The sequence below is a fragment of the Rhizobium azibense genome (assembly GCF_004342325.1).
GTDB lineage: Bacteria > Pseudomonadota > Alphaproteobacteria > Rhizobiales > Rhizobiaceae > Rhizobium > Rhizobium etli_B.
This window is the reverse complement of record NZ_SMBJ01000002.1, coordinates 457,560-514,172: the sequence shown is the minus strand read 5'-3', so window position 1 is coordinate 514,172 and position 56,613 is coordinate 457,560. Positions and strand designations below refer to the sequence as shown.

Below are 56,613 nucleotides of genomic sequence, written 5' to 3'. Positions count from 1 at the left end.
GGAGAGGAAGGGTTCGAGGAGCATCGCGTAGAAGACGGCGATCGGATCACGGCCCATCAACACGTAGAGTCCGAGATTGAAAATGGTAGCCACCCCCAGCGCAACGGCAGGCGCAAGCAAGGTGGCGGTCAGCGAGGCGCGCTCCCGACGGACAAGGGTGGGAAGGATAGCTGCAAATAAAGCCCTCATGCCGAAGCCTTCTCCTGCGAAGAATGCGCACCGATCATATATCGGCCGATGTCCTCCGGCCGCGTGTCCCGCGTAACGAGAGCCGGGCTCAGCACGCCGTGGTGCAACACCTGAATGAAATCGCAGAGTTCGAAAAGCTCTTCGAGTTCCTCTGAAATGATGAGGATCGCCATGCCTTCGTTACGCAGCCCGACAAGCCGCCTGCGGATGGCCGATGCTGCGCCGATATCGACGCCCCATGTCGGCTGTGCAATGAAAAGCAGTTTGGGAGACAGCATGATCTCTCGGCCGACGATGAATTTCTGCAGATTGCCGCCAGAAAGAGAGCCGGCTTCGACCCCTGGGCCGGGCGTGCGGACATCGTACTGGCGAATGCACTCATTGGTGAATGTCATCGCCTTCGGCTCGTCGACGAGACCGTAACGGAGAAGGTTGAGCGGATGAGCGGTCAGCAGGCTGTTTTGGGTAAGTGACATTTCGGGTACGGCGCCACGCCCAAGCCGGTCTTCGGGAACGAAGGCAAATCCAAGCTGTCGGCGAGCAGCCGCATTGAGCGTGCTCACGTCCTTTCCCATCATGTAGATCCGCTCACACTGTTCTCCTGGCAGGACCACTTCGCCGGAAATGAGCGAAGCAAGCTCGCTCTGCCCGTTGCCGGAAATTCCGGCTATGCCAAGGATTTCGCCCGAACGAACCGTGAGGCTTAAAGTGGAGAGCGGCATGGCAAAGGGGTCATCCGGCCGATAGTCGAGGCCAATGATCTCAAGCCGCTTTTCCCCGCCAGAAATGGGCAACGCCGGCAGGGGCTCCGGCATGTCGCGGCCGATCATCATACGGGCCAGGTCATGAGCATCGTGTTTTCGCGGATCCACATGCCCGGTAACGCACCCGCCGCGCAGAATGGTCGCCCTGTCGCAGATCGCGCGGATTTCCTCCAGTTTATGCGAGATGAAGAGAATGGAGACGCCACCGTCGCGCAGGCGACGCAATGTCTCGAAGAGTCTCTCCACTGATTGCGGCGGCAGGACAGAGGTCGGCTCGTCGAGGATCAGCAGTTTCGGGTTTGTCAGCAGACAGCGGATGATCTCCACCCGCTGCCGCTCGCCGACGGAAAGCGTGTGCACATGGGCAAGCGGATCGACTTCGAGCCCGAAGTCGCGCCCGAGCTTGCCGATGGCATCAGCAAGTTCGGCTTTCCGGCCCGGAACGACCAGTTGCGTGTTCTCCACCACCGTCAGGGTCTCGAACAGCGAGAAGTGCTGAAAGACCATTCCGATGCCCTTGCGCCTCGCCTGCGCAGGGGATGCGAGGCTCAAAGGTTCTCCTTCCCAGATAACGGCTCCGCTGTCCGGTTGTTCGACGCCATAGATCACCTTCATCAGTGTCGATTTACCCGCCCCGTTTTCTCCGAGGACTGCATGGATCGACTTGGGGGCCACGTCCAGGTCTATGGCTTGATTGGCCCGGTTCTGGCCGTAGCTCTTGGAAATGCCGCGCAGCGACAGGAGCGGAACAGTCATGGCTCACTTCGGCAGAGGCGTCGTGACACCCTTGACGTGCCAATTCATGGCGACGACCTCGCCATCGGTGAGCGTTGCACCAGACGGTGCCGCATCGCTGCCATCGGCCTTGGTGATCGGCCCTGTGAAGGGCGTGAAGCTGCCGCTGGCGATCTTCGCCTCGATCTCCTTGATCTTCGTCATGGCGTCGGCCGGGATATCCGGATTCCAGTCTGCAACCTCGACGACCTTTTCAGCGACGCCGAGGAAGGCATTGCCGCCTTTGAACGTGCCGGCGATATGAGCGTCCACCGAGGCCTTGAAGAACGGCGACCAGTCGGTGGCGACACAGCCGAGATAGGTCTTGGCCGCGTACTTCTTCATCGACGAGTTGAGGTTGAACGCGTAAACGCCAGCTTCCTCGCAAGCCGAGATGACCGACGGCGTGTCCTGCGCATTGGAAAAGATCACATCGCACTTCTGCGCCATCAGCGCCTTTGCGGCTTCCTGCTCCTTGGCCGGATCGAACCACGAGTTCACCCACACGACCGACACTTCGATATCCGGTTTCACCGACTGAGCACCGAGCGTAAAGGCGTTGATGGACGTGATCAGTTCGGGAATGGCAAAGGCGGACACCGAGCCTAGCTTGCCGGTCTTGGAGAGCGCAGCTGCTGCCATGCCAAGCAGATAGGTTCCCTGAAAATATTTGGCTGCGAAGGGCGAAAAGTTCGGTGCTACCTGGAAACCGGAGGCATGCAGCACGGTGACCGCCGGATTCCGGCGGGCAATCTGCAGGGCACCGTTCTGATAGCCGAAGGAGCCGGCGATCAGGAATTTGTTTCCGTCGGCAACCGTCTTGTTCATGATGCGGTCGGCATCCGGACCCTCCGGAATGTTCTCGATGACCGTGACCTTTACTTTGTCGCCGTACGCGGCCTTGACGGGTTCGAGACCGGCGGCAAGGGCGTGTCCCCAGCCAACGTCGCCGACCGGCGAGGGGATCACGAGGGAAATGCCGAGCGGCTCGTCGGCTGCCATGGAAGTGCGGCCGCCAAGCGCGCCTGCGAGGCCGGAGGCGGCAACAGCCTTCATCAATGTTCTGCGGGTGAGGTTTTTCAGCATGTTCAGTTCCCTTATTTTCCTTTTTTAGAATTCCACAGTTGCGAGTGCAGCCTCGGCTTCGGAAAACAGCGCCAGTTCATCGAGCCCGATGAACTCGCCCTTGGCCCAGACGATGCGTCCGTTGATCATTGTCATGTCGGTCGGCATTCCGACGCCTACTTTGGCAATCAGGCTCAGCGGGTCATGCCGCGTGCCGATGTAATCCATGCGCCGGGTGTCAATTGCAAACAGGTCGGCGGCCATGCCCGGAGCAAGCCGGCCGATATCCCGGCGGCCGAGGAGGGCTGCCCCGCCGGTTGTCGCATAGCCGAGAAAATCGACCGGAGGCGGGACGGGATGCGCGCGTGTCGAGGCTGTCAAACACTGCAGCATGTAGGCGGAGTGCAAGCAATGCATCAGGTTTGAATTGTCGTTCGAGGCGGCTCCATCGCAGCCGAGTCCGACACGGAGACCGAAGGCCGACATGGCGGGAATATCGGTGACCTCGGCGCCGACCAGATAGACCGGCTCGGGGCAGTGGGAGACACCGGTGCCGCTTGCCGCCATCATGCGCAGTTCGTCATGGGTGAGTTCCCAGCAATGGGCATAAAAGGTATCGGGACCGGCAAATCCGAGTTCTTCGCAGTAATCGACCGTCCTCATGCCGTGTCGAGCCTCGATGACGGGGCTTTCGCCTTCGCCGACATGGGTATGGAGCTGCACGCTGCGGTCGCGGGCCAGCGCTGCTGCCTCGACGAATGTCTCTCTATAGCAGTTGACCGGCTGGCAAGGCGCGACCACGACCTGCCGCATGCTGAAGGGGTTTGCATCGTGGTAAGTGTCGATCAGGCGCGCGCAGTCGGCGATGAATTCGTCCGTCGTCTCCAGCATGGCGTCCGGGATGGTCGAACCTTCGGATTTCGGCAGCGTGTTGCCACCGCGGCCCGCATGAAAGCGCATGCCCAGCAGCTCGGCTGCCTCGAACTGACGGTCGATCAGTTGCTTGCCAGCTCGGCGCGGGAAGCAGTACTGGTGGTCGAAGGCCGTCGTGCAGCCGTGCTTGATCATCTCCGCCATGGCGGTGACGGAGGCATGATAAAAGCAGTCCTCGGTCAGGTGCGAGAAGATTGGATAGATGCGATCAAGCCATTCGATGACCGAAAGCTTCGTCCAGTCGAGCTCCGCCCGGTTGCGCACAAAGCATTGGAAGAAGTGGTGGTGGGTATTGACGAGCCCCGGATAGACGAACCAGCCGGTCGCGTCCTGAGTGATGGTCCCGGCCGGCAGCCCTCCTTTGCGGAGATTTTCGCCGATTGCAACGATCGAAGGACCGTTCGTCAGCAGGTCCACGTTCCGGCACACACGCAGCCCCTCGCCATCGTTGGCGATGACGGCAGCACAATTCGTCAGGAGATGACCGCCCAAGTCACACCTCGTCCGGTTGAACGCAGGGGTCGGGCTTTAATTCGTGCAGCCTGTGGATGCCAGGCATCTCGATAAAATTGTCGAGGCTGCGGATTGCACGCGACCAGAGCCTGATGGTGGGATAGGGGTCGAGCGAGATGCCGCCATCCGGGGCGAGCGCCACGTAGGGAAAGCACGCGATATCGGCAATTGTCGGGTGGTTCGACGCCAGGAACCGAAATCCTCGCAAGCCCCGCTCGACAAGCTTCGCTTCCAGTTCGCGAAGCGCGGCGATCCCGTGTGCTTGAAGCGAGGCGATGTCTCCCGGCCGCAGAAGCATTTCATGAAGGCGCGCACCTCCGAGGTTGGCGGTCAGCCGGTGTGAGAAGGAAAGCCACTGCTGGACGCACGCCGTTTCTTCCGGCGTGCCGCTGCCTAGCCACCTTGGCGCCGCCTTGGCGGCGAGGTAGGTCAGTATGGCGGCGGATTCAGTCAGGATCAGATCGCCATCTTCGAAGATCGGGATCGAGCCCGCCGGATTGATCGCCATGAGCTCGATGCTGCGATGCTCGGCGCCGGGATGAAAGTCGACCGGCCGGATTTCCAGCTTCACGCCGGCCAATGCCGCCATCAGGCGAACTTTGTAGCAACTGGGCGAGAGAACGTAATCATAGAGCTTCATTGCGCCACCAATTGTGCCCCATAGGTGTAGTGGTGGCGTTTCAGCCAGCGCCTGTAAGCGATCGATGTCAGGTCGGCTCTGGTGGGGATTTCCATTCCGGGATCGAGGGGCAGGAGCCTGGGGATCTGATTTTCGAGAATGGACCGGTCCTGAAGGAAGATCGTCTGCTGAAAGTGAATCAGATCGGTCATCGGCGTGGCATCGTCGAAGAGCGCCATCCATGGCCAGACGTCACACAGGTCTTCAGCAAGGGGCTGGACGAAAAGAGCGATGACATCCCATTCACCGGGGCGAGGCGGACAGGTCTTGTAAAGGACGGAGCAAGTCGGCGCCGGCACGCGGTACATGTATTCGGTCGTGATGCCGCCGCTTGCCGACTTGGCAGCCTGCGGTTGGTAGAATTTGATCTGCGTGGCCCAGACCTCGTCTTCTTCTTCGCGGATTTCGACCTTGTAGTCGTGAACTTCGGTGTGGGGCTCGGCGCCCAAAATGTCGGTATGAACAAAGGGAAAATGCGCTATGTCGAGAAAGTTCTCCACCGCGCGAAGCGGCGAGCAGCGCACGCGAGCGACACCGACATCGACAAAGCGGCGGCCGGCCTGATCGGCCTCAGGAATTGAAAAAAGATCCTTTCGAGGTTTGCCGACAGAGGACCATATATGGCCGTATCGGAGACAAACCGGGAGAAAGCGCCCGTCGCTGGATTTCACGTTGATGTTTCCGTGGCCATCAAGTGCCACTTCGATAGGCTCTCCCATCAGGGCGGTTTTGCGCCCCTCCATGTCAAGCTGGCTGAAGAGGCCGACGGGATACCACTCGTTGATCATCGCGTCTTGCCTCATGACGCTTTCCCTTTTGCCTGAAGCGCCTCGGCCATCCGCCGCAAAGTTTCAGATGCCCGTGAGGCGGCGATGCGCGCGGCCAGGCTGCTATCTTTGTCAAGCAGGACATGAATCAATGTCTGGCCGGCGTCTTGGGGAACGAGCAACAGCCGGATTGTCTGGCCGTTGTGCGCATGCCAGACAAGGCCATTGGGGCCAGCCTTTCCGTTCGCTGCAGCCTCGACCAACTGCGTGCGGGCATCTGCCACCAGGGACCGCAATGGAACCAGACCTTCAAGCCGCGGGGGCCCGGCCACAGGTTGCCCGGCGCCAACCCAGATGACGCCGTCAGACTCTTCGACCCGTTGCGTCTCCAAGCGGATCGTTTCGGGCGGAGTGAGGCCTGGATGGGCCGGGATGCGCAGACAGGTTCCAGTCCGGGTGTAACTCCAGCCGTGATAGATGCACGAAAGTGCCTCGCCACGCACGAAACCGTGAGACAAGCGCATGCCGCGATGCGGACACCGGTCGGCCGATGCTGCCACGCGCCCCGACCGACTTCGCCAAAGAGCAATCTGCCCGGCTGGCGTCCGTGCTGGAACAACGGTTCCCTCGGGCAAATCCGCGGAAAGGGCGACTGGCGTCCAGGAACCCGTCGTGTCAGACAGCATCACTCGGCTTTCTATGTAATATCAATCACTTGGTTGGTAAAGTCGGGGCAAGGCGTCCAATTTTGCCAATCAAGCGCGGCCACGTTTGCATAATTTTTTCGCATTGGCAATATTGATTAAATATAAGGCACATGATGCGCAGGTCAGCCCGTTCCCCTGTCGATTGGTGTGCGGTGGATTGTCTCGACCCAAACATCGATGGGACCGAGCAAACATGCGATCTCCATCATGTCGATCAACTCCACGGGCCCGGCAATGTCGACCTCGAGCCGCTCGGAACTGGTATGGGCGATCGCCTGGGCAAGCCCGAGCTTAGCGGCATGGCGTCGGACCCAAGGAAGGAAGGAGACGGCGTCAAGTTCGCCGAGGATCGTCATTCTTTCCCGAAAGTGATTTCGACATTGGTCGGTCATGAAGGGCCCTAAGGTTGGTCTTGGAGAGAGCATAGCGCCCAAGTGGACTTATGAAAGGCTCCACCGCCGCCGATCGTACTCGATCTCGGCGACAATGATCGCCTCTTCTGCTCAGGATTGCGTGGAGCGCTATCCATCCGCATAGCGTCAAGAGCCGGTTCCATCGACCGGCCGAGCAGTGGGAAAGCCGGCAGCACGAACACAGAGCAACACGGGATATACAGCCAAGGGGCGCGCGCACCGTCCTTGCCTGGAAACAGCGGGCTCCTGACGACGCTGTCACCGCGTTCTGCTCTTGCGTCACGCAAGGCCGCGCAGCCTATTTGTCACACGATCCGTTCCACTCATCAGTCGCACAAAGAAACGGCGGCGCTTCACAGTTCGTTCTCCTGGCCGGGATCCAGCAGATCAACAAGCCGCGCAATTCTTCCCGTCGGCATCGGACGGCCTTCATCGGCCAGAGCTTCCTCTGCATTCACCCAGGCCCAGGCCTCTGCCAGTTCCTTTGCCGAAGCACCAGTCGCCAAAATATCTGCAAGCAAGACCTCGTCCACCGGACCGATTATGGCCCTTACCTCTCCTGACGATAAAGTCATTTCAATCACCTCCCTCGTTTGGCACTCCATCTGCGGCTATGCGAGTGACTGCCGCTGCCGGTCGTCGTTAGGATACCCACCAAAATCCAACAGCGGCAAAGTGGTCATTGGCTGTTGATCGTGATGCGCTTGGCAGACCATCGCAACTTCGTCCAGGCGATTTCGGAGCGAAACCGGACCTGACTATCGGGCAATCGCCCTCGACACCGCAAGACATCATCATCGAACAACCTGTTCATCTTGCGATGAAGCGCAAGGACTGGATGCTGGTCTATGGCTTGCGTAGCCCGTCGAAGCTTGACTGTTGCTGTGGCCACAGGGAGTGAGATCACGTCCCTCACCTAAGCCTCCATGTTGGCCGAGCCGAAAAGACCGGCGCGGCCTTTGCCAAGTTCGATCACGCCACCTGTTTTTCGCCTTCGATCTGCAGCGGCTCAGTCGCCTCTTCGGCCCGCTTTGGCTCATTCGTTCCGATAGCAATGCGTCGCGGCTTCATCTCTTCGGGGATCTCGCGTTTCAGCTCGACCGATAGAAGGCCGTTCTTCAGGCTCGCCCCAAGCACCTTAACATGGTCGGCAAGCTCGAAACGTCGTTCGAACGACCGGCCGGCGATACCGTGATGCAGATATTGCATATCCTCCTTATCGGGCTTGGCACCGGCAACGACGAGCACATTTCGCTCGTGTGTGAGCGACAGGTCTTCCTCGGCGAAGCCTGCAACTGCCATGGTTATGCGGTAATCGTCCTCGCCTAGCTTGACGATGTCATAGGGCGGCCAGGTATCGACGGCTTGAAACCGCTGCGCATTGTTGAGGAGATTGAAGACGCGGTCGAAGCCGATGCTGGACCGGTAAAGGGGGGCGAAGTCGAATTCGTTTCTCATAGCCATATCCTCCGTAAAGCAACATGGAATGGAGACGCATGGAAACTTGCGCCTCCAGCAGTCAGCTCCGTACGGGCAGCTGACGGAACTGATTTGGTTGAGGAATTTTCAGGTTCAAGAGCGGTCAGACAAAAATTAGCACTCACGGCTCACGAGTGCTAAAAATTGCAGCTACAGTTCTTGAAATGCAGTCTCCCGCATGGCATTTTTTTAAAGTGGTCGCTGTAAAAGCACCGGCGTCGTTCCAACGCTAGTGTTGGAGTTGATGATGAGGAAGGACCGCGCACGAACAACGTCTTCTTCAATATTCGGGCAAGCAGCCGAGAGAGGTCTGCTCCATTTGCTGCGCCATCATGTCGAATTTTCCGATCCCAGTGATGTACGGAGGCCAGTGCGGCTCTGTCGTCACGATAAGCGCGCAAACCGTGCTTTCTGGGCCTCAGGCCGCTTCACCGATCGACGAAAGGCGGCGCTGCGTAGGCTTCCGGACGGTCGGCAGCCTTCAAGCCATGATGATCTGATGTCTGCGGTCAAATTACTCGACAAAGACACGGAACCGAAGAGCGCGTGCACACGATCCTTCCACACGTTTCCTGTCAGATTGAACGGGGGATCAATTTGCGGGGCGAAGTCGCTGCAACAACAACTCAGACGAGAAAGGAGATAGATTCCGGTCACGCTTGCTGCTGCCACTGACAAACGCCGCGCGATTGCGGGCGTGGTTTTTGCCGTCGAATCTTTGCTCATATGAGGAGGTTTTGTCGATGAAGATCGCTCAGATAGCACCACTTGCAGAACGCGTTCCGCCGAAGCTCTACGGAGGAACCGAACGGATCGTCTCATACCTGACAGAGGAGCTCGTCCGGCAAGGCCATGACGTCACCTTGTTTGCCAGCGGCGATTCCCTCACGTCTGCCAAACTTGTTTCCTGTTCGGACGTGGCCCTACGTCTCCATCCAAGTATGAAGGACCCATTGCCGTACCAGGTCGTGATGCTGGAGGAGATACGCCGGCGAGCTCTGGACTTCGATGTGTTGCATTTCCACATTGATTTCTTGCATTTTCCGGTCATCCGGGAATTTGCCGATCGGACTGTGACAACGCTCCATGGAAGACTGGACCTGCCGGACCTGAAGCCCCTCTACAGAATGTTTTCTGACATTCCGCTTGTATCGATCTCAAACGATCAACGCCTGCCGATGCCTGCCGTTGATTGGGCAGGGACTGTCTATCATGGATTGCAGATCGATATCCTTCCATTCACCGAACGTCCACGCGGTGGATATCTCGCTTTCCTGGGGCGGATTTCACCTGAAAAGCGTCCTGACATCGCAATTGAGATTGCATCCCGCGTGGGCATGCCGCTCAAGATCGCCGCAAAGGTGGATGCCGCCGACTACGTCTACTGGGACAGCATCATCAAGCCGATGGTCGAGATGCATGCGAATGTGGAGTTCGTTGGCGAAATCAACGAGCATCAGAAGGCCAGCTTCCTGGGTAATGCCAGTGCTCTTCTTTTCCCAATTGACTGGCCGGAGCCCTTTGGACTGGTTATGATCGAAGCCATGGCCTGCGGGACGCCGGTGCTGGCCTTCCGTCGCGGGTCGGTACGTGAGATTATCGAAGATGGTATTTCGGGGATTGCCGTCGATAGCGTTGCGGAAGCCATTGAAAATATCGACTGGCTCTTGAGGCTTGATCGTCGGCAGGTCCGCGCAGCATTCGAGCGCAGCTTCACTGCAGAACGCATGGCCCGAGATTACCTGGCAATCTATCGGCGGTTGCCAGGTGTGCGCTTGAAAGCGCCGCGACTACGCCGTCCTGTCAAGGGGACACCCGAACTGCAGGTTATCGCATAAGGAGGATCCTTAATGCCGGTGCATGGCCAGGAGTTGGGTTCGCCCGCTGTCAGAAGCGGGGGGCCGCCCGTCCAGTTTTTCATTCCCGCGGCTGCGTCTTTGCACGAAAGGCGGCCGCGCACGCTCAAGCATGGTGATACGTTTTGCGTTTTCGATCATAATGGCGACGCCCTGTCAGGCCCCGGAAGTCCTGAGGGACTGTTCCATCGTGACACGCGTCATCTTTCCCACTTCTACCTGACGATCGGCGGGCAGCGGCCGCTACTTCTGTCGTCGTCGCTCAGGGAGGACAACGCGACGTTGACGTGCGACCTGACAAACCCGGATCTCTACGACCAGGACCGCCTGGCCATTGCCCATGACCTCATCCATATACGACGATCGCAGTTCCTCTGGCAGGGAAGCCTGCATGAACGAATAACCGTCCATAATTTCGATGACAGACTGCATAGGGTCTCGCTGCAGATTGCTTTTGCCGCGGACTTTGCGGATCTGTTCGAGGTGCGGGGAACAAGCCGTGCCCGCAGGGGGCGGATCGACAGCCCGATCATGGACCGAGATACTATTTTGCTGAGCTACGAGGGGCTCGACCGCAAGCGGAGGGTCTCACGCATTGGCTTTTTCCCGCCGCCAAGCGAACTGCACGAAGGAACAGCTCGCTTCGAGCTCGACCTGCAGCCGCAAGGGACCCAGACTTACTTTCTGCGCGTCGATTGCAACCCGCAAGACGAAACCCGCACAGGCTTGAAACCATTCTTTATTGCTATGCGTGATGCCCGTCGGGCTTTGCAATCGACGTCGTCCCGTGCGGCTTCGATCAGCTCGTCCAACGACATCTTCAATGAGATCGTCCGGCGAAGCATGTCCGACCTGAACATGCTCATCACCGATACGGAGCAGGGACCATTTCCATATGCCGGCATTCCTTGGTTCAGCACAGTGTTCGGCCGCGACGCGCTGATCACCGCCCTGCAGACACTGTGGTTGGATCCGGCGATTGCCAAAGGTGTTCTCAAGCATCTCGCTGCCAATCAAGCCACCGAATTCGACCCGATGGCCGATGCCGAACCAGGCAAAATACTTCATGAGGTACGCTGTGGCGAAATGGCGGAGCTCAAAGAAGTGCCATTCCGACGGTACTATGGCAGTGTTGACGCGACACCGCTGTTCGTGATCCTGGCCGGCGAATATTTCAAGAGAACGGGTGACCTGGAGACTATAAGAGGTATCTGGCCAAACATTCACGCTGCCCTTGATTGGATCATTGAACATGGCGACGGTGATGGTGACGGTTTTGTCGAATACGGCCGGCAGGTGCACGAGGGGCTGATCAACCAAGGCTGGAAGGACAGCCATGACAGTGTCTTTCATGCAGATGGATCCCTGGCAGCCGGGCCCATCGCGCTCGTCGAAGTGCAGGCATATGCCTACGGTGCATTTATGGAAGCAGCAGAGCTTTGCCAGAGACTTGGCGAACGGGCGCGGGCAGTTTCCTTGACCGCGCGCGCTGTTGCATTGCAGAAGAATTTCGACATTGCTTTTTATGACGAGGAACTGGAAACATATGTTCTGGCTCTCGACGGGTCTAGGTGCCCCTGCCGCGTCCGCTCATCGAATGCCGGCCATGTCCTGCTGACGGGACTTGCATTTCCGCACCGCGCCGAAGTCGTCGTGCGCACACTTTTGGGCGGTCCTTCATTTCCCGGTTGGGGCATACGCACGGTGGCATCGACCGAAGCGCGCTACAATCCCATGAGCTATCACAACGGATCCATCTGGCCGCACGACAATGCGCTGATCGGGATTGGAATGGCGCGTTATGGATTCAAGCAAGAGGCGGCAAAGATACTTGAGGGACTCTTTGCTGCGGCGAGCTACATCGACCTCAGGCGATTGCCCGAGCTGATCTGCGGTTTTCCACGACGGCGCGCTCAAGGACCGACATTCTATCCGGTGGCCTGCGCACCACAAGCGTGGGCGGCTGTTGCGCCGCTGTCGCTGCTCCAGTCCTGCCTGGGCATCCTCTTCGATCCGATCGAAAGCCAGGTGACCTTTAACGAACCGATGCTGCCGGCTTTCCTCGATGAGGTGGTTCTCAGGAACCTTTCCGTGCCCAAAGGAAAAGTCGACGTTGCAATACGACGGTCCAAAAAAAACGTCGTGGTCGATGTGCTGGAACGAAAAGGAGACATCAAGGTTCTGACCGCCGCCCGATAGAGGCCGAAGCCAGACTTGTGCGAGCCAGATCAAAGGGGCGTCACCGGGGCCTGCGCTGATGCTATAACGGTCCCGCACTACCCCGGCAATGCGATGATCCGATCAGAGCGGCAGAAACTGTGCGAGCGTCACTGCGAATGGCCGTGAGGCTTGGCATGACCGTGAACCCGCAGAAAGCGCTCGTCGAGCTCAGCAATGATTTCAGCGCCTCTCTCACCGGCATTGATCTTGAGCAACTCATCTATTTTTGCCTCAAGTCTGTCGTCGTTCTCCTTAGAGGCAGGAGAGCCGACATAGAGAAAATAAGCAAGTCCCGCCACTTGCCACATCAACTGGAGGAATTCCGATTGCCAATTTTCAAAAGTATCTCGGGAGAGCTGGATAGCGTATTCAGAAAACTGAGGAGTTTGGGCATGTTGCCTCGCCTCATCGACATATGCGAACCAACCGAAAACCCAGTGTCCAAGGATTGAAACGAGAAAGAAAATGGCTGTAATCCACCCGTAAGCGTAGCGTTTCATGGTGATTTCTCCGCGTTTGCTCAGCCCTTTTGCGACAGTTGCGTTCGTCAACTACCTAGAACGCAACTAGCTGTTTTGAGTTCATCAACGAAAAACCGGCGGCCCCCTCCAGAACTGGTGGAATCCGACTCACCGGAATTCTCGCCGGCATCTTCGGCGCCGCAGGAGATGGCAGAGCAACGATGCGCCGGCAGCTTGGGTTGGAAAGTGACCCCAGTCACGGTGGGCGTCGCGAGCTGCCATTGCGGCTCGCGTCCTCGAGGTGGCCGCGCAGGAATGGCATTCAACCTAAAGCGACTGGACCGCGGCCGCAGTCAAATGAAACGCGGTATCGGCATGGGCAATCAAGACGGCTTGCGCCCGATGTTTCCGCTGACGTCATCGCAGCCGATGGATCCGAGGAGGAAGTGACAGGTAATTTGATCCGCACACACGCCCTGGACCGGCTTCGCGCCTGCGGACATCACCACGTCGCGCTCGAGAAAATGCCTGCCACCCTAAGCAGACGCTGCCTGTTGCCGCTATCGAGCCGATTACCGTTTTGCAGTGACCTCGGCCTCGGCACGCTTAAGGTAAGCCTCGGTTACGACGGGAAGGTTGTCCTCCAGCCACTTTGCCATGGCAATTTCTTCTTTGAGAATGCCTTCGCAGACCGCCCTGGTTTGCTGGTCGCCAGCAAACTCTGCGGCCGCAATAAGGATCCTGTAGCTCGCAATCTCAAAATGCTCGAATGTGTAGCTTGCCAGCGAGCCTTTGACGATTTCGTCGCTCACAAACAAGCCACCGAGGCTCTGACCGAACGCAGTTACTTTTCCGGCCATGTCCTTGATGGTCGAGGACCCTCCACCTATGCGGTTCAGGCAGCTTTCCAGCGATTTCGCCTGCTGCCGCGTTTCTTCGAGATGTTCGCCGATGCGTGCCTTCAAATCAGGATAGTTTTCGATCCGCTCGTACTGAGCCTTCAGCATCGTTTCGGCCTGTTCTTCCATGGCGTGAGCGTCACGGAGCCAAGCGACGAGATTGTCTTTTGTAGTGGACATGAGGTACTCCTTCGCTGTGCGCCCCCTAACCGACCATCTCATGAAATGTTCCTCCGCTCGTCAGCGGAAAACCGGTTGGCAACGGCGGTGCCGGAACGGCGTCCATCCGTTCGGAGCGGTCAGTCGCGGTATCGGCAATATCTGTGTCCCCATAGCTACTTCATGTTTACTGGCAAGCGCTGGGATGGGCTCGTGACCGTCAAGACGCCTCAAACGGATCGGACCGACTGCAAACACTCAGTCACCCCCAAAGTGCTTCCGGGAGATCGTCGACCAATGCTTGTGTTTTAGCGAACACGCGGCAGCCATCCTGTCCTTTGGTGGGAGTGAGGCCGAAACCGTTCGCCGCCACCGAACTAAAGATCGGTTTGCGCAACTTGCATCTTGCTTGCGAACCATCATGGCCGCAACGCGACATCGCCGCCAGCGCCTGGCCATAAAATGCTCTCGGAGCCGGGCCCACCAACCTTGATCGACACGTGCCGAATTCAACTTTGTCGACGAATCCGCCTAAATAATGAGCAATTGCCGCTCGGTGCCGCTATGAGCAAGCCGAACCAACAGGAAAACCTTACAGAATCAATTTACCAGGATTTGGCACGCGTCTTGCTTCGATAAAGCTGAGTTGGTGGCTAGGGTTCCGGCGCTTGCAAAGCGTGCTGGTCCGAGAGCTGCCGTCGGTGGGCGAGAAATCCTGCCGGATGCACGGCGGGACAAAAGCCCGGGAGACCTCGTAAGCCAAGGGATTGGCGGCGCGATGGTCTTTGCCAATCCCTTTTTGAAGAAAGCAAAAGGGGAATTTCTATGCAGACTTTTTCGAAGCTTCTTTCCATCACTGCCTTGGCCGCTTACTTCATCGGGGGTCTCGGCAACCTCGAGGCTGCCCAAAAGACCGAGTTCAAGGTTGCATGGTCGATTTATGTGGGCTGGATGCCATGGGGCTATGCTGCCGACCATGGTATCGTCAAGAAATGGGCCGATAAATACGGCATCAAGATCGACGTGACGCAGTTCAACGATTACGTCGAGTCGATGAACCAATACACGGCCGGCGCCTTCGACGCCGTGACGCTCACCAACATGGATGGCCTTTCCATTCCGGCCGCCGGCGGCGTCGATACGACCGCCGTGATCGTCGGCGACTTTTCGAATGGCAATGACGCCGTAATCCTCAAGGACAAGACGAGTCTTGCCGATATCAAGGGCCAGAATGTCAATCTGGTCGAATATTCCGTCTCGCATTACCTGCTCGCGCGCGCGCTCGAAAGCATCAAGCTGACAGAGCGCGATGTGAAGGTCGTCAACACGTCCGACGCCGACATGGTCGGCGCCTACAAGACGCCCGACGTCACCGCCGTCGTCACCTGGAATCCCCTGGTCTCCAGTGTCCTTGAGGATCCTTCGGCCAAGAAGGTATTCGACAGTTCGCAGGTGCCGGGTGAAATCATCGACTTGATGGTCGCCAATACTGATGTGCTCAAGGACAATCCCAATTTCGGCAAGGCGCTAGCTGGCATCTGGTATGAGACCGCCGCGCTGATGGAGGCCGATACGCCGGACGGCAAGGCGGCCCGCGAGACCATGGGGTCGGCTTCCGGCACCGACCTTGAAGGTTTCGAAGCGCAGGTCGCTGCGACCAAGCTCTTTGACAATCCCACCGACGCCGTCGCCTTCACCGTATCCGAGAGTCTTCCCAAGACGATGGATCTGGTGCGCAACTTCCTCTTCGAGAAGGGCCTGCTCGGCAATGGTGCGCCATCGGCAGATGTCATCGGGATCGAAATGCCGGACGGCAAGATCCTCGGCGACAGTGGCAACGTCAAGCTGCGCTTCACCGAGACCTACATGAAGGCGGCTGCTGACGGGGCGCTCTGAGCGAGTTCGACCGGCGGCGCGGGAAACTGCGCCGTGTCATTCCTTCATCAGCGGAGCTTTCCTCATGCGCTGGATCAACATCAAGCCAAGTCGGGGCGCTCAATTTGCCCTGATGCTGGTGCCCTTCGTGTTGCTGATCGTAGCCTATGCCTTCGGTTCGGCGGCGCGCTTGTCCGAGAATGCCAACGACAAGCTGCTGCCCACTCTCTCCGGTTTCGTTCAGGCGATCGAACGCATGGCCTTCATCGCAGATCAGCGCACCGGCGAATATCCGCTCTGGTCGGATACCTGGGCGAGCTTGATCCGGCTTTTCGCGGGCCTCGGCATCTCCACAGCGACAGCGCTGCTGACGGGAATGCTAATCGGCATGCTGCCATATCTGCGGGCGCTCCTTGCTCCCTTCATCGCTGTCGTCTCTATGGTGCCGCCGCTGGCGCTGCTTCCGATCCTCTTCATCGTGATGGGTCTCGGCGAGACATCCAAGATTGCGCTTATCGTGATCGGCGTCGCGCCGACGATGATCCGCGACCTAGCGCTGAAGGCGTTGGAATTGCCGCGTGAGCAGGTCGTCAAGGCCGAGACGCTTGGCGGATCCTCCTGGCAGATCGCCTTGCGCGTCGTGCTTCCTCAGATCGTGCCGCGGCTTATCATCTGCCTCAAGCTGCAGCTGGGACCTGCCTGGCTTTTCCTGATTGCCGCAGAAGCGATTTCCTCGGAATCCGGCCTCGGCTACCGCATCTTCCTCGTCCGCCGCTATCTGGCGATGGACGTGATCTTCCCCTATGTCGTCTGGATCACGCTGCTCGCCGTCATGACGAACTACGTCCTTGATCGCATCCGCGTCGCCGCCTTCCCCTGGTCCGAACTGGAGAAGCAGGGATGAGCGAACTCAGGATCGAAAATGTCTGGAAGGAATACGGCGACCAGATCGTGCTTGAGAACGTATCGCTGACCGTCGCTTCGCGTGCGTTCGTCGCACTTGTCGGGCCTTCGGGCTGCGGCAAGTCGACGTTCCTGCGTATGCTGCTCGGTCAGGAACAGCCAACCAGAGGCCGGATTCTGCTCGATGGCGAGCTTCTTCCGGCGCAGCCCGGCCCCGATCGGGGTGTCGTCTTCCAACGCTACTCGGTCTTTCCGCACCTCACCGTGCTCGGCAATGTGCTGCTCGGCAAGGAATTTTCCGGCGCGCGCTTCAAGGCGAAGCTCTTTGGAGCTGCGCGGCGGGACGCAATCGCCACGGCGCGACAGTTGATCGCAGAAGTCGGCCTGGCGGGGGCGGAAGACAAGTATCCGGCACAGCTTTCAGGGGGGATGCAGCAACGGCTGGCGCTTGCCCAGGCGCTTATCATGAAGCCGAAAGTGATGTTGCTTGACGAGCCATTCGGCGCGCTCGACCCAGGTATCCGCGCCGAGATCCACATGCTGATGAAACGGCTCTGGCACGAAACGCAGATGACTGTCGTTATGGTCACCCATGACATGCGCGAGGCGTTCACGCTTGCAACCCGCGTGGTCGCCTTCGAGCGGCGGCGCGATCGAGCCGAGGAGAAACTGCGCTACGGCGCGACCATCACCAAAGACATTTCAATCTGGCCGCCACGGCAAGCCGGATCGCCTTCGATCTTCAGCCCTGATCGGGACGGCCCGGTCGCCTACCAGGGGCATTGCCGGGACGACCTGGCTTCGTCAGGAGAAATCCAGTCATGACACGTGTCAGACGTTCGCCGCAAGACATCGCTGCCAACCGCGCGCGTTACGAGGAGCATCAGAAAAAGGGGCTCGAATATGCGCCAAAGGCACTGCCCGGTACGAGCCCATTGCCGGCGCCCGAAATCGCGCCCGACAAGATCATCCACCGCGAGGTGATCCCTGGTGGGTGGTATTGGTCGACACATATCAACAAGCACGAGGTATTTCGCGTCAGCCTCGACAGCGGATTCTCGACCCTTTCCCTCATCGCCTGGAGTGCCGCCGAGACCAGCGAGCGGCTGAACCTGCCCGATACAATGAAGGTGCAGTGGACAACTGTCCTGGGAAAAGGTCGTGTGATTTTCTCTGACATGGGGCGAGTGATGTTTTCGGTGACGGAAGACTCCTCGGGCGCCCATGACGGGGTGGTGGGCGGGTCCACATCCGGGTCGAACGCGGCAAAATACGGTGAGGGCACGCGCAACACCCGTGACAACCTGATCCTCCTTGCCACCAAAGCCGGGCTCGACAAACGCGACATTCCGCCGGCCCTTGCACTCTTTGCCCCGGTCCGCGTCGACCGGAACGGAGCGTTCGCGTGGAAGCCGGAACTTCTGCATGAAGGCGATTATATCGAGCTGCGCGCCGAGATGGATATGATCGTCGGCTTTTCCAACTGCCCCCATGCGCTCAACCCGGACAAGGTCTATCGGCCCAATCCGGTGACCGTCACGCGTATCGCGGCGACCGAGCCCCGGAGCGGCGACTTTTGCCGGACGGCGACCGCCGAGGCTGTTCGCGGCTTCGAAAACAACGCGCGGGCGGCAGTGTGAGGGAAACATGACGATGACCGATTTCATTCAAACAGCGCCGGGCCGCACGCTCGAGAACGTCGCGCAGGACCATTACATCCCGGCTGAGGCACCATTTTCGGCGGTGATCCGGAAGGGTCAGACCATCCGTATCGAGGACACATACGGCCAACAGGCGGTCGACACGCTGTTCTACAATGCCGAGGACTTTTCCGAACGCTACTCCAACCAGGATACGATGCGCGAACAGGGCGCGGCCTATATTTCGACCGGCACGAGGATCATCTCCAATGAGGGTCGGGTGATGCTGACAATGACCGCCGACAGTTGCGGGCGCCATGATACGTCTGCCGGTGCCTGCTCTTGCGAGAGCAATACAGTGCGCTTCGGCCACCAAACCAGATATCTCCATGCCTGCCGCGACAATTTCGTTCTTGAAGTCTCCAAGCACGGAATGAGCAAGCGCGATATCGTCCCCAACATCAATTTCTTCATGAACGTCCCGATCGAGCCAAGCGGCGAGATGACGATCGTCGACGGGATCTCCGGGCCAGGTGACTATGTTGAGCTGAAAGCCGAGATGGACATTTTGCTCGTCATTTCCAATTGCCCGCAGATCAACAATCCCTGCAACGGTTTCGATCCGACCCCGATCCGGGTGCTGGTCTGGGACAGCGAGATCTGACATGTTCAAGAAGATTCTTATCGCAAACCGGGGCGAGATCGCTGTCCGGATCATCAAGACGTTGCAGCGCATGGGTATTTCATCCGTCGCCGTCTATTCGGATGTCGACCGCTTTTCCAAGGCGGTGTTGATGGCGGATCAGGCGGTAAGGCTCGGCCCGGCACCGGCGGCCGCAAGCTACCTCGACGTCGAGGCCGTCATCGCTGCCTGCATTGCAACAGGTGCCGAGGCAGTCCATCCCGGCTACGGCTTCCTTTCGGAGAATATCGACTTTGCCGAGCGCCTGGCAAAGGCAGGGATCGCCTTCATTGGCCCGACGCCCGGCAATATCGCGGCTTTCGGACTGAAGCACACCGCCCGCGAACTGGCGCAATCGTGCGGCGTGCCGCTGCTTCCAGGCAGCAGTCTTTTGGAGACGAGCGAAGCTGCGCTCACGGCCGCGGCCGACATCGGATATCCGCTGATGCTGAAATCGACCGCCGGCGGCGGCGGCATCGGAATGCAACTCTGCAATGATCCCGGCCAACTGAAGGCGGCCTTCGACAGCGTGCAGCGCACGGCGCGCGCAAGTTTCGGTGATGCGCGCGTCTATCTCGAGCGCTTTGTCGCCAGGGCCCGCCATGTTGAAGTGCAGATCTTCGGCGATGGCAATGGCCGAGTGATCGCGCTTGGCGATCGCGACTGCTCATTGCAGCGCAGGAACCAGAAGGTGATCGAAGAGACGCCAGCGCCAGGATTGCCGGATGCGGTTCGCACGCGGCTGCATGCCGCGGCCGTTACGCTCGGTGCCTCCGCCGGCTACCGTTCGGCGGGAACGGTCGAATTCATCTACGATCCTGCGGGCGAGGAATTCTACTTCCTCGAGGTCAATACCCGACTGCAGGTCGAACATCCGGTGACCGAGGCCGTCTTCGGCATTGATCTGGTCGAATGGATGATCCGTCAGGCGGCTGGGGAGGATATGCTGACCGCTAACGCGGCCCTTGTACCCAGTGGCGCGGCCATCGAAGCGCGCATCTATGCAGAAATGCCGCATGCGGAGTTCAGGCCAAGCGCTGGACTGCTGACCGAGGTCGTCTTTCCAAAAAACGTCCGTGTCGATGGTTGGGTCGAGACCGGCACCGAGGTTAGTCCCTATTACGATCCCATGCTTGCCAAGGTGATCGTGAGGGCCAAAGATCGCCCGGCCGCAATCGCGGCCCTCGGCAAGGCTCTAAAGGAAAGCGCGATTTCGGGTATCGAAACGAATCTCGATTATCTGAGGGCGATTGCGAAGTCGGAGCTCCTTTCGAGTGGTGATGTAGCGACGACGGCGCTCAAGGATTTCACCTTCGTGCCCGAAGTCGTAGAGGTGATTGCGCCGGGCGCCCAGTCGAGCTTGCAGGAATTGCCCGGGCGGTTGGGTCTCTGGCACGTCGGGGTACCGCCGTGCGGACCAATGGACGAGCGATCGTTCCGCCATGCCAACAGGCTGGTCGGAAATGGTGACGAGGCGGCGGCTCTCGAACTCACCGTATCCGGCCCGGTGCTCAAATTCTTCTCGGATGTCGAGATCGCCCTTGCCGGCGCGCACATGCCGATGACCCTCGACGGTACGTCGATTGAGCAGGGAACGGCGATCCTCGTCAAGGCGGGCCAGACGCTTGCGATCGGGACGATTGTCGGCGCCGGCCAGCGCTCGTATCTGGCCGTGGCCGGCGGATTTGCAGCACCGGTAGTACTCGGTTCACGAGCAACCTTCGGCCTGGGGCAGTTCGGCGGGAATGCCACCGGCACCCTTCACGCCGGGCATGTGCTGCGGCTTGCCCGCACGCCGCAGCCGAGATCAAAGCCGGCCAACGATCCAGCCGAGCTCACGAGCGCCTGGGAGGTCGGTGTCCTCTACGGTCCGCATGGGGCTCCCGATTTCTTTCTGGAGGAAGACATCGAAACGCTGTTTTCGACGGAGTACGAAGTCCATTTCAACAGTGCCCGCACCGGAGTGCGTCTGATCGGTCCGGCGCCGAAGTGGGCCCGCGCCGACGGCGGCGAAGCGGGCCTCCACCCCTCGAACCTGCACGACAATGCCTATGCCGTCGGCGCAATCGACTTTACCGGCGACATGCCAATCATCCTCGGTCCCGACGGCCCAAGTCTCGGCGGTTTCGTGTGTCCGGCGGTGATTGCGCGCGACGAGCAATGGAAGATGGGCCAATTCAAACCAGGCGACAAAATCCGCTTCCACGCGGTGAAACGCGCCGGAGACCCGATCGCCGGGCCAATGGTCAAGCGCATCGCCGACGCCGCCGGCTCGCCGATCGTCGGGCGAAGCGATGCAGGGCCGGTCCCCGTGATCTATCGCCGGCAGGGAGACGACAACCTGCTGGTCGAATATGGGCCAATGCAGCTCGACATTGCGCTCCGCTTGCGTGTCCATCTTTTGATGCAGGCAATCCAGGAGGCGAAGCTCGGCGGGCTTATCGATCTTACTCCGGGCATACGATCGCTGCAGATCCACTATGGCGGAGGCGGCCTTACCCGTAGGCGCCTTCTCGGCCTGCTCGCCGAGATCGAAGCTTCCCTGCCGCCGGCGCAGGCGGTGAAGGTCCCAAGCCGGATCGTGCATCTGCCGCTCTCCTGGAACGATCCAGATGCCGAACTTGCGATGCGCAAGTATCAGGAACTGGTCCGGCCGAATGCGCCATGGTGTCCGTCGAATATCGAGTTCATCCGCCGCATCAACGGCCTGGCCGACGAACAGGCTGTGCGCAAGGTCGTCTTCGACGCCAGCTATCTCGTACTCGGGCTCGGTGACGTCTATCTCGGCGCTCCGGTTGCCACACCGGTAGATCCCCGGCATCGGCTGGTGACGACAAAATACAATCCCGCCAGGACCTGGACGCCGGAAAACGCCGTCGGCATCGGGGGCGCCTATATGTGCATCTATGGCATGGAAGGTCCCGGCGGCTATCAGTTGTTCGGCCGCACGATTCAGGTCTGGAATACGTGGCGTCAGACGCCGTTCTTCTCCAAGGACAAGCCCTGGCTGCTCGATTTCTTTGACCAGATCCGGTTCTTTCCGGTGAGCCACGAGGAGCTGACCGAGGCGCGCGCCGCATTCCCCTATGGCGGTTATCCAGTCCGCATCGAGGAAACCGAATTCAGCTATGCCGCCTATGAGGCGGAGCTTTCTGCCAATGCACCAGCGATTGATGACTTCAAGGCCAATCAGCAAGCCGCGTTCGAGGCCGAACGCAAGCGCTGGAAGGATCTCGGCCTCGACAGCTTCGTCGTCGACGAGGGCACCGGCAGTGGGCTTGGAGGCGAAATCCCCGAAGGTTGCTTTGGCGTCGAAAGCGCCGTGCCCGGAAACGTCTGGAAGATCCTCGTCGAGGAAGGTCAACCGATCATCGCCGGTCAGACGCTCGCCATTATCGAATCGATGAAGATGGAAATCAATGTGACCGCCCATGCCCCAGGTCGGGTCCGCGATCTGCGCGCAGGCCCCGGCCGCAACGTAAAAGCCGGCGATGTCCTCGTCGTGCTGGAGGAAATCTGATGCTCCCTACCATTCTCGATCTCGCTTCGCTCCAATCCGCCTATGCAGCCGGACTTTCGCCCCTCGACCTTGTCGAGCAGGTGATCGCCCGACGCAGAGCTTCCGATGATCCGGCAATCTTCATCACTCCGACCCCCGACGATGATTTACGCGATGCCGCCAGGGAGCTGATGGCCCGCGCTCCCGGACCAAACAGTCTGCCGCTCTGGGGAATTCCCTTCGCGGTCAAGGACAATATCGATGTTGCCGGCTTGCCGACGACGGCGGCCTGCCCGGCCTTTGCTTATCGCCCCGAGCAGGACGCGGCGGTGGTGGCGCGGCTGACAGCTGCCGGCGCTTTGATGATCGGCAAGACCAATCTCGACCAGTTCGCCACCGGCCTCAACGGCACGCGGTCGCCCCACGGTGCGCCGCGCTCGGTCTTTGACAGGGATTATGTGTCGGGGGGCTCGAGTTCCGGGTCGGCCGTAGCCGTTGCTTCGGGCCTGGCGAGCTTCGCGCTCGGCACCGATACGGCCGGTTCCGGACGCGTGCCGGCGGCCTTCAACAATCTTGTCGGCATCAAGCCGACGCCGGGGCTCGTGCCGAATGTCGGCGTGGTTCCCGCCTGCCGTAGCGTCGATGTCGTCACCGTTTTTGCCGCGACGGTCGGCGACGGCGTTGCGATCCGCAAAGTGATGGAGGGTTATGACGCCGCCGACCCCTTCTCACGCAAGGCAGCTCCCGCCAGCCTGCCTGCCTCCGGCCTGAGGGTTGGCGTGCTCGATCGTGACGAACGGGAATTCTTCGGCAACAAGGACGTCGAGGGCCTCTATGATGCGGCCATCGAAAGGGCGCGGGCTCTCGGTGCCGCCATCGTTCCTTTCGATTATGCCCCGTTCCGGCAGGCGGCCGAATTGCTGTATAACGGTCCCTGGGTCGCCGAACGGCTGGCTGCGGTCAGGGATTTTCTGGCGACGAATGCCGATGATTTCGATCCGACGGTGCGCGCTATTATCGAGGGCGCGAAAGCCTATGATGCCGTTGCCGCCTTCGAGGGCAGATACAAGCTCGAAGGGCTCAGGCAGAAGACCAAGGAGGAATGGCAAAAGGCCGATATTCTAATGCTGCCGACCTCGCCGACCACTTATACCGTCGAGCAGATGGTGGAGGATCCGATTGTCAAAAACGGTCATTTCGGCCGCTATACCAACTTCGTAAACCTGCTCGATTGCGCAGCGATCGCCGTCCCGGCCGGATTTGATGCGGACGGGCACCTGCCGGCCGGTGTTACGCTGATCGGCCCGGCCTTTACCGACGACGCTCTCGCCCCTTTCGCCGACGCCATGCACCGAGCCTTGAATGAAGGGATGGGCAAGGACCGCGCGGCCGTCATTCCCAAGAAAAGCCTCGTGCCGCAGGCCGATGATCGCTCTATCCCGATTGCCGTCGTCGGGGCCCATCTGACTGGCATGCCGCTCAACCACGAGCTCACGGGAGGCGGTGGGCGCCTTATTAGAATTTGCCGGACTGCCGGCGACTACAGGCTTTTTGTCCTTCCGAACACAGCCCCGCCAAAACCCGGCCTGGTGCGCCAACCTGGGTATCAGGGAAAAGGCCTCGAAGTCGAGGTCTGGGCGCTGCCTCCGGAAGGCTTTGGTCGTTTCGTGCAAAATATCCCCGGCCCGCTCGGCATCGGCAAGCTTGTTCTCGACGATGGCTCCAGCGTCTCGGGGTTCGTCTGTGAAGCTTATGCCGTGGCTGGTGCACAGGAGATTACCGAACTCGGCGGCTGGCGACATTACATGCGCATGAAGACCGAAAGAGAGGCAAAGGGAGAATAAGGACATCGCCGGAAAGGCCGGGCAGGGAACTGGCCTGTGCTGCGATCGAGCGCCTGTGTTTTTCCCAACTGGAGGTTCCAACGCCAGGCACATCCTCTAAGCAAGGACCTTGCAGGCGGCGGTCGCTCTAAGGAAAGCCATTAGCGGCCGCTAGATCTTTGCCGGCATATCAGGTGCTTCGTCGCAATCATCGGCAAGATTGGCATATCAGGCGCGGGTTGACGAACGTTTCGAACCGGAACAGGAGTCAGCCGATTGGGTTTTCCCGCCAGCCAGAGACGAAGGATTGCCATCGGGTGGAGGGCCGCAATCACGGTTGAGCCTCTCGACCAGTTTTTCCGATGACTTGATCCCGCAAGCAACAAGCTCGATGGCACGCTTGACTGCGTTCTGGCCACGCTCGCTGTGGATTTCAACGTGGTTCTTTTGCGACCATCGGCGCAGGGCGCAGGTGATGAGATCGACCTCTTCGTCCGTGAATGAGAGGAGTTCAAAGAGAACCATGACGCCCTCCCATAAAGCAAAAGTCGGCCCAAAACAGCCTCGTCGGGGTCAGGAAAAACTATGGCACAAATGGCGAACGGCAAAAAGTGATTGTGCGGTTTCGGACAAACCATCAAGCGCTCAAGCCATGGCGCCGGCTGGGCCGACGTGAGGGGTCAGGCCGCAGCGAGCAGCCGAGCCCACACTTCCCACCGGCTTCCACGGTCCTTGGTCAACAGCGTTGAAAGCCAGCCGGAGGGGCAGTTCGACTGATCCAGAGCTACCGCCCATAAACTCGGCACAACGGCTCTAGCGCGAACCGGACTTAATGTCTTAAGCACAAAGGACCGAGCGCGCCGTCACGAACCTTGGACGCCACCGAAAACGATCAAACGCGATTTAAGGAGCTGCAGTGCTGACAGTCTGTTTCAATGTGATCTGCAGGATCAATGTCATCACATCCTGACGCCACCGATCGCCCACGTTGAAGGATGCCACCCACGAGGCCCCAATGACGCGCGCTGCGGCACGGCCGAAACTTTTGCGACCGGAATATTGAAATCTACGATGACGCCGGGCCGTTGTTTATGTTTTTCAGTTTGAAGATGCGATGCGAAGAACCCCGATGCATGTGGCTCATCGGAATGCCTATCAGTCGCTCGTACTCCGCTTCGGGCAGGCCGTAGCAGCCACCGGCAATGTCCTGGAGCTTTTGCCTGTCCAAGATTTTCACGTTCCCCCGCGTCGATTTGATGGCATGAACACCTTCGAGGATATGCAACTCGTTTGTCACGCCAGCACGTCGAACCCCAAGCATCATTCCCAGGAATTCATGGGTGAGCGCGAGATTGTCGCCCTCGAGACGGTCATGGCACATAAGCAGCCATCGCGCGAGGCGCTCCTGCATGCTGTAGCGCGCATTTGCCAGAGCTGAATGGGCAAGCTGCAAGCTCGCCGAATGCACGTAGCGCAGTAGCAAATCCCTTGTCGGCTTATGATCGTCGACAATACTCAGGAAGTGCTCGATCGGCACGGCTATTCCGGTTCCAGCGACTTGCATGAATGTTCTGTTGGGGGTGGTTTCGGTCATTAACAGCACATGGTGGCCACCAAGACCCTCGCGTCCCACGTGCCCCACCTCCACCGCCTCATCGTCGGAGCTGACGGCAACCATTGACGCAAGACCGCTCTCTATGAAGCAAACCTGTAAGGTGGGCTCGTTGGCTTCGACAACAACGTACTTGAGGCCAAGATCGATTGCGGTCATTTCGGGGCGGAGCCATTCGAAGGCTTCCGGCGCCAACGCCTTAAGCAATCTGTTTGAAACGGTCGCCTGTGAGAAGGCTGGCATGGACGGTTCTCCTTTGGCTAGAGCCCGGTCCCACACCAAGCATCACGAGGATCAGCTATTTGCTGATTTATGAGCCCAAGCACACAACGATGCTAGGACTTGAGCGCACTCTGTACGGTTCTGACAATTCTTCGGCTGCTGCCTAGGATGCCTCCGGAGGCGCCATATTCAATGACGACTGGGGCACTCGACTGTTGCTGCGACTGATAGAACGAGAATGGTTGTGCCATCCGAGCAGAACTCATCTGCCGTCTCGATAGCCTCGCTACCAGGCATCACGCCTGATCTTGACGAGCATTGCATCATGCGCTCTTTCCTAGTCAAAGGAAAGCTATATTGACAAAGCTATCGCAGGCTCAAACCGGCTTGGTCCCATGACCGGCTGGAGAGGGAGAAGCATCCCAAATTCCGCTTTGAGATTATCAATCCGGAAGATGCCGGTTGGCGCTCCGCCATGACAACAACAATCGAGATCAGTGCGCGGCACTGGTGCGCCAGAGCAGCGGCTCCAATGACATCGAAGACCGAAAAGTGCTCGCTGGGCAAATGGCAGCCGGCGGCATGGGAGAACGAAAACGCCTGCGAGAACAGCGCGCCGCCAAACGACAAAATCAAGCAGAATGAAAGACCGGTTTGTAGGGGAACAGATAAACAAGTCCATAGGCGAGGCTACCCGGGGCCGCTTGGCCAATGACAAGCCTCCGCCTGTCGCCGATCCGAGGCATCCAAGCAGCAAGGAGGCGAGCGCCGTTGCGATGGAGCTGAAGGTAACGACAATTGCATATGTCGAATTCTCGATCCCACTGCCGTAATGGCACTTCAGGGGCAATTGCCGCGGAGGATAGACCAGCAGAAAAGATGCTGGGCACGAGAAGCCCGGTTACGACCGACGTGGCCTTTCGTCCAAAGTTCATCCGGCTTCCACCTGTGGGCTTTGTTGCCGAAACATCTGCGAAAAGAATGTCTTGTCAGACAACCGGTGAAGCAAAGTGGCAATCATTGCTGTTGCTGTTATGGCAAAAGCGATCCGCCCGGTAAGGACACCATGCACATCAGCGCCAAGCGCAATCACGATGAGTGTGTCTTCGATCACGCTGTGTGCGAAACCCATGAACACGCACGACAGAAAAATCTGACGCGGTGATACCGCCCCCGATTGGGCCTCTCGGATCAGAAGACCGGCACCGTAGGAAATGCCTAAAAACAGCCCGACAGCGGTAAGGTGTTCAGCCTCGTCCCGGATGCCGGCAAGACGCAGCACGGGCGAAAGCGCCTTCATCATCAGATCCAGCAGTCCGCTCGCCTTGAGGATTTGAAGACTCCAGGATAGGACCACAAGGATGACAAGCATCCACATCATGGTCTCGGCAAGACCAAGAAAGTATTCGGCCCAATCCGGTGTGACGCCCATTGGAATCCAGGCCGGTTTTGCTGGAGCCGACAACCAGTTCGTAGCCGTCAGGACATGATGGAGCAGGAAGGCATAAAGCAAACCGCCCAAGATGCGCAGCAGCGTCGTGGCGATCATGCCCGGTCCTGCCTTCTGGATGATCTTCTGCTCGATAGGCAGACCGTGTGCGAATAGGATGAGCGCCGAGAAGACTGTGATGTCCGCCACGCTCAGCGATGACGCGGGAACGAGCGTAAAAATGAGTGGAACAGCACCCCATATCCCGACGAGCATGCCCGTCAGCCAGGCTAGCCCCAGCTCCGCAGGTAACCCGACCAAATTCATGACGGGCGCAAAAGTGGGGGCGACCGCCTTGATCGCCCCCACCCGTGATAGCAGCTCCGTCACGATCGCGATCGGAATCGTGATGCGGACAAGCATCCAGTAAATTCTGAGTGTTTCCTGCGTGTTGCGCCGGATTTGCAACAATAGCGGCATTTGAGCTCTCCCATTTTGGTGCCTCAATCTGCTAGCCTGAGCCGGTTCGAATTTGTGATCAAAGATTGCAAAACCGTGCAATTTTATTGCAGACCGGCGACTGATGGATATGCTGCGGAAATGGATCGTATTGACCGAAAACTTTTGAATCTAATGCAGCGCGACGCAGCGCGCACGAATGTCGATATGGCCGACGAGGTGGGCCTGTCTCCCTCCAGTTGTCTGCGCCGTGTGCAGCGGCTTCGAAAATCAGGGGTGATTGACCGAATTGTCGCGATCCTCAATCCCGCCAAGGCTGGGCGTGGTATCAAGGCGCTGGTTACCGTGGAGCTGAAGTTGCACGGCGAGGCGCATATGCGTCGCTTTCTGGCCACCGCAAGTACTGAGGAAGCCGTTTCGCAGGCCTATGCCGTCACTGGCGAAACCGATGTCGTTCTAATGCTGCGCCTGCGCGATATGGAAGAATTCGACTCCCTGTGCGACAGGTTATTCCGCGATGAGACTAACGTTGCTCGCTTCTTCACAATGATGATAATCCGCACCGCAAAAGAAGAAACGGCAATTTTGCTTTGATCATCGCGTTCACAGCATCCCTTGCGCAACGCTGAGATTGATCGCCGTCTTTGCTTGTTTGAAACACAAGGAATCAGGACGACCATCGCCCGTTACCGCTGTTTTATGCCTGTGCCTTCTCGATGTTCCAGGATCATCTCGTCGCCATTATCGATGAGATGGCTGAACTCGATCGCGGGAAGCACGGTCAATATCTACCTGAGCTGCATAAATTGATGTCGCCAAGGTCATGCGTGCTTGGGTCATCGCGCGTGCCATCAAAAGGGACCGCGCGGCAAGACCGTGCCGTTGCACCTGCGAAACTTCTTCCGCTACCTGTTCAAGGCTGGAAAGACGACCACAAATCTGGCGAAGGCCGTGCCCCGCCTAGCGCAGCGGTTCGGCAGGCGGCTCCCACGTCATCTTCTTTCTCGAGCCGGTTGGCATGACACTGGATGCAGTGCGCAACACGACACCATCCAGTTTTTTGCACAACTCCACAATGGCGCTGTTGATGGCGCGCCTCGCTCTGCGTCCGCCAGAGGTGGTCGCAATTCAGATCGACGACATCAACTGGCGCTCGGGAGAAACCCTCATTCGTGGAAAGGGCGACAGGCATGACAGGCTGCCGCATCTGCTCGAGGTCGGCAAGGCGCTGGCGGATTACGTCAAGCTGGAGCGGGTGACACCGAGAATTCCAAAAACCGGCGGCGAAAGCGGACGAGCATTGCGCTTCATTCGGCGTCAAAGAAACATCTTGAATTTGATCGCAGTCTTTGCCACCTGATCGATCGTTCTTTTTTCATCATGACGGAGATGATGACGTATGACGACGACCGCCACGCACAAGCCTGCCGAGAACCACATCTTCGAAGCCGATGTGGCGCGCCTCCTGCATATGATGGTGCATTCGGTCTATTCGGACAAGGATGTCTTTCTGCGTGAACTGATCTCGAACGCCGCCGATGCTTGCGAGAAGCTACGGTTCGAGGCGATTGCCACACCCACGCTCCTTGCAAACGATCCAGACAGCCGAATCACGCTGTCGCTCGACGAGGAAAAGCGCCAATTGGTCGTCGAGGACAATGGTATCGGTATGAGCCATGACGACTTGATTGAGGCGCTTGGTACCATTGCCCGCTCGGGAACCCGTGCCTTCATGGAGCGCATTGAGGCCAGCAAGGCCGGCGAGAGCGCCCAACTGATCGGCCAGTTCGGCGTCGGCTTCTATTCCTGCTTCATGGTAGCCGACCGCGTTGACGTGGTTTGCCGGCGAGCGGGCACCGATGAGGCCTGGTTGTGGTCGTCCGATGGTAAGGGCAGCTATAGCGTCAGTGCCGTGGACCTGGCTGCGGCTCCGCAGCGCGGCACGCGCATCACATTGCATTTGATGGAGGACGCCAAGACTTACACAACCCGCTGGTCGGTCGAGCGGATCGTCAAGGAACAATCCGGCCACGTTCCCGTGCCGATCACGATCGTTGAAAAGCCGAACGCCGAACCGATCCAGCTCACCGACGGTACGGCGCTTTGGACTCGCTCGAAAAGTGACATTTCGCCCGAAGAATATACGGATTTCTACCGCGGTATTTCCGGACAATATGACGAGCCTGCCGTGACTGTTCATTTCCGGGCCGAAGGGCGGCATGAATATACTGCACTAGCCTTTGTTCCGGGATCGCAGCCCTTCGACATGTTCGATCCCGACCGCAAGGGCCGAATGAAGCTTTATGTAAAGCGTGTTTTCATCACCGACGACACCGAACTCGTGCCGCGTTATCTTCGCTTTGTGAGGGGCCTGCTCGATACCGCAGATCTTCCCCTCAACGTATCGCGCGAGATGATCCAGGCGAGCCCGGTTCTGGCGGCGATCAGAAAGGGCATCACCAGCAGGGTGGTGGCAGCAATCGAAAAACTGGCCGAGACCGATGCGGACGCCTTCATCAAGTTTTGGGAGAATTTTGGTCCAATCGTTAAAGAAGGCATTTACGAGGATTTCGAACGGCGCTCGCAGCTGATGGCCCTGTCGCGCTTTAGAACCACGGCCTCGAGTGATGGGTATCGCTCTTTGGAAGAATATCTGAAGGATGCCAGAGAGGATCAGAGCGCAATTTACTATTTGACCGGCACCAGTCTGGATCAGTTGAAGGCTTCGCCGCAGCTGGAAGGATTTCGCGCTCGCGGCATCGAGGTCCTGCTGTTGACCGATCCCATCGACAGCTTCTGGGTGATGAATGCCCCCGAGTTCAAGGGAAAGACCTTCAAATCGATCACGCAAGGGGCAGCCGACCTGGCGCAGTTCGCCAAACCCAATGAAGAGCAAGCCATGAGCAGCGAAACTCCGGCTGATCTCCAGAGCTTCATTGCCTTTGCCCGCGAGACGCTTGCACACCAAGTGTCGGATGTTCGTGCCTCCGATCGACTGACGGAAAGCGCGGTTTGCCTCGTCGCATCTGAGCAAGGCTATGACCGCCAGATGGAAAAGATACTGCAGGGTGCCGGGCGACTCCAGTCGCTCGCTAAGCCCATCCTGGAGATCAATCTCGAGCATCCTCTGGTGAAGGGAATTGCTGCCAAAGACGACGGCTCCTCGCTAAGAGAGGATGCAGCATTGCTCTTGCTTGACCAGGCACGGATCCTTGATGGCGACAGACCTGTCGATCCCCGTGCCTTTGCCGAGAGACTGGCGCGGTTATTTCAAAGAGCTTTGCAATCTTGATGGAGAGTCGGGGGCAGGCCTGCTGCCACAATGCGACCCCACGGAGCGAGCATAAAAGAAGTCGACGTCCGGCGAACGCTTACGCAAGCGCTGGGCAGGCGGCGGTGCAATCGACATTGCAGGCGGACGGCATGTCCAACGGCAATGAGTCAGTAGCTGTTTTCTTTGCAGCAATAGACGTCCGGCAGGATAAATATCTTGTCGGCGCCGCCATAACCGCCGTCCTTCACCTCCTCGATCAGCACCATTGTGTGCGGCCTTGCGGCCTCTGAAAAATACTCGCGATCATATTCGTAAAACAGTGCACGACCTCCTGTTTCTGGGCGCGGTTCAGCGCGCCTTCCGGCGTCTTGATGTTCACGAATGGCATGCTTTCCTTCTCGGCTCGGGTTTTGCTTCAGATCATGCCGCCATTGACGCGGAGCACCTGGCCGTTCACCCAGGCATCTTCCGAACTCACCAGGAAGGCAACGACCGAAGCGACATTCTCCGGTTGGCCAAGACGGCTCAGGGATATCGTCTTGGCGATGGAGTGGACCAGTTCATCCGACTTGCCGGGTTCTCGGCAGCATCAAACAGCTCGGCGGCAGCGCCCGGAGCACCAACATCTGCCTGTACGGCGATCGCACGGCCTCCGTTCGCCTGGATCTTGGAAGCGGCAGCGTCATGTCTTCCAGACCAGCCGTCGAAGCTTTTCCGGCCGAAGGTCTCTGCAATGGGGCGGGAAAAAGACGCGCGGCCCCACCCGCCGGAGGTGGCCGACCCGCCACCCGTCACTCCTCCAACCTTCAAAGGCCGCCTCTTCAATCATCCATGAGATGATAAAGCCTGCCCTTACCTGACTACGGGGCGGCCTGCCGATACTGGCCCTGATATCTGATTGTTCAGGCCGCGCACGCCCTGTCGCGGCCATTGAGTTTTGCGGCGTAAAGAGCCTCGTCGGCTCTGCGATAGAGATCCGAAACGGTATCCATTGCCTGAGAAGCAGCAATGCCTGCCGAGAAGGTATAGCTGAAATCGGGAAGTTCTATGAGTGGCCGGCAAGTTCGGATAATCGAGAGCATGCGTTCGATGATAACGATGGCGTCCGCAAGGATGGTACGCGGCATCACCAGGAGGAACTCTTCCCCGCCAACGCGTCCGAAACAATCGGTGCGTCGGACGATCTGGTGAATGCGGTGGGCGAAGTCCCGCAGAACAACGTCGCCGATATGATGGCCCAGGCGGTCGTTGATATACTTGAAATTATCGATGTCGAAGACGGCCAGGCACCCGGCATCGCCATCTTGCGCGCATTCTAGCATATCCTCAATCCGCGCCATGACGAAGCGTCGATTGGCAACGCCTGTCAGTTCGTCGGTTTGCGATGCCTTAATGGCAAGATCGCGATCCTGCCGGACGCTTCGCTCGTCTGCCCGTAAGCTCGTAATGTCGCTGGCGATGCACAGCATCCAGCCATTCTTTTGAACCGCCTCAGTCATCCACAGCCACCGGCCGTCGACCAAATCCGTCTCGAAGGCGCGAAATCCAATTTTTCCGCGACGCGATTGTGTCGATCGCAGCCATTCATCGAAATCGGCGACGCGGATGACCGTGCCACGTCCGAGTTCGAAATTGCGACGCATCAGATCGGGCCACAGCGGCGTCTCGTCGGCATCGATGAAGTAAACTGAGCGGAAGGCATCATTGGCATATCGCAGGCGATCATCAGCGTCATAGACGGCAATCAGGGCGGAAGTGGCGTGCGTCAGGCGCAAAAACTGCTCGAAAGTCTCTATCATATCAAAACATCGCTTCGGTTGGACTGGGCAGTACATGTCGCTCAATCGCCCCGAGAAAAGGTATCAGGTCCCATCTGTCGCGGATGACCCGGAGGCGGGCGGTTCGGGCCAATGATGTCGTGTGACAAGCCGAGGCGGAAGCCTGAGCATTGCCTGGGGTACTCAAATGCTTTTTGCGGGCAGGCGCGTTCGCGCGTGTCAAATCAAATGTCAGAATACTTGCCCCATTTGCGACGTGAGAGCCTTACTACTCCTTTGCTTAAGCCTTTGAGACAGGCTTCGATGTGCCAGAAATATGTTATTCTCGATCTCGCGCACGCTCTCGAAGACCATCGACGCCCACGAGACGTGCGTACCGCCAGTTCTGTACTGGCATCTGGCCCTGCCCCGTCTGCCCCCAGCCCGCAGGGCCTTTTTTGTGAGGGATGCTCCCTTCGAGCCACCTTCCACATTCCGTCCGGCAATTCGAGCAAACCCAGTCATCCTGCATCGTGTTTTCCATCTGCAGGCGCGAGCAGCGATGCCAGACGCAGAGGGCGGATCGAACGATCTACGTCTGGAAGTGGTTCTATGAGTAAAGCCAGCTTGAGGCCACATGCAGGTACTGCCTCCACGCAATTCCCTGTTGACAGAATTGTTATCGATAACATACGGTGTCTTGCAAGTTCACAGAGCTTTGGGAGGAGCGCCGATGTCGAGCGAAAAACTGCTGGAGTTTCGCTCCATCACCAAGGAGTTCGGCGGCACCTGCGCCTTGTCGCAAGTATCGCTGGATTTGTATCCCGGGGAAATCCTGGCGCTTCTTGGAGAAAATGGCGCCGGCAAATCGACGCTCATCAAGACCCTGGCCGGCATCTACAAACCTGATGGCGGCGATATCCAGTTCCGTGGCGAGCCCTATGTCCACCGGCCGCCAAGGCCCAACGAACGTCAGCCTCTCGCCTTTATCCACCAGGACCTTGGCCTGATCGAATGGATGACCGTCGGTGAAAATGTCGGATTGGCGCAGGGTTTTTCCATGCGTTCGCGCCTGATCGACTGGCGGCGTACGGAGGAGCGGGCCAGGGAGGCGCTGAATCTTGTCGGCTGCGATTTTGATCCGTCAAAGCGTGTCCAGGATCTCACCCGCACGGAAAAGTCGCTTGTGGCGATTGCCCGCGCGCTCGCCGTGGAAGCGGACGTGCTTGTTCTCGACGAGCCGACCGCCAGCCTTCCGGCCGACGAGGTCGAGCGCCTTTTCCATGCTATCCGTCCGCTGAAAGCGCGCGGAGTGGCAATGATCTACGTGTCGCATCGGCTCGATGAGATTTTCCGCATTGCCGACCGGGTCGCAGTCTTGCGCGACGGGCGCCTGGTTGGCCAGAAGCCGGTGGCACAGACGACGCCGGACGAGTTGATCGAAATGATCGTCGGCCGAAAGGCGGACCAGCTCTTCACCAAATCGGCAAGTCATGCGGGCGAGACGATCGTCAGTATTCGCGATCTTGCCTGCCGCAGTGCCGGACCTGTCTCCTTTGATATCCGCAAGGGAGAGCTGCTTGGGTTGGTTGGCTTGCGCGGGGCCGGTCAGGAACTGATCGGTCGGGCCCTTTTTGGCTGCGAGGCTTTTTCCGGCGCTGTCAATGTTGGTGGGGCGGCACCGGACCTTTCGAGCCCGGTCGCGGCAATGAAGTCCGGCATGGGCCTGATTGCGCGCGACCGCACGGAAGAATCCATTGCCATGTCGCTGTCAATCCGGGAAAACACTTTCCTCAATCCGGCAGCGTCCGGACGAAGGCTGCTTTCTTTCCTGTCGCCGCTGAAAGAAGCGCACCTGGCGAGCACCATCGGCGAGAGTGTCGGGTTGCGGCCGAACGACCAGAGCTTGCCGATCGAGGCACTATCGGGAGGCAACCAGCAGAAGGTGGTTGTCGGCCGCTGGCTAGCAACTGGCCGCAAGCTTCTGATCGCAGAGGATCCGACCGCAGGCGTCGATGTCGGCGCCAAGGCCGACATCTATCGGCTCATCGCCCGTGCGCTCGAGGCGGGTCTGGCGGTCGTCGTGGTGTCGACGGATTTCGAGGAAATCGCACATATTTGCGATCGTGCCTTGGTGTTTTCACGCGGACGGATCGTACGTGAACTGCAAGGTGCGGATTTAACCACAGCGGCGGTGATCGCTGCCGCGTCGGCTTCAGAGGCCGCTTGAGTTCCGGGAGAAGATAATGCAGTCGATCGAATCCACCGCCCTTGAGCCGACCCGAGCCGAACTTTCAGGGCTGAGCTATGCGCAAAAGCTCCTGCGCTTCCTGCCGGTTTACGGCCTGGTCATCCTTACCGTTGTGCTGATCGTGCTGTTTTCGCTTCTCCTGCCTCAGACCTTTCCGACGGTTCTCAATCTTCGCTCGATCATCTCCGACAAGGCGATCATCGCTCTCCTGTCGCTGGCGGCCATGATACCGATGGCTGCCGGCCGCATCGATCTTACGGTCGGCTACGGCATCGTGCTGTGGCACATTCTAGCGATCAGCCTGCAAACCGTGTTCGGTGTACCTTGGCCGGTCGCAGTCGTCATCGTGCTTGCGCTCGGCGCCATCACAGGCTTTCTCAATGGCCTTCTGGTGGAGGTCGCGCGCATCGACTCGTTCATCGCGACGCTCGGCACCGGCACGGTCCTCTACGCGCTGGCACTCTGGCACACCGGCGGGCGCCAGATCGTCGGCGTCTTACCGGAGGGTTTTTACTCACTGAACGGCACCATGGTATTCGGCCTGCCGATCACCGGCTTTTATGTGCTGCTTCTTGCCGTAGCTCTCTGGCTTGTTCTCGAATATCTGCCGATTGGCCGCTATGTCTATGCGATCGGCGCCAATCCGAAGGCGGCAGCCCTGAACGGCATCCCGGTCCGTCGCTTTGTCATCGGCGCGTTTGTCTCTTCGGGTACCCTTGCTGCGCTTGCAGGCGTCCTGCTCGCCTCGAAGCTGCGCATCGGCCAGGCCAGTGTTGGCCTCGAATACCTTCTGCCGGCGCTCGTCGGTGCCTTTCTCGGCTCAACGACGATCAAGCCTGGACGCGTCAATGTCTGGGGCACGATGACCGGTGTCACTATTCTTGCCGTCGGTATTTCAGGCATTCAGCAATTCGGTGGTTCATTCTTCGTCGAACCACTCTTCAACGGCCTCACCCTGCTCGTGGCCATCGGCATCGCGGGTTATGCGCAGAGGAAACGGGGTGCAGTCGGAAAAACGGGAGCCACAAGTCTGGCATCTCAAAATTCACCGAAAAGCTGATCGCCGTCGGCACACAATCTTCAAAGGGAGGAAGAACCATGAAACGCAGAACGCTTATCCAGAGTTCCGTCGCCGCACTGGCCCTGATGCTTGCAGGGCCGGCACTGGCGGATGCCATGTCCGACGCCAAGGCGGTGGTGGAAAAATATGCGACCCGAGTCACCACCTGGGACGGACCGAAAACAGGACCCAAGGCGCAGGAGGGAAAGACGATCGTCGTCCTCGCCGGCGATCTGAAGAACGGCGGCATCTTGGGCGTGACCACCGGCATCGAGGAGGCCGCAGCCGCCATCGGTTGGCAGGTCAAGGTTCTCGACGGTGCGGGCTCGATCGGCGGCCGCACCGCAGCCTTCGGCCAGGCCATGGCGCTGAAACCCGCCGGGATCATCATCAACGGCTTCGACGCCGTCGAGCAGGCGCCGGCTCTCGAGCAGGCAAAGTCTGCGGGAGTACCCCTTGTCGCCTGGCATGCCGGCCCGGTCATCGGTCCTGACGAAAAGACCGGCCTTTTCGCCAACGTCAGCACCGACGCGATGGAAGTTTCAAAGTCGGCCGCAGACTGGGCCTATGCAGATGCGAAGGGTAAGCCAGGCGTCGTGATCTTCACCGACTCGACCTATGCGATCGCCATCGCAAAGGCCGACAAGATGAAAGAGGAAATCGAAAGACTGGGCGGCAAGGTTCTTGAATATGTCGACACGCCCATTGCCGAAACTTCCCAGCGCATGCCGCAACTGACGACATCGTTGCTGCAGAAACACGGCGACCAGTGGACCCATTCGCTTGCCATCAACGATCTGTATTTCGACTTCATGGGCCCGTCTCTGGCAGCTGCCGGCAAGGGCGGTACAGACGCGCCAATCAATGTCGCTGCCGGTGACGGCTCGGAATCGGCATACCAGCGCATCCGCGCCGGCCAGTTCCAGAAAGTTACGGTCGCCGAGCCCCTCAACCTGCAGGGCTGGCAGCTGGTCGACGAGCTGAACCGCGCCTTTGCCGGTCAACAGTGGTCTGGCTATCTCTCGCCGCTCCACGTCGTCACCGCCGACAATGTCGAATTCGACGGCGGCCCCAAGAATTCGTTCGATCCGGAAAATGGTTATCGAGACGAGTATAAAAAGCTCTGGGGCAAGATGTAACAGCCTCCCTCCCGGAAACTGGGCACCGCGAATGGTGCCATTTTTTTGCCTATTGCGTCGCAAGCAAGATCAACGGAAGGATGAATAGCCGATCGATTATCGTTTGGTCGTCGTGTTGCCCTGGATGAGCTGGATCTCAGCGCGCCACGATCTGTCCACGTGCACGTTGGCAAGTATATTCAATAGCGATTGAGCCGCCATCTTTCCGATCTCGGCGCGAGGTGTGTCAACGGTTGTAAGTCGGGTTCGGACGGTGTTGGCGATGGACGTGCCGTTAAATCCCACCACGGAGATCTGCTCTGGAACTGGTATACTCGCCTCGTGCAGATAGGACAGGCCACCAAGGGCCATAGCATCGTTCAGGAAGTGAATAGCCTGGATCTCGGGATGGTGACGGATCAATTCCTGGGTGAGGACGCGTCCTGTCTCGGCCTGTCTTGGCCGATTCTCGCAAACCATGCTGACCAGCTCGATGTTGGCGCTCGCAAGCATCGAGCGCAAGGCGCCGTAGCGCCAGCGGGCGCAGAGATCCTTCTCCAGTTCGGCTCCGACATAGGCAACGCGCCTGAGGCCGCGCTCCAGGAAATGTGCAGCAACGAGTTGCCCTGCCTCTTTGTGCGAAGGGCCTGCGCTGAAATCGAGATCATCACTTTCGCAATCCCATAATTGAATGGCCGGGCAGGTGCGCCTTTCCAGCAATCTGTGGCAAACGGCGCTTCGTGCCATGCCGCCGTTTAGCAAAAGCCCTGCCGGACGAAAAGACAGCATCTCGCGGACCAGGTTTTCCTCGATGCCGGGATCGAAATGGGATTCTCCGATGAACGTATGAAGCCCGTTGGGACCGAGGATGGCGTTTACCCCGCTCAGCACTTCGGAAAAGACGATGTCGCTGATCGAGGGGATGATCACTGCCACCATCCGGCTCTTGCGCGAGCTCAATGATCCAGCAATGTTGTTCGGCAGATAACCAAGCTCATCTGCAGCACATCTCACTCTTTGTTGCGTCCCCCTCGAAATGTTGCCGACGCCTCGCATCACCTTTGAGACCGTCATGCTGCTCACGCCTGCCTTCGCAGCCACATCAAGCAGCGTGACGATCTGTGTCCTATCCTTTGCCACTTGCCTCAGCCCCGCGCGTTGAAAAGTAAAAACCTGCTTGACAGCACAATTGTTATCGATAACATAAAATCAGGTTAACGATAACCCTCGCATGTCTCAGATGCAATGCAAAGTGCGAGGGGCCAGAAGAGGCGAGGCATGGAGCGGTTCTGTTGCTTCAGAAATCGCATGTACGAGCAAAGGCTCGGTCAATTTAGGTGGAGGAATGTAATGAATGTTTTTAACTCTATGCGCGCGGTTGTAACGGCAGCCACACTCGCCATCTCGTCCTTGGCGATGACGGCCGAAGCCGGGGCGGTCACGCTCAATGACATCATATCACGCGGCACGGTCCGGATCGGGGTTCTGACCGGTGCGCCGCCTATGGGGATGGTGGATGAAAAAGGCAATCCGACCGGCTACGACGTTGACGTCGCCAACTTGATTGCGGGATATCTCTCGCTGCCTGTCGAACTCGTCCCACTGACGCCGCCGGCACGTATTCCGGCGCTCCAGACCGGAAAGGTCGACTTCCTCGTTGCGACGCTGGCCCCGACGGGTGAGCGTGCCAAGACCGTGATGTTTACGCAGCCTTACAGCGCCTTTAACATGGATATCATATCCGGGCCCGACCAGAAGTTCGCGAGCCTTGCCGATCTCCAGGGCAAGCGCGTCGCGGTCAATCGCGGTTCGTCACAGGAGACCGCACTTCGCAAGGCAGCGGTTCCCGGGATGGAGATCGTGGTTTTCGAAGACGACTCCACTAGTGCGCAGGCGCTGATCGCCGGTCAGGCCGATGCGGTCGCACTGCCGTCGACCGTGGGAGAAGCGATCATCAAGCAGCGCCCTGACGCTGGCCTCCAGGTCGGTTTCACCTTCTTCCAGCAAGGCAACTCGATGGCGACGAAGATCGACGATTTCGAGCTGCGTCAATGGCTGAATACGTCGATCTATCTGATGAAGATCTCCGGCGATCTCGACAAGATCGCGACGAAATGGACGGGCCGTCCGATGCCGACCCTTCCGTCCTTCTGATTGAGCTTGCAGGAGAGCCTGCCGGTGAGGCACCGGCAGGCTGCGAAACTTCGACGGAGCTCGCTTATGTCCTACACATTCCAATTCGGCGTACTGGCCCAGTATCAGGGCGAAATCCTGAGCGGTATCTGGCTGACGGTCAAGCTGTCGATCCTGTCGATCGTTCTCGGTTCGGTCGCTGGTGTCACGCTTGCATCCTTGCGCTCCATAAAGGGCGGTGCCGTGCGCTATCTCGTCGATGCTTACGTCGAGGTGATCCGCAACACGCCCTTCCTGGTCCAGCTCTTCATCGTCTATTTCGGCCTGCCTGGGCTTGGTATTCGCGTGGGTGCCGACACGGCGGCGCTGATCGGCATGACCATCAATCTTGCCGCCTATTCAACCGAAATCATCCGTGCGGGCATCGAAGCCGTGCACAAGTCCCAGATTGAAGCGGGCGAGGCGCTTGGCTTCTCGCGTTTCCAGATCTATCGCCACGTCATTCTGGTGCCGGCGCTCGCCAAGGTCTATCCGGCCTTGTGCAGCCAGTTCGTGTTGATGATGCTGGCCTCCAGCATCTGCTCGGCGATTTCGACCCATGAGCTTGCCGCCTCGGCCGCTTTCGTCGAATCGCAGACCTACCGGTCGTTCGAAGTCTACATTGTCGTCACACTTGTCTATCTGGCGCTGGCGCTGGCGCTGCGCGCAGCACTGGCATTCATCGGTATGTGGCTCTTTGGCAGACGGGTTGCACGGCGCACGATGACGGCCATGCCGGAGGTGCCGGCATGACACTGAGAACGTTTGGTTTCGATGAATTCGGCTTCTTGCTGCAAGCACTGCAGTGGACCATTCTCCTGACGGTCATCGCGCTTGTCGGCGGAGGTCTGCTCGGCTTTGGCCTGGCGCTTGCCCGAACCTCACCCGTCAAGGCCGTGCGCTTTGCCGCAGGTTCCTATATTCAGGTTATCCAGGGCATTCCGGTGCTCATGATCCTGTTTTTGTCCTACTATGGCCTCAGCCTTGCCGGCCTTGAGCTGCCGCCGCTCTTTGCCGCCGGCGCATCGATGACGATCTACGCGTCAGGGTATCTCTCGGAAATCTGGCGTGGCTGCATCCAGGCGGTGCCGAAGCAGCAATGGGAAGCGTCCGAATCGCTTGCCATGACTCGGTTTCAACAATACCGCTACATCATCCTGCCGCAGGCAGTGCGAATTTCGCTGCCGCCAACCGTCGGCTTTGCGGTGCAGGTGGTCAAGAATACGTCGATCGCGTCGATCATCGGCTTCGTCGAACTCGCCCGCGCAGGCCAGCTTGTCAATAACACGACATTCCAGCCCTTCCGCGTCTTCATCGCAGTGGCCGCTCTTTATTTCGTGGTCTGCTACCCATTGTCCCAGCTGTCGCGTTGGCTGGAAAGGAGGCTTCATGCCGGAAGTAATCGTTGAAAATGTTCACAAGAGTTTTGGTGCGCTCGAGGTCCTCAAGGGCGTATCGCTCCGCGTCGGGCGCGGAGAGGTCTTTGCACTGATCGGCCGGTCCGGTTCTGGTAAGAGCACGCTGCTACGCTGCATGAACGGCTTGGAAAGCATCAACTCCGGTCGCATCGAGATCGCCGGCCATGCACTTGGGGGAGACGCAAAGGCATTGCGAAGCCTGCGCACCGATGTCGGCATCGTCTTCCAAAGCTACAACCTCTTTCCCCATCTGACGGTGGGCGAGAACATCATGTTGGCGCCCCGCATTGTCAAAGACGTCGCGAAGGCGCAGACACGGGAGATCGCCCGCGAGGTCCTCCAGCTCGTGGGCCTTTCGGAAAAATTCGATGCCTATCCGGATCAGCTGTCTGGCGGCCAGCAGCAGCGTGTGGCGATTGCCCGTTCCCTTGCAATGCGTCCGAAGGTGATGCTCTTCGACGAAGTCACCTCTGCGCTCGATCCGGAACTGACCGAGGAAGTGCTGACGGTCATGGAAAAACTGGCCGGCGATGGAATGACCATGATACTCGTCACGCATGAGATGGGTTTTGCACGGCGGGTGGCTACGCAGACGATCTTCATGCACAAGGGTACAATCTGGGAAAAGGGAGCATCCAAGGAGCTGTTTGCTAATCCACAGACGCCCGAATTGCGACAGTTTGTGAAATCGGACGTCAAGTAGTCGTGAGGGCGGGCGGACAAGCAGTCTTGTTCCGGCCCGCTAACTTCCTCAGCGGCTTGTTTGGCGCAGAATCAGATCCGGCCGGATCGTTATCACGCTGTCGGACAGCGATCCGTCCATGACGTCGAGAATGAGCCGTGCCGTTTTTGCTCCGATCTCGGCTGCAAAGGCGTTGATCGTTGTCAGACTGGGAACGCAAATTGCGCCGATCTCGTAGTCGCCGAAGCCGCCGATGGCGATCTGGTCCGGCACAGCAATGCCGCGGCGTTGACATTCGGTTAGCGCCCCGAAGGCAGAAAGATCGGAAACGCAGATGACCGCTTCGGTATCCGGGAAATGCTCCAGCAAGCGGCCCATCGCATTCGCGCCCTCGCGCATTGAAATCGGCGGCGGTCCGGCAGCAATCAGGCGCGTCGCATCCAACCCGTGATCCTTCATCGCGCTTAAGAAGCCGGCTCGCCGATCGCTGCCGCGCGTGTCGCGATCAGCATCACCACCAATGAAGGCGACCTTTCGATAGCCGACATCGACAAAATGATCGATCATCTCGCGCACCGCCAATGCGTTGGAGAACCCGACCACGTATCCTATCGGGTCTTCTGGAAGATCCCAGGTTTCAATGACGGGGATGCCTGCATTCGACAGGAGTTTGCGCGCTCGCGATGTATGTTTGCCGCCCGTGACCACGATTGCTTCGGGCTTGCGCCGCAAGAGCTGTTCGATCAGGCGCTCTTCTTCGCGAACATCGTAGTTCGTGTAGCCGAGCAGGACTTGCAGGCCCTTATCCGACAAGCCGTCCGACAGCGCTCGCACCGTATCGGCAAAATTGGCATTGTTGATCGAGGGAATTGTAACGGCCACGAAGTCTGTGCGCTGTGATCGCAGATTGGAAGCCGTGCTGTCGAAGACATAACCCAGTTCCTCGGTTGCGCGTCTGACAGCCTCGCGTGTCTCCTGGCTGACGGAGGTGTCGCGCTTGAAAGCGCGCGACACCGTCATCGGCGAGACGCCTGCCATGCGGGCGACGTCCGCCATGGTCGGTGGTTTACGAAAATTGGGCATCTGCATCCATGTTATCGTTACCAGATCAATACAACCGCTTTATTCATATTTTGCAAGCAGGTTGTGACTTCGCCCCATTCACCCGATGCTTTGGGTCTCGACGCTTCGATCTTTGGGTCTGCTCCCTTGCCGATAGTCGAACAGCCAAGAGCGCAGCTGCCGCCAAGTCCTCAGGCTTAGAGCGGGAATTCGTTTGCCTGGGTCACATGATGATGGATCCGCCCGTCAAAAAAGCGGGCCAACACCGCTTCCGTCGCCGCCTTGGCCGCGGTGCGGGCTGGACTTGCAAGCGCCGCCTCGACGGTTGCGAGGTCGGGATAGTTGATTGCAAGGATCATGGGAATTTCCGGCGCTCCTTCGTCGCGGGCATCGGCGAAGGTTACCCGGACGTCGAGGGCGCCGGGAAAGGCCTTCCATTTTGGCAGGATGTCGTTGAGCACTGCGGCCCGAAACGCCTCCGTTTGACCGTCCTTCACCTTTCCCTCGAAGAGGGCGTAGCGTGTTATCATTGTACGATGTCCTTGTTGGGTCCCTTGAAAAATTCCATGAGGGCGGCTTGGTCCTCACCGCCGAGGCCGGCGGCAGTTAGCATGCGGTGAATTTCGGCGCACAGCGCCGTCAGCGGCATGGCGGTGTTGGTGCGGCGGGCGAGATCCTGCGCCCCGCTCAAATCCTTGACCATGTTGTCGATCCGGCCGGTGCGACGGTAATCTTTGACTACGAAGCGCGGCATGTATTCTTGCAGGATGGCGCTGTCAGCCCGGCCGCCCTTCAAAGCCTGCGGGATCTTTGCCGCATCCACGCCGGCGTCGAGAGCCAACTGCGTCGCTTCCGCCACGGCCAGGAAATTGAGCCCGCAGAGAACCTGGTTGATCAGCTTCGTGGTCTGGCCGGCCCCGGAAGGCCCCATATGTGTGTAATTCGAGGCGACGTGCCGCAGCACCTCATGTGCATCAGCGACGTCTTTTTCCTTGCCGCCGGCCATAAGCGTAAGCTGCCCGACCAATGCCTTGGGCGCGCCACCCGACAGCGGACTGTCGACCCAGCGCAGACCCATTTGCGCCGCCTCGGACGCCAGGGCCTTCGTCGCCTCCGGGTCGATCGAGGACATGTCTATGATGATGGTTCCGGGCCTGGCGCCGCCTGCAACGCCGCCTTCGCCGAAAACGGCGAGGCGGACGATTTTCGCCGAGTTGAGGCTGAGGATGACGTAGTCCGAGCCGGCGGCTGCTGCTGCCGCGCTTGCCGCCGGCACAGCGCCTTTGTCGACCAGCTCGCGCATCTTGGTCTCGTCCAGATCAAAGACCGTCAGTAGATTCCCGGTTTCGACGAGCCGGGCTCCGATGGCGCCGCCCATCGCGCCGGCGCCGATCAATGCAACCTTGTTCGTCATGTCTTCATTCCTTCCAATTGCGTGACGATTGCTTCGACAATCGAGCCGAGGGGCCGGTCAATATCCACGCTGAACGCGTTTTCGTCCGCCCCCGGTGGTTCCAGCGCTGCGAACTGGCTCGTCAGCAGGCCGGTTGGCATAAAATGACCTTTTCTGGCATTCATTCGCGCCTTGATGACCTCGGGAGTACCGGCAAGATGAACGAAGGTGACCGTCTCTGCGCAAGTCTGCGTGATATGAACGCGGTAGGCTCGCTTGAGCGCCGAACAGCCGACGATCTGTGGCCCTCCGGAGTTGGACAGTTTCCGGCCGACCAAGGTCAACCATGGCCAGCGATCCTCATCGTCCAAGGCCATGCCGCGGCGCATCTTGTCGATATTTTCCGAAGGGTGAAGGTCGTCGCCATCGAGATATGCCGCCCCCAATCGTGCCGCGAGCGCGGCGCCGACCGAGGACTTGCCGCAGCCTGCAACCCCCATCAGCACCAATCTCTGCGAAACCTTAAAGAGAGGCCGTAATGCCACCGTCAACATAAAGCACATGTCCGTTCACAAATGAGGATGCGTTGGAGGCTAGGAACACGCAGGCGCCGACCAGTTCATCCACTTTGCCCCAGCGGCCGGCCGGCGTGCGCTTTTCCAGCCAGGCGGAAAAGTTGGAATCGGCAACCAATGCGGCGTTCAAGGGCGTATCGAAATAGCCAGGCGCAATGGCATTGCATTGCAGTCCATATTTGGCCCAGTCGGTGGCCATTCCCTTGGTCAGATTGCCAACAGCACCCTTGGTCGCGGTGTAGGGTGCAATGCCGGGACGTGCCAATGCAGTCTGTACGCTGGCGATATTGATGATCTTGCCCGCTCCGCGTTTGATCATGTGCCGTGCGACCGCTTGGCCAACGTTGAAAACAGTGGAGATGTTGGTCCGCATAAGCTGCTCGAACGCCTCCGCCGGAAAGTCCTCGAGCGGCGTGCGATGCTGCATTCCCGCATTGTTGACGAGAATGTCGATCGCACCGATCGTTGCTTCGAAGCCGTCCACCGCTTCGCGAACGGCCTCATGATCGGTCGCGTCGAATGCCAGTTGATGCGTGCTGCCACCGAGACCTCTCGCAGCTTCCGCAAGTTTTGCAGCGTCGCGACCGTTGAGCACGATTTCGGCACCGGCATTGGCAAGACCGCGTGCAAGGGCAAGGCCAATCCCCTGCGACGATCCCGTGACGAGGGCTCGCCGGCCCGTCAAGTCAAACAAGTCCTGCCCCATTGGTCACCCCCATTTTTTGTCTCGACATTCGCAATGCCCATCTTTATGTTATCGATAACATTAATTGTCAAGTGACGGAGACACCGAAATGAGCAAACCCCAGATCCTTCAAGTCGGGCCCTATCCGGAATGGGATGAGGCGCCTCTTAAAGCTGCATTTTCGGTTCATCGTTACTTCGAGGCCCCCGACAAGCAGGAGTTTCTTGCTGCTGTCGGTCCCAATGTTCGGGCGATCGCCACGCGAGGCGAACTCGGCGCCAGCCGCGCCATGATCGAGGCCTGCCCTTTACTCGAGGTGATTTCTGTCTATGGGGTGGGTTTTGATGCCGTCGATCTGGCGGCTTGCCGGGAGCGTGGTATCCGCGTCACCAACACACCGGATGTGCTGACGAACGACGTAGCCGATCTCGGGGTGGCGATGATGCTTTGCCTGTCGCGCGGCATGATTGGTGCGGAAAGCTGGGTAAAGGACGGAAGCTGGGCGCAAAAGGGGCTCTACCCGCTGAAGCGCCGCGTGTGGGGCCGCCGCGCCGGCGTGCTCGGCCTCGGCCGGATCGGCTATGAAGTGGGCAAACGCCTCCAGGGCTTCGATATGCAGATCGCCTATTGCGATGTCGCGCCAAAAGATTTCGCCGCCGATTGGGAATTTGTCGCCGATCCGGTAGCGCTCGCGGCGCGTTCGGATTTTCTGTTCGTCACGTTGGCCGCTTCCGCCGCCACCCGCCACATCGTCGGCCGCGAGGTCATTGCGGCTCTCGGCGAGGAGGGGATGCTTGTCAACATCTCCCGCGCCTCCAATATTGACGAGGAAGCCTTGCTCGATGCACTCGAAAGCGGAGCGCTGGGCTCCGCTGCCCTTGACGTGTTCGAAGGCGAGCCGAAGCTCAATCCACGGTTCCTCGCCCTCGACAATGTGCTCCTGCAGCCGCATCACGCCTCTGGAACCATCGAAACACGCAAGGCCATGGGACAGCTTGTTCGTGACAATCTCATGGCGCATTTTTCCGGTCAGCCTCTGCTGACCCCGGTTCTTTAGGGAGCGCACCGATGAAAGCCATCGTCATTCATGGTCCGAAAGACCTGCGTATCGAGGAACGTCCAATTGAAGCGCCAGGACCCGGAGAAGTGCGCCTGCGCCTTGCGACAGGAGGCATCTGCGGCAGCGATCTGCACTATTACAATCACGGCGGCTTCGGCTCGGTTCGGCTGCGGGAGCCGATGATCCTTGGTCACGAGGTGTCGGCCTATGTGGAAGCACTCGGCTCAGGCGTAGAGGGATTGAGATCGGGCCAGCTCGTCGCCGTTTCTCCGTCCCGGCCGTGCCGATCGTGCCTTTATTGCCAGGAAGGACTTCACAATCAGTGCCTCAATATGCGGTTTTATGGCAGTGCCATGCCTTTCCCGCATATCCAGGGCGCTTTTCGAGAGGCTCTCGTCGCCGATGCCGTTCAATGCGTGCCGGCAGACGGTCTTACCCCAGCCGAAGCGGCGATCGCAGAACCGCTGGCCGTTACCCTTCACGCCACGCGCCGGGCGGGAGAAATATTGGGTAAGCGGGTTCTGGTGACCGGCTGCGGGCCGATCGGCCTTCTGTCGATCCTTGCAGCACGCCGTGCCGGCGCCGCCGAAATCGTGGCAACGGATCTGTCCGATTTCACCCTCTCTCTGGCACGCAAGGTCGGCGCGGACAGGACCATCAATATGGGAGACCAGCCCGATGCGCTGACCCCTTACGCAGCCCAAAAGGGCTCGTTCGACGTGCTTTACGAGTGCTCCGGTGCCGCACCTGCCTTGGTTGCCGGCATCACCGCCCTTCGACCGCGCGCCGTGATTATTCAGCTTGGCCTTGGCGGGGACATGAACCTCCCGATGATGGCGATCACGGCCAAGGAACTTGACCTGCGTGGTTCCTTCCGCTTTCACGAAGAATTTGCGGCCGGTGTCGGGTTGATGCAAAAGGGGCTGATCGACGTGAAGCCGCTGATCACCCACACACTTCCCCTATCGGACGCTGTGGCCGCCTTCGAACTGGCAACTGATAGAAGCCAGGCGATGAAGGCCCAGATTGCCTTTAACTGATACCAGGCCCTACTCGCCTCCGGCTGTCCTTATAGGAGGGTCTCGTGGATATGGAGAAGAGCGCAATGTCGTTTTTTGAAGTGCTTGATCCGCTGTTTAGCACCTATGTGCTCGGCAATGCGCCGGTCAAGCAGATCGCCACCGGCTTTGACTGAGTCGAGGGCCCGGTCTGGTTCGGCGACGCGGGATGCCTTTTGTTCTCGGACATTCCCAACAACCGCATCCTTCGCTGGTCCGCGGGGGCTGGGGTTTCGGCATTCTGAGATCCGTCGAACTTTGCCAATGGCAATACGCGGGACAAGCAGGGCAGACTGGTGACATGCGAGCATGGAACGCGGCGAGTGACACGGACCGAACTCGACGGTTCCGTCACTGTAATTGCCGATAGCTACAGGGGCAGGCGGCTAAACTCTCCTAACGATGTGGTCGTAAAATCGGACAATTCGATCTGGTTTTCCGATCCGCACTACGGGATCATGACCGACTACGAGGGCTTTCGTGCCGAGCAGGAACTGCCGTGCCATGTCTACCGGGTGGAGCCCTCCGGAAAAATCGAAGCAGTGCTGGCGGATTTTGCCTGCCCGAATGGCCTGGCCTTTAGTCCAGACGAATCTCGCCTTTATGTTGCTGATACCGGGCGGATGTTCAGCTCTGATTCGCGACATATCCGGGTCTTTGATGTTGCGCCCGACGGTCGGCTTGCCGGCGGAGAGGTATTTTGCGCCATCAATCCCGGATGCGCGGATGGCTTTCGAATGGATGATGACGGTAACCTGTGGTCTTCGGCAGCCGATGGGGTACATTGTCTTGCCCCGGACGGTCATCTGATGGGCAAGATCCTCGTCCCGGAGACTGTGTCGAACCTTTGCTTCGGTGGTCGTGCGAAACATCAGCTCTTCATCGCTGCGACAACGAGCATTTATGCAATCACGCTTAATCGAAGTGGTGCTCAAAATCCGTGAGTTCACCCATCGAGCGATCAGATCAGAAATCGAATACTGAGGTTTTTCAGAGCCTCTTCTAGGCGATGACTTTTCTGGTAAACTGTCTCGCGCACCGTCGATGTAGCTGCCCGTTGCGCCGAACGATTCTGGAGATTGGCCCTCTGGTGACACCCGACTCTCATCGCCTCATGTCGGCGGCCCTGCCAGCCCCCTGTGATGCGCGCGGCCATCGACCTTTTGAAGTGCCGGCGGCCTCAAGAAGCCATCGGGGCACCCACGAATGCGAAATAGAGCCAGACGGCTGCAAACAGGACAAGCGCGCCGACGACAACGAGAATCTTGCGAAGACGGGGATCTCGCTGACGGGGTGGGCTGGGCTTGCGAAACTTGATGACATTGTCGTCCATCTTGCAGCTTTACCGCGATTGTCGGGCGAAGCGCAAGTCGATCGAAATTGCCCGCCGCCTCTCTGAAGGCTCAAAATCCGCCCCGCCAGCCGGAAGGTCGAAACCTATAGCAGATGCTGCTCATCGAAGATGGCGGCAGCCAAGCTCGCAGATGAGGAGTCGTGCGTTGTCAAGAGATCGATAATGCCACCATGAGCGCTGCGGCCCAGAATAGGGCTGACAGTTCAGCTGCCACCATAAAACCAACAGCAGTATCGCTCATGATCTAGACCCTCCTCAGGCAACCTCCATTGCTCTAAGGAAACTATAGGGCACAGCTGAGGGTTCGGCTACCCATCGGGCGTCAACTATTCCTCGAGCAATCGAATCTGGACCCGGCGAGGACGAGTTTTCCGCACTTCTCAGGTCAGCAGGGAGTACATCAGAACGCCGACGGAACCCCAGAAAACAACCATCACGAGTGACATCGCAACCACGAAGACCTTTGCCATAGCGAAAACTCACAACCCTTTTGCGGACAAATCTACTGTAGCTGCCTGGAGGTGGTATCGGCACGAAGTCTGAGAAACGGTCGGACTTTGGTCTGACTCACGCTGTTTTCAGCCATCTGACTGGGCCTGACGCTGTTTCACGCAGCATCTGAAGCCATCAACATGAAGAGGAACGTGGCAAGCTTGGCAGCCGCAATTCTAAAGCAAAGGGCCGGACGACACGCGCACCGGCCCTTCTTGATCAATCGACAACGGCTGCCAGTACATCCGTGGTCAGCCGACAGTACGAATTTGATGAATTCATGTTAGCGTCTTTGATGAGAAAGGCTATTACCCAAGGGTAGTACATTTGGCGGACATACCGGCCACCTCCACCATAGGTCACACGAGTGCCTATCGGGCGTTGGCCCGGGAATGTCCTCATCGGTGCCCGACAGTGTGCTTTGAGCGCATATGCGCCGGTCGCAGCTATCCTGAGCGCAGTACAGGGTGGGTTACTGGACCGGGATTGAGATGCACGCCTGTCTTCACTGAAGGGAACGGATCGGCGATTGAAAAGGGACACATCTTGAAGAACTAGCTAGATTGGATCAATCGACAACGTTTTCCACACTGGCACAATCTCATTTTAGTTCCCTAAGGCGCATTGGAGAGATCATGAATAAAGCCGGTAATGCAAAGGAACCAAGTGCAGTCGACATCGAGGTCGGCAGGCGAATCCGCATGCAACGACGGGTGCTTGGCATGAGCCAGTCGGCGCTTGCCGAACGGGTCAGCGTCACGTTTCAGCAGGTACAGAAATACGAGAAGGGCAGCAACCGGGTGGGCGCGAGTAGGCTTCAAGGCATTGCCGACTGTTTGAACGTCCCTGTTTCATTCTTTTTCGAAGGAATGTCGGGAGCCGATGAGAGTGAATCAGCTTTAGTAAAGGGCATGGACGATCTGACGGGATTTATATCCACCGCCGAGGGGCTTGCACTAAACCGCGCATTCCTTGCGGTAAAAGACGCTCGAATACGGCAAAAGATCGTGGGTCTGGTAAAGTCGTTGGCGTCCCTGGAAGGCGACGACTGACTCTCGATTTCCGGCCCATGAAGGTTGGAGGCAGCTGTTCAAGCAGTTGCAAAACCGACAACAGCAAGATGCAGCAGTTGGCCCTGAGCTGCGGCGACAGCCGGGCAATTGACATGGCCTGGCGGCCATTCACGCAGTTTCCGCCGCTCAAGCCCGCACCATCGTTATTCCTCACACCCTTTGATCAGGGTAACCTTGCCGCCAGGAGAGAGATCGAAACGACAAACGACTGGCACGGCGGGCCCGTAGGTAGAGGTGCCCCTCAACTCGACACGAGCCCCGTCCGGCGACAAAGTCAGTTCTGGCGTGCCTATGCTGTAAAAGCCACCCTTAACCAGTTCCACCGAGTGGACGATCTTGGCCTCACCTGTTTCAGTAGGCACTGATTTCCATTCCACCACGACGCGCGACGATACGTGCTCAAAGCCCTGGTTCACCACGATGATACGGTAACTTCCTTCACCGGCGCCGTCTTCTTGCCAGTGTCCACCTTCGATGACAGACACGACATTCGTATCCGCGAAGGTGTCGGCGAATGCCGTCTTTGCAACGAGCAGGAATATGACACCCCAGAGCCTTGGGATCGTTCGATGGCCGCCGCCGGCGCAGTTACCCTTCATCATCATCATCACCAACGCACCCTTAGCAGAAAGATCTGATCCTAGCACGATCAAGAAGCCTCTCGAAGCGCTAGCTTGCCCGGCAGGGGATCCAAATCAGCCGTCGTCGATCATGCACGCGCAGCACAGCTTGACCGTTGCGGCCCGCGAATCCCGCGCTTTCAAGCGGGGTAAGATGTTCATAAGGCGTGGAAGGCTGCGCTCGATCCGGTGACGCGCCAACGAGCGCCGAAGCTTCTGACGAAGGAGGTGGATGACATCTTTCTGCCGCTCGGCCATGTCCGGAAAGGGGTCCGGTGGCATCGCACCGGCTGCTTGGCGACGACCCTTGTCGATATTAAGAAGAGCCGGTATGGCATGCCTGCTTCATTAACTTTGGCCGAGAGGCAGGGATGCCGACTGGGGCAACTTTCTTCCTGATTTGTTGGGGCGAATGTCCTATAGCGAATTTGGCAGACGAGGCAGTCCGCAGAGGGAATGAGGCCGAGATAGCGAATGACCCAGCAGTTCGATCTGTTTGATGCTAACGGGGCAGCGCCTGCAAAGGGCAAAGGCTCGCCAAAGCGCCATTCTCCGGCTGCGTTGAGCGAAGATGATATGGTGCGGCAACTCCACGAGACTGGCCGCTACCGTATCCTGAGGAAACTCGAGCCACGTTTGGTGATCACGGCTGCGCGCCCCGAATTTCCGTTGAAAGGCGTAATCATCGACACTGAAACAACCGGCCTCAATCATCGCAAGGACGAGATTATCGAGATTGGCGCAGTTGCGTTCACGTTCGATGAAGCGGGAAATATCGGTGATGTCATCGGTGTCTATAGCGCTCTTCAGCAGCCCAGCATACCAATCCCGAAGGAGATCACGCGTCTCACCGGCATCACCGACGACATGGTGGCCGATCAGATGATTGATCCATATGACCTTCGTGCTGTCGTCGAGCCCGCTGACCTCGTAATTGCCCACAATGCCGGCTTCGACCGGCCGTTCTGCGAGACCTTTTCAACAATCTTTGCTGGAAAAGCCTGGGCTTGTTCGGTTTCTGAAATTGACTGGGCCTCGCGCGGCTTTGAAGGAACAAAGCTCGGTTATCTGATCGGCCAGGCCGGTTATTTTCATGAGGGCCACCGGGCGGTCGATGACTGCTTTGCTCTCCTCGAGGTCCTCGCAGAGGGTGGAGGAGTATCGGGACCAACGCCTTTTGCCGAGCTCTACAAGGCAAGCCAGCGATCACGCGCCCGCATCTTTGCCGAAAACAGTCCCTATGACATGAAGGATCAACTGAAAGCACGAGGCTATCGCTGGTCGGATGGCAGTGACGGGCGTCCGAGGTCCTGGTGGATCGAGGTTGCCGAAGACGCACTCGATGACGAACTCCGCTATCTGCGCACGCATGTCTATCGCTTCGATGACGCAGATCCACCGATCAAGCGGCTCACCGCCTTTGACCGCTTCAGGTCCTAGCGGCCCGGTGCTCTTGGCGCGATGGCTGGTCGGCGAATACGCGACTGGATTTGCGCCATGACTGCATCTGAAGACACTTCCCTGCAAATCGTTGAAGAGTGAGCGACCAAGACCAGGGTGGGGAAAGCAACAGTCCTTTTCCTCTTCAGACAGTTGACCAAGGATGTGTGAAGTAACCTGTCGCAACTTCTTGGCAGGCGCGGTGAAACATGCTGATGCGAAAATCAAGCCGCTGATGCGGCCCAATTCAGACCCCCCCGGGACGGAGCCTCTGGCCAATTCGAGAGATCGCGATCCTGGGCCAGCGCTTGTACCCGCAGTCGGCCGTTGTGAAGCGATCAAGGCCGCGCAAAAATGCCACGGCCAGTGTTTTCCAGCACCTCGGCGCTGGGTCTGCGTCAGCCCGCTTGACTGCACTTGTCAATCGTGTCGTCGCAAGAATGCCGAAACCGTCTCCAGGCAGAGTGCCTTCTCTTCCACATGCGGCATGTGGCTCGACTGCTCGAAGAGCACCCATTCGCATCTCTCGATGCGCTCGACATAGGGCTTGACGACCAGCGGGGTTGCCTCATCAAACTTGCCCGAGATCAGCAGCGTCGGCGCCTCGATGAGCGGCAGCCTATCTTCGATCGTCCAATCCTTCATCGTGCCGATGACATGAAACTCCGTCGGGCCGTTCATGTTGCGGTAGACAGTGTTGTCTTCGTCCATGATGGCGAAGGTACGGGCGACTTCCGGCGGCCAGGGTACGATGCGGCAGACATGGCGATCATAGAAGACGCGCGAGGCGGCGACATATTCGGGCTCGGTAATCGTTCCGGCCTGCTCGTGTCGCAAGAGCGTATCTTGCACCTCCTGCGGCAGCTGTTCGCGAAGGCGGTTGGCTTCCGCGACCCAGGTATGCATGTTGGCTGGGGAATTGGCGATGACGAGCGCCTTCAGACCCTTCGGTCGGCGCACGGCATGTTCGGCGCCGAGCATGCCGCCCCAAGACTGGCCGAGGAAGGCATACCGGTCGTGAATGCCGACCTGCTTCAGGAGCGCATCCAGTTCTTCCAGAAAGAGCGCCGGCGTCCAGAAATCCGGACCTTTTTCCCGCAGACGGGTGGAATTGCCGTTACCGAGCTGGTCGTAGTGAATGACCGGGCGGCCGTCGATTTCGGTAATTTCGCTGAAGGAATCCACATAGTCATGGGTGCAGCCAGGACCGCCATGGGCGACAACGAGTGGCAACCTGCCGCTGTCGAGCGAGCCGGTTATGCGGTACCAGGTCTGGTACTCGCGAAAGGGCAGAAAGGCTTCCTTCGACGCAATTGCGGCCACATGGATCTCCATTCAGATTCGAAGTGTCACAGCCGCCTTTGCGCGCCACGAGTGACACGCGACGCTGCGGCGAGCAATTGAGAAAGCATAGCGCGGTGCTTGGGGGCGCGGCAGCTATCACAAGTTATAGGATGAGCGCTCTTCCAGAAGACGATAATGGGTGGCGCGAACGACGGCCTGCGTGCGGTTTTTGGCGCCCAGCTTCTTGACCGCGGCGGTCAGATGCATGACCACCGTCGGCACCGATCGATCGATGATGCGCGAGATTTCCTTGGCGGAGTATCCGTCCGCCGAATAGCGCAGGCATTCGCGCTCCCGTTCCGTCAGCCTGGCCTTGCCGACCTGGAAGACGTCGGCATCGAAGAGGCTGTAAGCCGCTTCATGGAACACATGTGCAAGGAGATTGAAATCGGCGATATAGCGCAGGGCGTGCTTTTCGAATTCCTTGTTGCCCCCGAAGCGGATGCCGGTGACTGTGGCATAGTCTCCGCGCGGCATATGAATTGGCACCGTAACGCCGGTCGACATGTCCCTTTCGCTCAGATAGCGGGCGACGGGAGCGGTGTCCTCGGTCATGAAGCGGCGGATCAGCGTGTCGGCGTCGGCATCATAGCTCCAGAAGAAGGGTGTCGAGGTGCGAAGCGCGACCTGCTGCACCGGATCGATGCGGAAATAGCCGCGGTTGAACCAGTAATCATGCATGTCACCGCAAATATTGCGAAGCTTCAGCAGCGACGGAACCATGATCGCACCGTCGAGATCGTAAGCCACCGGGGTATAGTCATAAATCAGCGCCTCGAAGCCGATTGCCTTCATCGCCTCGAAGATCTGATCGATGCGGCCATCGAGAGTCTGATGAACAGTAAACTGGCGTCTGATGGTTTCGATTTCGTCAAGCATCGGCTGGCTCCGGCTCGTATTCCTTGGACGACCCTATCACTTCTTATAGCTGGCGCGGACCGTCGTTTGAGATAAAAATTTAGACATGCTCAAATATTGAGCAAGGAGAATCTTCGCCGGAGCGGTCAATGTGGCGTGAAATCGAACCCGAGGCGCGACACCAAATTGGAGTCGATGGCTATAAGGTCGTCGCCTATAGCTTCGGCTCCGGGCCCGAGACGATCTTGTGCCTGAACGGCGGGCCGGGACTTCCCTGTGACTATCTGCGCGATGCGCATTCCTGTCTTATCGACAAGGGCTATCGCGTAGTGGCCTTCGACCAGCTCGGCACCGGCGCTTCGGACCGCCCGACCAGTCCAGCGCTGTGGACGATCGGCCGCTATGTCGAGGAGACGGAGACGGTGCGCAAGACCCTGGGGCTCGGAAAGGTGCACATGCTCGGCCATTCCTGGGGCGGTTGGCTGGCAATCGACTATGCGCTCACTTACCCACAAAACTTGCAGACGCTGATCCTCGAAAATACGGTCGCCGACATGCCCCATCTCATTACCGAGCTGGAGCGGTTGCGCGCCGCGCTCGGCCCCGAGACGGTTGCCATGATGCAGAAGCACGAGGCGCAGGGCAGCTACGACCACCCGGAATATCTCGCAGCCATCACTATTTTGAACTACCGCCACGTTTGCCGGTTGCCGGAGTGGCCGGCGCCGGTGCGCCGGTCGCTCAACGACTGGAACTTGGGGCCATATGCAACCATGCAAGGACCGAACGAATTCCACTATATCGGCAACCTCAAGGACTGGAGCCGTATTCTCGACCTGCCGCGCATCAACGTACCCACACTGATCACCACCGGCGAGCACGATGAACTGACGCCGGCCTGCGCACTGAAGATGAAGCTTGCCATTTCGAATGCCGAGCTCAGGGTCTTTGCCAATGCCAGTCACATGCCATTTTACGAAAACCCCGGAGATTACTATCCGGTGCTGATCGATTTCTTGTCCCGACACAGGCGCAACTGATGCAGACAATGGCGACCGAAATTCGAACAATACGGAGGCGCTGGCATCGGCATGTATCGCTATAGGTTCGTTCTCACCCGACCCTTGCAGTTTTTGCCCGTCATTTTCGGCATCAGCGTCATCACCTTCATTCTGGTGCGGCTGATCCCCGGCGATCCGGCACGCAACCTGCTCGGCTCGCGCGCCACGCCGACCGCAATAGCCAGTATCCGTGCCCAGTACGGCCTCGATCAGCCTATGTGGCTTCAATATCTGTACTTTCTGAAAAACCTCGCCAATGGCGAAATGGGCAAGTCGATCCTCTACAAGATCGACGTGCTGAGATTGATCGTCACCCGCATCGAGCCAACCGTTGCACTCGTCGCCTCCAGCGTTGTTCTTTCGATCCTGATCGCCGTGCCGATGGCAGCGATTGCCGCGCGCAATGCCGGCAAGAGGCCCGATCATGCGGTGCGTATCGTCTCCACGTTCGGCATCGGCTTCCCGCCCTTTTGGCTCGGGCTGATGCTCATCATCCTCTTCAGCGTCGAGCTCGGCCTGCTGCCGGTCTCGGGCTATGGCGCAACACTCGGCGATAAGCTCGCACATCTGATTCTGCCCAGTTTGACCGTGGCTCTGTCGCTCTCGACTGTTTTGACGCGCAGCCTCAGGGCGGCAATGATCGAATCGCTTAAATCAGACATAGCGACGGCGGCGCGTGCCCGTGGCATGCCCGAACGCATCGTCTTCTGGCGCCATGTCGTACCGAATTCGCTGGTGCCCACCGTCAATCTTCTCGCGGTCAATATCGGCTGGCTCGTCGGTG

52 protein-coding genes, 2 pseudogenes and 1 riboswitch (2 of these 55 running past the window's edge) are annotated in these 56,613 nt (G+C 58.8%); of the genes and pseudogenes, 27 read left to right on the top strand and 27 right to left on the bottom strand.

Annotated features, from left to right (window positions below; all coding sequences use genetic code 11):
- From EV130_RS06510 to EV130_RS06465, 10 genes are all read right to left on the bottom strand, one after another.
- Window positions 1-189, bottom strand: partial view of an ABC transporter permease gene (locus tag EV130_RS06510; RefSeq protein WP_132659686.1) — the start only. 912 nt of this gene lie to the left of the window's left edge; only the first 189 of its 1,101 coding nucleotides appear in the window; its start codon is at window positions 187-189; its stop codon lies off the left edge, out of view.
- A complete protein-coding gene (locus tag EV130_RS06505) occupies window positions 186-1,709 on the bottom strand; it encodes an ABC transporter ATP-binding protein (RefSeq protein WP_132659684.1) in 1,524 nt (507 codons plus the stop codon). The genes EV130_RS06510 and EV130_RS06505 overlap by 4 nt, the downstream gene beginning before the upstream one ends.
- Before the next feature lie 3 nt (window positions 1,710-1,712).
- A complete protein-coding gene (locus EV130_RS06500) occupies window positions 1,713-2,810 on the bottom strand; it encodes a BMP family ABC transporter substrate-binding protein (protein WP_207900864.1) in 1,098 nt (365 codons plus the stop codon).
- Window positions 2,811-2,837: 27 nt separating this feature from the next.
- Window positions 2,838-4,217, bottom strand: coding sequence for an amidohydrolase (locus EV130_RS06495; protein WP_074065066.1), 1,380 nt, complete (start codon window positions 4,215-4,217; stop codon window positions 2,838-2,840).
- A gap of 1 nt (window position 4,218) precedes the next feature.
- Window positions 4,219-4,878: a glutathione S-transferase family protein gene (locus tag EV130_RS06490; protein WP_074065065.1), complete on the bottom strand. Its 660-nt coding sequence runs from the start codon at window positions 4,876-4,878 to the stop codon at window positions 4,219-4,221.
- Window positions 4,875-5,720: an aromatic ring-hydroxylating oxygenase subunit alpha gene (locus EV130_RS06485; RefSeq protein ID WP_132659680.1), complete on the bottom strand. Its 846-nt coding sequence runs from the start codon at window positions 5,718-5,720 to the stop codon at window positions 4,875-4,877. The genes EV130_RS06490 and EV130_RS06485 overlap by 4 nt, the downstream gene beginning before the upstream one ends.
- Window positions 5,717-6,370: a Rieske (2Fe-2S) protein gene (locus tag EV130_RS06480; RefSeq protein ID WP_132551766.1), complete on the bottom strand. Its 654-nt coding sequence runs from the start codon at window positions 6,368-6,370 to the stop codon at window positions 5,717-5,719. Before EV130_RS06480 ends, EV130_RS06485 begins: the two co-directional genes overlap by 4 nt.
- A 143-nt stretch (window positions 6,371-6,513) precedes the next feature.
- On the bottom strand, window positions 6,514-6,747 hold the full coding sequence (locus tag EV130_RS06475) for an acylphosphatase (protein ID WP_245520026.1): 234 nt from the start codon (window positions 6,745-6,747) through the stop codon (window positions 6,514-6,516).
- A 410-nt stretch (window positions 6,748-7,157) separates the two neighbouring features.
- A complete protein-coding gene (locus tag EV130_RS06470; protein WP_074065061.1) occupies window positions 7,158-7,379 on the bottom strand; it encodes a hypothetical protein in 222 nt (73 codons plus the stop codon).
- Between the two features lie 397 nt (window positions 7,380-7,776).
- Window positions 7,777-8,262 carry an Hsp20 family protein gene (locus EV130_RS06465; RefSeq protein WP_132659676.1) on the bottom strand — a complete coding sequence of 162 codons (486 nt, stop codon included), beginning with the start codon at window positions 8,260-8,262 and terminating at the stop codon, window positions 7,777-7,779.
- A 764-nt stretch (window positions 8,263-9,026) separates the two neighbouring features.
- Here EV130_RS06465 and EV130_RS06460 point away from each other — a divergent pair.
- Together EV130_RS06460 and EV130_RS06455 are read left to right on the top strand one after the other, a co-directional pair.
- Complete coding sequence (locus EV130_RS06460) at window positions 9,027-10,121, top strand: glycosyltransferase family 4 protein (protein WP_132659674.1); 1,095 nt, start codon at window positions 9,027-9,029, stop codon at window positions 10,119-10,121.
- Between the two features lie 12 nt (window positions 10,122-10,133).
- Window positions 10,134-12,338: an amylo-alpha-1,6-glucosidase gene (locus EV130_RS06455; protein ID WP_132551764.1), complete on the top strand. Its 2,205-nt coding sequence runs from the start codon at window positions 10,134-10,136 to the stop codon at window positions 12,336-12,338.
- A 128-nt stretch (window positions 12,339-12,466) separates the two neighbouring features.
- Here the strand turns inward: EV130_RS06455 and EV130_RS06450 are convergent, their stop codons facing one another.
- Window positions 12,467-12,859, bottom strand: coding sequence for a DUF6766 family protein (locus tag EV130_RS06450; RefSeq protein ID WP_132551763.1), 393 nt, complete (start codon window positions 12,857-12,859; stop codon window positions 12,467-12,469).
- A 533-nt stretch (window positions 12,860-13,392) separates the two neighbouring features.
- The gene (locus tag EV130_RS06445) at window positions 13,393-13,899 is read right to left on the bottom strand and encodes a ferritin-like domain-containing protein (protein WP_132551762.1); all 507 of its coding nucleotides are present in this window, start codon (window positions 13,897-13,899) and stop codon (window positions 13,393-13,395) included.
- A gap of 621 nt (window positions 13,900-14,520) precedes the next feature.
- Window positions 14,521-14,629: riboswitch (guanidine-I (ykkC/yxkD leader) on the top strand.
- 74 nt (window positions 14,630-14,703) lie between these two features.
- Between EV130_RS06445 and EV130_RS06440 the strand changes: the two genes are divergently transcribed.
- The 7 genes from EV130_RS06440 to atzF all read left to right on the top strand — a co-directional run bounded on the left by EV130_RS06440 (window position 14,704) and on the right by atzF (window position 24,321).
- Window positions 14,704-15,774 carry a putative urea ABC transporter substrate-binding protein gene (locus EV130_RS06440; RefSeq protein WP_074065054.1) on the top strand — a complete coding sequence of 357 codons (1,071 nt, stop codon included), beginning with the start codon at window positions 14,704-14,706 and terminating at the stop codon, window positions 15,772-15,774.
- 64 nt (window positions 15,775-15,838) lie between these two features.
- The gene (locus EV130_RS06435; RefSeq protein WP_074065053.1) at window positions 15,839-16,657 is read left to right on the top strand and encodes an ABC transporter permease; all 819 of its coding nucleotides are present in this window, start codon (window positions 15,839-15,841) and stop codon (window positions 16,655-16,657) included.
- Entirely contained in the window at window positions 16,654-17,481 is an 828-nt protein-coding gene (locus EV130_RS06430; RefSeq protein ID WP_074065052.1) for an ABC transporter ATP-binding protein, read from the top strand. Before EV130_RS06435 ends, EV130_RS06430 begins: the two co-directional genes overlap by 4 nt.
- Complete coding sequence (locus EV130_RS06425; protein ID WP_132659672.1) at window positions 17,478-18,296, top strand: urea amidolyase associated protein UAAP1; 819 nt, start codon at window positions 17,478-17,480, stop codon at window positions 18,294-18,296. Before EV130_RS06430 ends, EV130_RS06425 begins: the two co-directional genes overlap by 4 nt.
- Before the next feature lie 13 nt (window positions 18,297-18,309).
- On the top strand, window positions 18,310-18,960 hold the full coding sequence (locus EV130_RS06420; protein WP_132551761.1) for an urea amidolyase associated protein UAAP2: 651 nt from the start codon (window positions 18,310-18,312) through the stop codon (window positions 18,958-18,960).
- Window position 18,961: 1 nt separating this feature from the next.
- Window positions 18,962-22,498 carry an urea carboxylase gene (gene uca / locus EV130_RS06415; RefSeq protein WP_132659670.1) on the top strand — a complete coding sequence of 1,179 codons (3,537 nt, stop codon included), beginning with the start codon at window positions 18,962-18,964 and terminating at the stop codon, window positions 22,496-22,498.
- Complete coding sequence (gene atzF / locus EV130_RS06410; RefSeq protein ID WP_132659668.1) at window positions 22,498-24,321, top strand: allophanate hydrolase; 1,824 nt, start codon at window positions 22,498-22,500, stop codon at window positions 24,319-24,321. The genes uca and atzF overlap by 1 nt, the downstream gene beginning before the upstream one ends.
- Window positions 24,322-24,528: 207 nt before the next feature.
- Here the strand turns inward: atzF and EV130_RS32880 are convergent, their stop codons facing one another.
- Complete coding sequence (locus EV130_RS32880; protein ID WP_074065048.1) at window positions 24,529-24,825, bottom strand: hypothetical protein; 297 nt, start codon at window positions 24,823-24,825, stop codon at window positions 24,529-24,531.
- Window positions 24,826-25,366: 541 nt separating this feature from the next.
- Window positions 25,367-26,155, bottom strand: coding sequence for a Crp/Fnr family transcriptional regulator (locus tag EV130_RS06400; RefSeq protein WP_132659666.1), 789 nt, complete (start codon window positions 26,153-26,155; stop codon window positions 25,367-25,369).
- Window positions 26,156-26,596: 441 nt separating this feature from the next.
- Between EV130_RS06400 and EV130_RS06395 the strand changes: the two genes are divergently transcribed.
- Window positions 26,597-26,779, top strand: a complete 183-nt coding sequence (locus EV130_RS06395; protein ID WP_132551759.1) for a hypothetical protein — start codon at window positions 26,597-26,599, stop codon at window positions 26,777-26,779.
- Between the two features lie 286 nt (window positions 26,780-27,065).
- Here EV130_RS06395 and EV130_RS06390 read toward each other — a convergent pair whose 3' ends face one another.
- A complete protein-coding gene (locus EV130_RS06390; RefSeq protein WP_132659664.1) occupies window positions 27,066-28,043 on the bottom strand; it encodes a nucleoside recognition domain-containing protein in 978 nt (325 codons plus the stop codon).
- Window positions 28,044-28,163: 120 nt separating this feature from the next.
- Here EV130_RS06390 and EV130_RS06385 point away from each other — a divergent pair, with 120 nt between their 5' ends.
- The 3 genes from EV130_RS06385 (at window position 28,164) to htpG (ending at window position 31,314) form a co-directional block, all read left to right on the top strand.
- Window positions 28,164-28,616 carry an Lrp/AsnC family transcriptional regulator gene (locus tag EV130_RS06385; protein ID WP_074065043.1) on the top strand — a complete coding sequence of 151 codons (453 nt, stop codon included), beginning with the start codon at window positions 28,164-28,166 and terminating at the stop codon, window positions 28,614-28,616.
- A gap of 424 nt (window positions 28,617-29,040) precedes the next feature.
- A complete protein-coding gene (locus EV130_RS06380) occupies window positions 29,041-29,382 on the top strand; it encodes a site-specific integrase (protein ID WP_132551757.1) in 342 nt (113 codons plus the stop codon).
- Window positions 29,383-29,421: 39 nt separating this feature from the next.
- Window positions 29,422-31,314, top strand: a complete 1,893-nt coding sequence (htpG, locus tag EV130_RS06375; RefSeq protein WP_132659662.1) for a molecular chaperone HtpG — start codon at window positions 29,422-29,424, stop codon at window positions 31,312-31,314.
- A 149-nt stretch (window positions 31,315-31,463) separates the two neighbouring features.
- Here the strand turns inward: htpG and EV130_RS06370 are convergent.
- From EV130_RS06370 to EV130_RS06360, 3 genes and pseudogenes are all read right to left on the bottom strand, one after another.
- A pseudogene (locus EV130_RS06370) lies at window positions 31,464-31,684 on the bottom strand (tautomerase family protein).
- 27 nt (window positions 31,685-31,711) lie between these two features.
- A complete protein-coding gene (locus tag EV130_RS06365) occupies window positions 31,712-31,855 on the bottom strand; it encodes an SDR family oxidoreductase (protein WP_081377314.1) in 144 nt (47 codons plus the stop codon).
- Between the two features lie 343 nt (window positions 31,856-32,198).
- Window positions 32,199-33,095, bottom strand: a complete 897-nt coding sequence (locus EV130_RS06360; protein ID WP_132659660.1) for a sensor domain-containing diguanylate cyclase — start codon at window positions 33,093-33,095, stop codon at window positions 32,199-32,201.
- A gap of 691 nt (window positions 33,096-33,786) precedes the next feature.
- Between EV130_RS06360 and EV130_RS06355 the strand changes: the two genes are divergently transcribed.
- From EV130_RS06355 to EV130_RS06345, 3 genes are read left to right on the top strand one after another with little or no spacing between them, the layout of a single operon-like run.
- Complete coding sequence (locus EV130_RS06355; RefSeq protein WP_132659658.1) at window positions 33,787-35,283, top strand: sugar ABC transporter ATP-binding protein; 1,497 nt, start codon at window positions 33,787-33,789, stop codon at window positions 35,281-35,283.
- 16 nt (window positions 35,284-35,299) lie between these two features.
- The gene (locus tag EV130_RS06350; protein ID WP_132659656.1) at window positions 35,300-36,364 is read left to right on the top strand and encodes an ABC transporter permease; all 1,065 of its coding nucleotides are present in this window, start codon (window positions 35,300-35,302) and stop codon (window positions 36,362-36,364) included.
- 38 nt (window positions 36,365-36,402) lie between these two features.
- Entirely contained in the window at window positions 36,403-37,503 is a 1,101-nt protein-coding gene (locus tag EV130_RS06345; RefSeq protein ID WP_074065037.1) for an ABC transporter substrate-binding protein, read from the top strand.
- A 96-nt stretch (window positions 37,504-37,599) separates the two neighbouring features.
- Here EV130_RS06345 and EV130_RS06340 read toward each other — a convergent pair whose 3' ends face one another.
- On the bottom strand, window positions 37,600-38,622 hold the full coding sequence (locus EV130_RS06340) for a LacI family DNA-binding transcriptional regulator (RefSeq protein WP_132659654.1): 1,023 nt from the start codon (window positions 38,620-38,622) through the stop codon (window positions 37,600-37,602).
- A 210-nt stretch (window positions 38,623-38,832) separates the two neighbouring features.
- Between EV130_RS06340 and EV130_RS06335 the strand changes: the two genes are divergently transcribed.
- The 4 genes from EV130_RS06335 to EV130_RS06320 all read left to right on the top strand — a co-directional run bounded on the left by EV130_RS06335 (window position 38,833) and on the right by EV130_RS06320 (window position 41,775).
- Window positions 38,833-39,636, top strand: a complete 804-nt coding sequence (locus EV130_RS06335; protein WP_074065035.1) for a transporter substrate-binding domain-containing protein — start codon at window positions 38,833-38,835, stop codon at window positions 39,634-39,636.
- A gap of 66 nt (window positions 39,637-39,702) precedes the next feature.
- A complete protein-coding gene (locus EV130_RS06330) occupies window positions 39,703-40,407 on the top strand; it encodes an amino acid ABC transporter permease (RefSeq protein WP_132659652.1) in 705 nt (234 codons plus the stop codon).
- The gene (locus EV130_RS06325; protein ID WP_132551752.1) at window positions 40,404-41,063 is read left to right on the top strand and encodes an amino acid ABC transporter permease; all 660 of its coding nucleotides are present in this window, start codon (window positions 40,404-40,406) and stop codon (window positions 41,061-41,063) included. Before EV130_RS06330 ends, EV130_RS06325 begins: the two co-directional genes overlap by 4 nt.
- A complete protein-coding gene (locus EV130_RS06320; RefSeq protein WP_074065032.1) occupies window positions 41,044-41,775 on the top strand; it encodes an amino acid ABC transporter ATP-binding protein in 732 nt (243 codons plus the stop codon). Before EV130_RS06325 ends, EV130_RS06320 begins: the two co-directional genes overlap by 20 nt.
- 48 nt (window positions 41,776-41,823) lie before the next feature.
- Here the strand turns inward: EV130_RS06320 and EV130_RS06315 are convergent, their stop codons facing one another.
- The 5 genes from EV130_RS06315 to EV130_RS06295 form a co-directional block, all read right to left on the bottom strand.
- On the bottom strand, window positions 41,824-42,837 hold the full coding sequence (locus EV130_RS06315; RefSeq protein ID WP_074065711.1) for a LacI family DNA-binding transcriptional regulator: 1,014 nt from the start codon (window positions 42,835-42,837) through the stop codon (window positions 41,824-41,826).
- A gap of 176 nt (window positions 42,838-43,013) precedes the next feature.
- Window positions 43,014-43,346, bottom strand: a complete 333-nt coding sequence (locus EV130_RS06310) for a hypothetical protein (RefSeq protein WP_074065031.1) — start codon at window positions 43,344-43,346, stop codon at window positions 43,014-43,016.
- Window positions 43,343-44,230: an NAD(P)-dependent oxidoreductase gene (locus EV130_RS06305; protein ID WP_074065030.1), complete on the bottom strand. Its 888-nt coding sequence runs from the start codon at window positions 44,228-44,230 to the stop codon at window positions 43,343-43,345. The genes EV130_RS06310 and EV130_RS06305 overlap by 4 nt, the downstream gene beginning before the upstream one ends.
- Window positions 44,227-44,709 (bottom strand): gluconokinase, encoded by a 483-nt coding sequence (locus EV130_RS06300; protein ID WP_132659650.1) that lies wholly within the window; start codon window positions 44,707-44,709, stop codon window positions 44,227-44,229. Before EV130_RS06300 ends, EV130_RS06305 begins: the two co-directional genes overlap by 4 nt.
- 22 nt (window positions 44,710-44,731) lie before the next feature.
- The gene (locus tag EV130_RS06295) at window positions 44,732-45,490 is read right to left on the bottom strand and encodes an SDR family oxidoreductase (protein ID WP_132659648.1); all 759 of its coding nucleotides are present in this window, start codon (window positions 45,488-45,490) and stop codon (window positions 44,732-44,734) included.
- 88 nt (window positions 45,491-45,578) lie between these two features.
- Here EV130_RS06295 and EV130_RS06290 point away from each other — a divergent pair, with 88 nt between their 5' ends.
- The 4 genes and pseudogenes from EV130_RS06290 (at window position 45,579) to EV130_RS06275 (ending at window position 50,485) form a co-directional block, all read left to right on the top strand.
- Window positions 45,579-46,526: a 2-hydroxyacid dehydrogenase gene (locus tag EV130_RS06290; protein ID WP_165918499.1), complete on the top strand. Its 948-nt coding sequence runs from the start codon at window positions 45,579-45,581 to the stop codon at window positions 46,524-46,526.
- Window positions 46,527-46,537: 11 nt separating this feature from the next.
- A complete protein-coding gene (locus tag EV130_RS06285; protein ID WP_132659644.1) occupies window positions 46,538-47,569 on the top strand; it encodes an L-idonate 5-dehydrogenase in 1,032 nt (343 codons plus the stop codon).
- 65 nt (window positions 47,570-47,634) lie between these two features.
- Window positions 47,635-48,531: pseudogene (locus EV130_RS06280) on the top strand (SMP-30/gluconolactonase/LRE family protein).
- 1,537 nt (window positions 48,532-50,068) lie between these two features.
- On the top strand, window positions 50,069-50,485 hold the full coding sequence (locus EV130_RS06275; protein ID WP_074065025.1) for a helix-turn-helix domain-containing protein: 417 nt from the start codon (window positions 50,069-50,071) through the stop codon (window positions 50,483-50,485).
- A gap of 164 nt (window positions 50,486-50,649) precedes the next feature.
- Here EV130_RS06275 and EV130_RS06270 read toward each other — a convergent pair whose 3' ends face one another.
- Window positions 50,650-51,114: a hypothetical protein gene (locus tag EV130_RS06270; protein WP_132659642.1), complete on the bottom strand. Its 465-nt coding sequence runs from the start codon at window positions 51,112-51,114 to the stop codon at window positions 50,650-50,652.
- Between the two features lie 486 nt (window positions 51,115-51,600).
- On the opposite strand from EV130_RS06270, the gene EV130_RS06265 reads away from it, so the two are divergent.
- A complete protein-coding gene (locus EV130_RS06265) occupies window positions 51,601-52,566 on the top strand; it encodes a 3'-5' exonuclease (RefSeq protein WP_132659640.1) in 966 nt (321 codons plus the stop codon).
- Between the two features lie 420 nt (window positions 52,567-52,986).
- On the opposite strand, the gene EV130_RS06260 is transcribed toward EV130_RS06265, so the two are convergent.
- Window positions 52,987-53,901 carry a proline iminopeptidase-family hydrolase gene (locus EV130_RS06260; protein ID WP_165918498.1) on the bottom strand — a complete coding sequence of 305 codons (915 nt, stop codon included), beginning with the start codon at window positions 53,899-53,901 and terminating at the stop codon, window positions 52,987-52,989.
- Between the two features lie 105 nt (window positions 53,902-54,006).
- Complete coding sequence (locus tag EV130_RS06255) at window positions 54,007-54,789, bottom strand: LuxR family transcriptional regulator (protein ID WP_132659636.1); 783 nt, start codon at window positions 54,787-54,789, stop codon at window positions 54,007-54,009.
- Window positions 54,790-54,917: 128 nt separating this feature from the next.
- Between EV130_RS06255 and EV130_RS06250 the strand changes: the two genes are divergently transcribed.
- Both EV130_RS06250 and EV130_RS06245 read left to right on the top strand, forming a co-directional pair.
- Window positions 54,918-55,808: a proline iminopeptidase-family hydrolase gene (locus tag EV130_RS06250; protein WP_132659634.1), complete on the top strand. Its 891-nt coding sequence runs from the start codon at window positions 54,918-54,920 to the stop codon at window positions 55,806-55,808.
- 51 nt (window positions 55,809-55,859) lie between these two features.
- On the top strand, window positions 55,860-56,613 hold the 5' portion of the coding sequence (locus EV130_RS06245; RefSeq protein WP_074065018.1) for an ABC transporter permease. The gene runs 185 nt beyond the window's last position; 754 of the gene's 939 nt are visible here — the first part of the coding sequence; it begins with the start codon at window positions 55,860-55,862; the stop codon falls past the right edge of the window.

Bases quoted from the DNA above. Each gene is read 5' to 3' on its own strand.
- EV130_RS06505 (WP_132659684.1), bottom strand. From the start codon at position 1,709: ATGACTGTTCCGCTCCTGTCGCTGCGCGGCATTTCCAAGAGCTACGGC.
- EV130_RS06490 (WP_074065065.1), bottom strand. From the start codon at position 4,878: ATGAAGCTCTATGATTACGTTCTCTCGCCCAGTTGCTACAAAGTTCGC.
- EV130_RS06485 (WP_132659680.1), bottom strand. From the start codon at position 5,720: ATGAGGCAAGACGCGATGATCAACGAGTGGTATCCCGTCGGCCTCTTC.
- EV130_RS06480 (WP_132551766.1), bottom strand. From the start codon at position 6,370: ATGCTGTCTGACACGACGGGTTCCTGGACGCCAGTCGCCCTTTCCGCG.
- EV130_RS06475 (WP_245520026.1), bottom strand. From the start codon at position 6,747: ATGACGATCCTCGGCGAACTTGACGCCGTCTCCTTCCTTCCTTGGGTC.
- EV130_RS06470 (WP_074065061.1), bottom strand. From the start codon at position 7,379: ATGACTTTATCGTCAGGAGAGGTAAGGGCCATAATCGGTCCGGTGGAC.
- EV130_RS06465 (WP_132659676.1), bottom strand. From the start codon at position 8,262: ATGAGAAACGAATTCGACTTCGCCCCCCTTTACCGGTCCAGCATCGGC.
- EV130_RS06460 (WP_132659674.1), top strand. From the start codon at position 9,027: ATGAAGATCGCTCAGATAGCACCACTTGCAGAACGCGTTCCGCCGAAG.
- EV130_RS06455 (WP_132551764.1), top strand. From the start codon at position 10,134: ATGCCGGTGCATGGCCAGGAGTTGGGTTCGCCCGCTGTCAGAAGCGGG.
- EV130_RS06450 (WP_132551763.1), bottom strand. From the start codon at position 12,859: ATGAAACGCTACGCTTACGGGTGGATTACAGCCATTTTCTTTCTCGTT.
- EV130_RS06445 (WP_132551762.1), bottom strand. From the start codon at position 13,899: ATGTCCACTACAAAAGACAATCTCGTCGCTTGGCTCCGTGACGCTCAC.
- EV130_RS06440 (WP_074065054.1), top strand. From the start codon at position 14,704: ATGCAGACTTTTTCGAAGCTTCTTTCCATCACTGCCTTGGCCGCTTAC.
- EV130_RS06435 (WP_074065053.1), top strand. From the start codon at position 15,839: ATGCGCTGGATCAACATCAAGCCAAGTCGGGGCGCTCAATTTGCCCTG.
- EV130_RS06430 (WP_074065052.1), top strand. From the start codon at position 16,654: ATGAGCGAACTCAGGATCGAAAATGTCTGGAAGGAATACGGCGACCAG.
- EV130_RS06425 (WP_132659672.1), top strand. From the start codon at position 17,478: ATGACACGTGTCAGACGTTCGCCGCAAGACATCGCTGCCAACCGCGCG.
- EV130_RS06420 (WP_132551761.1), top strand. From the start codon at position 18,310: ATGACCGATTTCATTCAAACAGCGCCGGGCCGCACGCTCGAGAACGTC.
- uca (WP_132659670.1), top strand. From the start codon at position 18,962: ATGTTCAAGAAGATTCTTATCGCAAACCGGGGCGAGATCGCTGTCCGG.
- atzF (WP_132659668.1), top strand. From the start codon at position 22,498: ATGCTCCCTACCATTCTCGATCTCGCTTCGCTCCAATCCGCCTATGCA.
- EV130_RS32880 (WP_074065048.1), bottom strand. From the start codon at position 24,825: ATGGTTCTCTTTGAACTCCTCTCATTCACGGACGAAGAGGTCGATCTC.
- EV130_RS06400 (WP_132659666.1), bottom strand. From the start codon at position 26,155: ATGCCAGCCTTCTCACAGGCGACCGTTTCAAACAGATTGCTTAAGGCG.
- EV130_RS06390 (WP_132659664.1), bottom strand. From the start codon at position 28,043: ATGCCGCTATTGTTGCAAATCCGGCGCAACACGCAGGAAACACTCAGA.
- EV130_RS06385 (WP_074065043.1), top strand. From the start codon at position 28,164: ATGGATCGTATTGACCGAAAACTTTTGAATCTAATGCAGCGCGACGCA.
- EV130_RS06380 (WP_132551757.1), top strand. From the start codon at position 29,041: ATGACACTGGATGCAGTGCGCAACACGACACCATCCAGTTTTTTGCAC.
- htpG (WP_132659662.1), top strand. From the start codon at position 29,422: ATGACGACGACCGCCACGCACAAGCCTGCCGAGAACCACATCTTCGAA.
- EV130_RS06360 (WP_132659660.1), bottom strand. From the start codon at position 33,095: ATGATAGAGACTTTCGAGCAGTTTTTGCGCCTGACGCACGCCACTTCC.
- EV130_RS06355 (WP_132659658.1), top strand. From the start codon at position 33,787: ATGTCGAGCGAAAAACTGCTGGAGTTTCGCTCCATCACCAAGGAGTTC.
- EV130_RS06350 (WP_132659656.1), top strand. From the start codon at position 35,300: ATGCAGTCGATCGAATCCACCGCCCTTGAGCCGACCCGAGCCGAACTT.
- EV130_RS06345 (WP_074065037.1), top strand. From the start codon at position 36,403: ATGAAACGCAGAACGCTTATCCAGAGTTCCGTCGCCGCACTGGCCCTG.
- EV130_RS06335 (WP_074065035.1), top strand. From the start codon at position 38,833: ATGAATGTTTTTAACTCTATGCGCGCGGTTGTAACGGCAGCCACACTC.
- EV130_RS06330 (WP_132659652.1), top strand. From the start codon at position 39,703: ATGTCCTACACATTCCAATTCGGCGTACTGGCCCAGTATCAGGGCGAA.
- EV130_RS06325 (WP_132551752.1), top strand. From the start codon at position 40,404: ATGACACTGAGAACGTTTGGTTTCGATGAATTCGGCTTCTTGCTGCAA.
- EV130_RS06320 (WP_074065032.1), top strand. From the start codon at position 41,044: ATGCCGGAAGTAATCGTTGAAAATGTTCACAAGAGTTTTGGTGCGCTC.
- EV130_RS06315 (WP_074065711.1), bottom strand. From the start codon at position 42,837: ATGCCCAATTTTCGTAAACCACCGACCATGGCGGACGTCGCCCGCATG.
- EV130_RS06310 (WP_074065031.1), bottom strand. From the start codon at position 43,346: ATGATAACACGCTACGCCCTCTTCGAGGGAAAGGTGAAGGACGGTCAA.
- EV130_RS06305 (WP_074065030.1), bottom strand. From the start codon at position 44,230: ATGACGAACAAGGTTGCATTGATCGGCGCCGGCGCGATGGGCGGCGCC.
- EV130_RS06300 (WP_132659650.1), bottom strand. From the start codon at position 44,709: ATGGGGGTTGCAGGCTGCGGCAAGTCCTCGGTCGGCGCCGCGCTCGCG.
- EV130_RS06295 (WP_132659648.1), bottom strand. From the start codon at position 45,490: ATGGGGCAGGACTTGTTTGACTTGACGGGCCGGCGAGCCCTCGTCACG.
- EV130_RS06290 (WP_165918499.1), top strand. From the start codon at position 45,579: ATGAGCAAACCCCAGATCCTTCAAGTCGGGCCCTATCCGGAATGGGAT.
- EV130_RS06285 (WP_132659644.1), top strand. From the start codon at position 46,538: ATGAAAGCCATCGTCATTCATGGTCCGAAAGACCTGCGTATCGAGGAA.
- EV130_RS06275 (WP_074065025.1), top strand. From the start codon at position 50,069: ATGAATAAAGCCGGTAATGCAAAGGAACCAAGTGCAGTCGACATCGAG.
- EV130_RS06270 (WP_132659642.1), bottom strand. From the start codon at position 51,114: ATGATGATGATGAAGGGTAACTGCGCCGGCGGCGGCCATCGAACGATC.
- EV130_RS06265 (WP_132659640.1), top strand. From the start codon at position 51,601: ATGACCCAGCAGTTCGATCTGTTTGATGCTAACGGGGCAGCGCCTGCA.
- EV130_RS06260 (WP_165918498.1), bottom strand. From the start codon at position 53,901: ATGGAGATCCATGTGGCCGCAATTGCGTCGAAGGAAGCCTTTCTGCCC.
- EV130_RS06255 (WP_132659636.1), bottom strand. From the start codon at position 54,789: ATGCTTGACGAAATCGAAACCATCAGACGCCAGTTTACTGTTCATCAG.
- EV130_RS06250 (WP_132659634.1), top strand. From the start codon at position 54,918: ATGTGGCGTGAAATCGAACCCGAGGCGCGACACCAAATTGGAGTCGAT.